Source organism: Haloarcula sp. MBLA0138 (assembly GCF_055632455.1).
The window spans coordinates 1-54548 of the sequence record NZ_JBVMVU010000002.1 but is presented as its reverse complement, the minus strand read 5'-3'; the positions used below and the strand labels follow the sequence as shown (position 1 = coordinate 54548).

The following is a 54548-nucleotide window of genomic DNA, read 5'->3' as shown; positions in this document are numbered from 1 at the left end:
CAAAAGAAGCTCTCGCTCTACGCTACTGCGATCGTCCCTGTTTATTCACAGCGCAATCTGAACGCTGTTCCCAGTACGGTTGCCTATCGAGTGTATCAGTACCTCACCGACCTTCTGGATGCCGATGAAAAATCGCGCGACTCCTATCTGCGATATATGAACGAAGCTGAGACCTACAATTTCGTCACGTCGGAGAAGCGGGGGCGCGGCTACGGGAGTGGTGTTCACAAAGAGTACACTTTCGTCGACGATCCGGAGGTAGTCGCCCAGACTCTCCAAGCTGATGTCCGCCTCGAGGATGCTGAACACGACGAGGATCTCGTCAAATCCGTTGTCAACGCGCAGATAGACGATTTCTTCGAAGGGAACTAACGCGAAGAGTCCCCGACGCCGGCTCCGAATTCATTTCGCACACGGGGGGTGGTTGCGGCGAGTGTGTTGTTAGATTGACTAGATATGTCTGACAAGGGTACGCAAGATTTCATTTCGCACACGGGGTGTCTCCCCTTCGACTCATCAGTCAATTCATCTCTCACACGGGGTCCCCTTGGGCAACGAGCGAAATCATATCGCACACGGGGGGTGCTGTCTTGACGCCGTCGGCGAATTCACTTCGCACACGGGGGGTGTGGTCCGGCGAAATAACGGCAGCTATCGGCTTACTCGTCCGGGTTGACTGGTCCTTTATATTTGGAGGTCACCTTGTCGCCTTCCCGCCACTGCCAGTAGTAGTAGCGGTTGTCGTTGATTTCCTTGATCGTGATCGTGGCCTTCGACGGGACGTCGTCCGGAAGATCGTCCGGCCGCTCGTCGATCTCGTCATCCTCCGACTCCTCCTCGAGACGGGCTTCGCGAGCTTTGTGCTCCGCCAACTCCTCGGCGTAGCGTGCGATGTGCTGGAGTTGGTCCGGCGAGTAGCCGTTGAGTGTGTTGACGATATCTGTCGGGAGTTCCGCCGGCGGCGTTGGTGGCTCGTAGGACATCAGCGGTCGCCTCGTATTAACCAACAATGCCCGTATCGGCATAGATTTGTTGGTTAACAGGATATCGTCTTGTCACGGGCTAAAGAGTACGAATAGCAAACTATTCAGAAATAGACGTGCCGTTAGACGCCGTCCGGACGGGGGGCGTTTTCGTACTTGACCATCTTCTCGGGCTTGTCGGAAATGGTGTCGTAGATCTGCTGGAGCGTCTCCTCCGCAGCGAGCAGGTTGTGCTCCTCCAGGAACTCCCGCCCTTCCTCCGTGAGGCCGTAGAACTTCCAGGGGTAGCCCTGCCGGCGCTGGTCGTCGTCCAGGGCGACCTCCTTGACGATACCGGCGTCGATGAGTTTCTGGATATGCTTGTAGACGGTGGCATCGCTCACGCTGGGGTTGAGCTCCTCGAGTTCGTACATCGAGGGGAGCTGGTCGGGGTGCTGGAGGATGTTGTTGATCAGCGCGAACCGCGTCTGTTGGGTGACGAAGTGGACGAGTTCGCGGGATTCCATCCCCTCAGCTGTCCCCAGGTCGGTGCTCATACGACACGATACACGGCCTGGCGGCAAGTAGTTTACCCTTGGGTAAACCACTCTGGACTAAATCACATCTGACTAAGCCGGTGATTTACTTCGTAAACCATATCGCACGGCGCTGAGAGGAATCGTGTATGTCCGACGAGGAGCCGCCCGTCCCCGAGGACGTCCTCACCAGTGCGAAGGACCAACTCGATGACGATGAGATTTCGCTGGCGGACAACGAGGAGATCCTCCACGCCCTGAGCGAACTGACCCCCGTCTACGAGAATGAACGCTCGTACTTCGTGCTGGGCAACTACGACCGGGAGCCGATTCGGCGGCTGAACCTCGTGGTCGACCGGCTCAACCGCCGGCAGGATGCCTACGCCTTCCGAATGGTCGACATCCGCGGGGAGTGGGACAACAGCATCCAGAAGTTTTGCCTGATTGCCGACATCGTCACCTACCTCGTTGGCGTCGCCGAGAAGGAACCGAGTGATTTCCTCGTCGAGCAGGGCCTCCTCGTCGGCACGACGGAGTTCTTCGCGAAGAGTCACGTCCTCAAGCGGGTGTATGAGGACGAAGAACACCCCTTCGGGTGGATGCAGGACGGCGTCTTCGAGCTGTTCGAGCAAGAGGGACGGCTGTATCGCTGGCAGACCGAGGAGGAACTCGTCGACGTCACAGAAGAGCTCCCGTGACGGCAGTGGAACCGTAACTGTCTGCGTTAACCAACGTGGAGGATGACCAAGGTGGTCTGTTGGTTAATCAGACTCCGTCCGCATCAGCCGGGAGTCGACCATCCGGTCGCGGCACTCGGCCGCGCTTGATTTCGTGATCGACGCGACGCAGGTGCTTACATCCGCCGGCGGGGGAGCGCTGCTGCCAGTCTGGACAGGTACAGGATTCGCCGACGACGTCGACTTCGTAGCGGTTCCCGGACGCCGACTGGACCTCGTACCGACCGCCCTTCTCCAGCAACGAGACCGACATCTCCTCGGTGACCGCGCGACGGGTACGGGGTTCGAGATCGTCGACCTGCCTACCGTTGGCTGAAGCGACCATCCGGTCGCGAACGTCCCCTGTACAACCACCATCCGGCGCGACGGCGTCAGGCCCGTGGACTCGCTCCTGAAGGAGGTCCTCAATCGGGTGGCCCTGTGGCCATAGGAAGTGGACTTCACGCCGTTCGCGATGGTCGTAGGACCCACAGTCGACAGCGCGTCCGGTCCAGACCCGCCACGCCCCAAGCGCACTCATCACGTCGACGATGAGGCGCGGAACTGACTCGTGCTCGGCGGGGTAGAAGATCCGGAAGCGCGTACATTCCTCCTGCGGGGGGACCGTTGTCCACCATTCGACATCGGTGTGCCAGCTCTCGAACATCGCCGTATCCTGCCCGTAGCCGACGGTCACATCATCGATTCGCGGGAGTGTACTGTCTGGATCGGCCGGTCCCTCTTCGAGCAGGTTCAGCACCGCGTACCGCAGATACTCGTGGGCTGCGTTCTCAGTCGAGTGGGCGACCTGTTCGTGGTTGGTTGCGATCTGTTCTGCTTCCTCAAGAACGGCGGAGAGGTATCTCTCGGTCATCGGTCGTGGTCTCCGGTGGGTGCCTCCGCCCCTCTGCGGGCACTGAAAGACTTAACCAACAGAGTAGGCGGACGGCACTCTATGTTGGTTAATACCTGCTGTCGAGGGCGTCGATGATCTCTTCAGCCGTGGTGCTGATCCGGCCGAGGCGCTCACGAACGATGTCGGGATCGTCCGACTCCCACGCGGCCAGGTAGAACGCTGACCCGCTCGTGTCGAGCCCGTAGTACCGACCGACGACGTAGGCGACCGCCTCGGCCTCGACCTCGCGTTTCGACCGCTCGGTATCGTCCTCGACCTCGAAGTGCAACAGGGCGTGGGCGTACTCGTGAATCAGCGTCCGGGCGAGATCGGCATCGTTCTGCCGGTCGCGAACCTCGACGAGCGGCTGGACGTCGACGAGGCTCAGCTGCTCACAGATGCCCTTCGCCTCGCCGTGGGTCCACTCCGCTTCCGGCACGATTCGTACCGTGACGCCGAGTTCGTCGGCGACACCGGTCAGCCGAGCAACGAGGTCGCCGGCGTCTCCGGTGGCTTCCGTGTCGAGATCGGGAAGTGGTTCTCCCTCGGTCTGAGAGATGTCGAACACCGGGGCAGGCTTGAATCCGACGAGGCCCTCGGACCACTCCTCGGGCGGCGTCTCGTCGTACTCACAGTCGCTGTCCTCGTGGTAGCTCGGCGAGTTCTCGCACTCCGGACATTGCTTGGTGATGATCGGGGCCCAGATCCAGATGGCTGACTCGCCCTCCTGGACGTGCCGATCGAACTCCTCCTGCCACGCTCGGTAGCCGGCGACCTTTGTCGCGTCGGGGTACTGCCGCTTGATGAGCAGCGTGTTCCGGTAGGAGTAGTCGTGGAACCGGCTCTGAACGTCCAGCCACTCTTGGAACTCCGCGCTGGCCTGTGCATCGTCGACGCCGGCGACGAGGTCGTCGATCCACTGTTTGATGGTACTGTTCATCTCGTCGGATCGCGTGTCGGTCTGGTCGAAGGAGACCGACGAGTCTCTGGTCGTGGACATAGTGGTCACTGAATCGGTTGAACGCGATTTCGCCAGTTCAGAACGCGCCGCACCCCTCAGGGGCGGATGAACAACCCTCGAGGACCGCTATCGAAGCTCGGCTGTATCGTCCGCGAAGCCGACCGTGACGAGATACTCGAGGAACTCGTCGAACCTATCCACGTCGCTGGGCGTGTCGGTCGCGAGGTGGCGGGCCCACTCGACTGCCCACTGAAACGCAGGATCAGCTCCGCCCTTCCCATGGATATACCACCAGCGCGCCGCTTTCAGCACGACGAGCGGGTTCGTCGGCGGCTCCGTACTCGCTAGCGCACAGGTCAGCGACTGAATCTCCTCGGGAACGTCGCTTGCGTCGATGTCGCCGGACTGCGTGTTTGTTATATCGACGGGGATCTCGTCGATCGAGACATCGCTCGGTGACTGTTGCTGACTCACGAAAATCACCTGACTGCGAGGGCGTTCGCTGAAGCCCTCACCCTCTCAGGGGGCAGAAAAACAATCCACAGTCGGTCCACCGGTGTCTCAGCGGCCGATGGTGCCCTGGCGCGTGACCGGCGCGTCCGGGTTGATGCTGAACGCGACGATGGTGGCGTCCTCGTTTGCCGTGACCGCCACATCGTCGTCGCCGGTCACGAGTGCGCTCTCGGTGTACCCGACCGACTCATCACCGACTTCGACGGCGCCGTCGAACACGTACAGGTAGGTGTGCCGGCCCGATCGCGACGGGAGCGTGGTCGTGGCCTCGGCGGCGAGGCGGCAGTCGTAGAAATCGACATCGTTCCGCACGTACAGCGGGGCGTCGGTGCCTTCGGGGCCGAACAGGTGGCGCCATTCGCCGGCGACAGGATCGGGAATCGTCTCGTGCTGGATGCCCGGTTCGAGGTCGAGGCTGTGTGGGCGGACGAAAATCTGGAGCATCCGTAGCGGCGGGTCGTCCGCGAGCGTCTCCTCGGAATGCCAGAAGCCGCTGCCGGCGTTCATCACCATCAGGTGGTCGGGGTCGGTGACCAGCTGGTTGCCCTGGCGGTCGTCGTGGCGCATCACGCCGTCGGGGACCCACGAGATGATCTCCTCGTTGCGGTGCTGGTGCATCCGGATCAAGGTTCCGGGGTCCATGAACGACTCCACGACGGTCGCGAGCGGCCCGTAGCCGTGGTCGTCGTGGTCGGGGACGGCACGGCCGGGGAAGTTCAAGTGGATCCGAAACTTGCCCTGGTTCTGCGAGACATCCGTTCGCGGCGCCGTGTAGATACGAGATTGGGTCTGTGCGGAAGGCGACTCGTCCATTACCCTGTGTAGTCGCTCACCCGCTAAATGGGTTCTGCGCCCCGGCTCCCGGCTTCACGCTGAGTAGTGGATCGTGTCTCTCACGCCGGCGGCAAGTAGACACTCTGCTCGCCGGCGATTTCCTCGAGGTTGTTCCGGTGACGGTGGCTGAAGTAGCACTCGTAGCTGCAGTAGCCACAGATTGCGCCGGTATCGTATTCGGCGACATAGGGACCGCGACGGGTTTGCCAGACGTTCGTTTCGCACTCGGTACAGGCCGCCTGCTCGAGGTCGGCTGGCCGCGGCCCTTCATACTCGACGCCCAACCCGTCGTCTTGGGGTGACGATTCAGGCCAGACCCCGTGGGCCTCCCAGAACTCGCGGATGCGGGCGAGGCTGTGGCGCACGGTCTTTCGGACGGTGACGTGGTCGGCGTCGCGACCGCTGTCGTCCCAGCCGTCGGCCGTCCAGAACTCACCGAACTGCGCACCTCGATGCAGTCCGTTCCAGTCGACACCGACGATGTCGGCTGGTGGCTCATCCGTGAGTGTCGGCCGGGTCAGCTGTCGAATGGCGTCGAGCTGCTTCGGCGGACTCCCACCGAGAATATGGACGCGTCGCCCTCTCCAATCAGTCGGGTCGGAGAACTCGTGGGCGAGGCGGTCGGCATACCCGCGTGAATAGCCGAGGACGATATCATCAGGAATCGCGTCGATCACTGCCTGGGATTTCGGGACGATGATGAGCTCGGCATCGGGAAAGCTGCCCTGAATCTCGCGAGCGGCAGCAACGTGGTCGTCGACGGCGGCGTGGTCGTAGACGTCACCGATGACACCAACCTGAGGCTCGTACTCGAAGAAGCGATCGACGAACCGTTCCAGATCGGGGTTCCGGAAATCGTTGTCCAACATCCCAACCGAGAGGGTGAGGTCCTGATACTGGTCTGCCTGATACCCACAGTCCTCCCGGAAACCAGGGAGATACCCGAGTCTGAAAGCGTCGAGCGCGAACGGGAGTCGATGAAGGAAGGCCACGAACTCTACCTGACGGGCAGCGGCGATTTGACTGGCCGTGGGACTGCTGTGGCTCTTGAGAATGGACATGAATGCGAGCCCGCGGGCTCGGCACCCCGCACCCTTCCAGGGGTGACTGACAAACTCTGATTAACCAACACACCTGGGAACCGGCGAGGTACTGTTGGTTAACCGAGTTACTCCTCGTCCTCTGCCTCGCGGAGTTCAGCTGCCTTGCGCTCGAGTCGCTTCAGGATCGGCGTTCGGTTCTGGTGGGCGTTCTCGTACGCGACGCATTCCCGGAGCGTCTCCAGATCCGGAATCGTCGCGATCCCGGCCTCGATCAGACGATGATTGGGCGCTTCGAGGCGTTTCTCAGGCGGGAACCCGTCATCACCTTCGTCGGTATCCGTAGACTGAGCCATCTCTGTTGGCCTCCACCCCTCGAGGGCGAGAGAAACAGACCGCCGGCTACAGCTTCGTTGCGACGTCAGCTCATCGCATCCTGGAACCGCTCACGGAGGGCGTCCTCCCGCTCCTCGAACTGGTCGACCTTCTCCTGGAGGTCGTCGCTGACACGCTCGATGCTCGCGAGTGCCCGCTCGCCGGCGAGCGACGCCTGCGACCCGTCGTCGCCGTCCGCCTCCAGCTGCTCCTCGTAGGCTCGTTCGACGCGCTCGATTGTACCCTCCGGGTTGAACAGGATGTCGTTGGCCGTACGAACGTAGCCGTCCAGCGACGCTCCTTCCTTGCCCTGGAAGAAGTGAGTGAGCGCGTACGTCGCCCCAGAATGCAGCGTCCACATATCGATCTCGACGGGAGAGGCCGCGTTGGCCTCCGCATCACTCGCGGCACGCTCGGCCAGGTAGTCCGGGAAGCCGAGCAGGCTGTAGAACTCCGTGACCGTGAACGGGAGCTCCGAGAAGTCGAGGTCGATGTCTTGGGCGTCACGGATGAACTCGAAGAGGTCGTCGGCGACGAGTTCGACCTGTGCGAGGATCTCCTCCCACCAGGTCCGGAAGCTCCGCACGTCGCCGACGTGCTTAATGACCTCCTTGTCGGTGAGCGAGCGCATCGTGTTCGAGCAGTAGCCGTCCTGGGCGAATCCCTCAACGTAGACCGCGTGCTCGCCGAAGAAGTCGTAGCCCGACGTGACGCCCATCGTGATCGGGTCCGACCGGCCGGGGAGGCGCACCTCGAGGCCATCGAACATGATGTCCATATGGACTTCGCCGCCGCCCCGGTAGCGACGAATCTCGCCGAACATCACGTCACCCAGCGGCGTTCCGTCGATGGTCTCCTCCCGAAGGACCTCCTCCAGGGGGCCGTAGACGTCGACCGGGTTGATGATCGAGTACGAGTCGGTCGGAATATGGAACAAGGAATCCGTTTCGGCGTCCTCCTCACGGGCCTGCTCTCGAGCACGACTCGGCTCGACGAGCGCGTTGAACCGCTCCGTCTCGACCCACTCGTCGGTGTAGGGGTTCTGGTACGCCACGGTTGTCTCGACGGCCTGCGGGAGGTCACGGATCGCCTCGGCGAAGGTCACGGCGTCGTCGCCCCCGTGACGCTGTCGGTACCACTCGGGCAGTTCGGTGTCGGTACGTCCATCGACGCCAGCGAAGATGGTTCTCGACTCTGGGTCTTTCATCTCGGTCACCTCGACGCAGGAACGCTCATCGACGGCCGCCTGCATCGTCTCGCGCCCTGCGCCCCTCTGCCGGGCGCAACAACAACACCACGTTAACCAACACTGACCCAGGGAGCCGCTGGCTGTTGGTTAACCGACCCACCGCCGGGGGACTGCTACACTGTCGTTACTCGGTGCTGGAGCGGCTTAGCCGAACCTGCTCCGGGTTCGGAACCCAGGGATGGTCCTCCCAGCAATGAAGGGCGTGAGCACGGGGCGACTCGAACTCGGCTCCGCAGGATCCACACTCGTAGACATCGTCGGGCCAGGGCTCACTGAGGTACATCGCCGTCACCGTCGTTCCAACCGGCTCGGGAGCTCCGCTTCGCTGAACGTACCGGTAGCCGCGAACGGTCCGCTGACGGATCGCTGTCCGGGCGATCTCGGCGGGTTTGCCGTCGGGGAGATACACCCAGCGAACGAAGTCGTCGACCGACTCCTTGGCTGAGGGCTGGCGGATGAACCACCGCTCGTGGGCATCCCGGAACAGGTAGCGTTCAGTTCCCCTGTTTTGGAGGTACACCGGATCACCCTGGCCGGGAATGAGTCGTAGCCCGAGGTCCGGCGATATCGGGTCCAACAGGCGCTCAACCGCTGATGGATCGCGCTCCGGCTGGTTGTCCGAGCCCTCCTCTGCTGCGAACTCATCAAGACGAGCATTCGTAGTCACGGGGTCCACCGTCCGAGTGAGGTCTGTTCCCGCTCGGACTCGGCAGGCACTTCACAGAGAAACCGCCACTTCGGCCGGTCTCGGATCTGCTTGTCGGGTCGGTTACCTGCCTGTCCGGGCTCCGTTTTCCCGGCGCAGTGCCAGCCCTTGTCTCTGAGCGCTTTGATCATCGAGCCGTCGAAGTCAGCTCGCACGAACGTCAGCAGAAGGCGAACGCCTCGCCGCCGGCCGTGCCGGCGCACGAACCGTTCCATCGACCGGGCGAGCGCGGCAGAGGCGAGATTCGGGAAGTCGACACCGATGCAGATCCGTGCTGCCTCGACGATTTCGTCACCCTCGTATCGCGTCCCGTCGTACTCCAGCGAGCGAATCAGCGGATAGCGCCACGTAATCGCACCCAGTAGCTGGTCCTGGTAACAGAGTCCGTGATGAACGAGGTTCGTCCGCGGGACACTGTCCATATAGGAATGATGGGCTTCGTAGATTGCGCCGGCGACGTGCCGCGGGATCGATTCGATGTGTACGCGCTCTGCGAACCGCAGGCCGAGCGGCGCCGTGACTGGCTTGCCGTCGCGATGAATGGGACACGAGCACCCCTCGGGAGTGCGCGTGTACTGGAATCCGGTACTCGCCCGCTGGCCGGGAGAACGTGTCTGCGTCACGAGTCGGTACCGTCAGTCTGCTCTTGCCGGTCGTTGTACCGTTCCAGTTCGCGACCGATTTTCTCGAGTGCCTCGACCCCGCGTTCGATCAGCTGGTGGGTGGCTCGCGACAACCGAAGCGTCTCCATCAGCACTCCTCCTCTGGTGGCTCGATGAGGTCGTTGCTCTCGTCAACGAGGGCACGGATGGCCTGCTCGACATCGGCATCGTCCGAAACCGTCCGGCTCGCCAGGGGTGCTGGGTAGGCACGGTCTCCCTGACTGCAGAGGACGGCCAGCCAGCCGTCGGTTCCCTCCCCGAGCACGATGAAGTGGTCGCGATCAGCCCGCTGGAAGACTCGCCGGTCGGGGCGAGTGACCGTTCGCCAGTTCTCGGGGAGTGACGGTGACGGCCCCCCGCCGTCGGGAAGGGCGACGACGTCGTCGGTGATCGTCGCCATCGCCGCGTCGATCTCTTCGCCGGTGAGGTGCCAGCACGCCGCGGGGCCATCACACTCGAGTTGGCTGATCACACGATTCCGGAACGCGATGTAGTGTTCTCGGGCGACCTGGGCGTCGTTGTAGTAGTCGAGGAGGAGCCCACAGGCGAGCTGTGCAGGCCCGCTTCCAGCATATCCCCACTCGAAGCCCGTTGGACTGTGGTTGATCAGATCGAGACTTCGATCCGGAGTGAGACGCTGGTGTTCGGGGAGATTCAGAACGACGGCGTGGCCGTCGACGCGAAAGCCGACGTATTCGACGGGGTCGTCGCGACGGTGAGCGAGCGCTTCTGTCTGGATTCCGCTTGACGTGGGACGTCGTGCGTTCCCGTACATCGGTACGTCGCGGGGTGGTGACCCCCGCACCCCTCTCGGGGGTTCTACAAACAGAACCGGAAACGCCCTCGTCGTCCCTACTGGCTAGCTGCGGGGAACTCGAACCCGCCGGTGTCGGTCTGTGACTCCTCCGTGTCGGTAGTCTCTGATTGGACAGCCTGGCGGGCCTCTTCCAGTTCCTCGCGGCGATTGTCGGCGCTCTGGTGGACGCTGATGTCGTGTTTCTCGCAGAGTGCTCGCTCGACCGCGAAGGTCATCTCGTCGAAATCGACCGCAGTGATGTCGACGTCCTCCGGTGAGGGCGTCTCATCAGCGACGTCGATGTCCCGCGACCAGGTATCGGCCGAAATGTCGCTGGTCGGGAGTCGCCACTCGTCGCCCTTGAGTTCTTCACGCAGGTACTGCGCGAACTCCTTGTAGTGATCGAGCGCGATGTTCTTCGTCGCTGAATCGGCCAGCAGCGCGATGGCGAGCTGATCGATGCGGGCCTCGTCGGCCTCCGGTCCCCAGTCGAACCCACCAGGGGCGCGGCGTAGAACGTGGAGGTGCTTGTCCAGCACGTCGCCATCGGGCGTGTACACCAGCTGTCCACCCACACAGCGTTCGCCGCGGTATGCTCGGCTGCCGGTCATCGGAACTCAACCTCCCGATGATCCAAGCCTCGTGGTCGCGTCGGGGGCTGGCTAGGCCGGGAATCCGACGGTCGGCGGGCGGTGTCTGGACTGCGTCCGGCTTGCCGAGTGCTTGCACTCGCGGTCCCGGCTGGTCGGGGCCCGACGTACATCGGCTTTCGCGCTTGACTTCGCTCCATGACGACCTCTCGATGGAGCAGCGTACAGAGTTCCATGACGCTCTCGGCGAGGTCGAACGCCGCTGCTCGCGACCGGAGATCGTGCTGGCTGAAGAGGATCGTCCCATCGGCTCGGTCGATCCGAACCAGCCAGTCCGAGGGGTGCTGGACGTGGCAGAGGACGGATTTCGAGAACTCGTAGGCGAACACGAAATGGTCGTCGTCTGTTCGGCGATGCAACCACCAGTGGTCAGGGGCGACCTCGCTGTTGTGCTCAGAACTCATCGATGACCCGGGACGGCTGTGACGTCCCGCACCCCTTGCGGGACGTGAAACAACATCAGTACCTCACAAAGCATCACCAGTTAGCCTGACCTAAGTCACCTGTTCTGTCGTGATGAGTCGTCGATAGCGGTTGAACAACACTAATCGGAGACGGAGCTGTCGCTGTCGGCGGCGGTCAGCCGCCGACGCGACAGCGTAGCCACTCACAAGGCGGCGATCCTGGTAAGTGACTACCGATGAAACCGGTCGTCAGGTGGCCGGTTTGCGGGGACGGCCCGACGCACCGCGAGGGCCGTCCACGCGGCCCGGCGAACCATATTCACGAACTCCTTGTACGGCCACCACCAGAGGCGACGCCCACCTCGGCGGGGCGTCGCCACGTATTCGTAGTGGAGATACCGCCAGACGTTCTGCAACAGCAGACTCACCACGACGTACATCAGTCTCACCGTTGCGTCTCGTGTCGTTGTCGTCGCTATCGCTTGCTCGGACAAGCGATAGCTCGACTCGATACCGAAGCGTTTCGAGTAGTGGTATCGAGCGTCGCGTGGAGTCTCGATGAACGGCGCGTCAGCGGCGTAGCCGTGACGCGCCACGCCGTTCTCGTCATACCGTCCATTCAGGTACGTACAGTCGATGTAGACGGGAAACTCGACGGTCCAGCTATGACCGTCGAGTTTCCCTGTCAGGTCGTGTTGAATGACGCGGCTCCAGCCTTCCGAGAGTTCCTGCTGAATCGCCTCACCCCACCGGATGATCGGGACCACGTAGGCGTAGTTATGCGCCTGAAGCAGCGTGAGACACTTGCTGTCGTAGAATCCGCGATCGAGGTAGACGGCCTTGACCTCGGTGTCAAGGCCGTCAAGCACACCGAGGAACTCAGCGAGGACGCTGCTGGCGGTGTCGCCGTCTTCGAGACGGCGCACCGCCAGCGTGTAGCGTTTGTTCTTCACACGCGCGTAGAGTGTCGCGTACGCGTGGAACGCGGTGGTTCCCCGCTTCGCTTCCGAGTGGTAGAGGCCGTCTGTGTCGGCTTCGTCACCGTAGTAGGGCCGCAGGTGGAGGTCTGCGCAGACCTCCACCTGCTCGGGGAGCAGTTCGACGACATCCTGCCGAAGGAGTGTGTTAGCGACTCGTTCGAGCCGTTCCGGCTCGAACTTCGTCCGCAGGTGGTAGAGGATCGTGTTCGCCGATGGCGAGTCTTCACTGGAGTTGCACAGCGTGGAGATCGAGGTCCCGTCGGCGGTCGCGCCGACGAGGACCTCGTAGATGTCCTCGGGATCGATTTCAGCGTTATTCGCCAGGGTGAGAGAAACTTCCTCGTCAAGCCGGTTGACGAGGAAGTTAAGAAGTTGGTCTTCGTGGATTTCACTGTCCGCTTGCTTTGCTTGCTTGGACACAACTCAGCAAGCGGACTCCTTCAACTTGCGAGCTTTGTGAGGTACTGAGTATATCTTTCAGCCTCCTCAACGACAGTCCAGTCGACGGCTTCGTGAAGCGAGCAATCGCCGGCGACCAGCTCAGCGATCCGCTCAAGGAAGTCCTGCTCCTCCCAAGCCAGCGCGACGTCTTCGAACCGATGGTGCTCCCGATCGTAGACAGCGAACATCTGGACGGCACCGTTGCGGTCCAAGTCAGCCCGAACGTGAGCCGGGAGTGATTCCAGCGCAGTCTCAGGGAGCGGATACGCAGGAACATCGTGGAGTGAGGCGACGTCGAACGGAGTCAGCTCCCGATGAGAGACATCACCGAATTTCATCAGATAGCCGGTCTCTGAGGCGAGTTGCGTCCGACCTTCAAGAAGGTGCTCGGCAAGTTCTGGATAGTCATCTCGGTCGACCGAGCCGGTTTTGAAGATTGTAACGAGATCGCGGTCACCGCCACTAGGGGGATGTGCTGTCATCAGTCGTCATTCTCCGTTGTACGACTCAGATTCGTCTTCACAGAGTATGAGTCTGCCTCCGGGGCATTGCGTCCTCAGCGTCTGTGTCCCGGAGTGTCGCCGCACGGTCGGCGAGCATTCGGAGCACCCAGCGTCGGCACTCGTGCTGGTTCTCGTAGCCCACGTACTCTCGAACCGTCTCGACATCGTGCATACAAGCGACGCCGCCCCGGATGAGCCGTCGGTTGTTCGTCTCGAGGAGCGTCGCAGGAGGGAGCGCCTCCAGAATCGACCGGGAGGGACGTTCGGACATGCGTGGCTACTGGTCCGCTGCTTCGCAGGAGTTACCCCACGGAGAGGATTCGAATGTCGATTGTGGGGTAACTCGGTCGGCTGGAGTCGTCGTGGACCGGAATCCCATCGACACTCACTCCTCGGCAGTATCCGATGATCGACGGTCGGACCAATCACCGAACAGTGGGACCGTCGACGCGTCACGGTCGTCGAGTGTCCGCTGGCCGGGGGTCGAGGAAGCGAACAGCGGCTCCTGTTCACCGGCGTCCACACCGCTGGCGCTCGTTTGCGGCCGGTCGTCGACGAAGCTCTCGCTCGTGGGAACATCGAGTCGGGTCGGTCGCTGATGGCCGACCTCGATGCCGTGATCGGTGAGCGTGGTCTCGACCGCACCCGTCTCGACCTCCAGTCCCTCCGTCCCGAAGACTGCCTGGCGGTGGATAGAGAGATTAAGTCGTGAATGGTCGTCTGTCGGTTCGTGATCGGACGGCTGTGAATCGTCGGTGGGCATGGGGTACCGAGGAAACTGGCGTTGCAGAATCGCCAGCTCCCTCGCCCCATTCGAGGCGTTAAATTTCGTCTGTCAGCAGTGATTTTGTGGAGTCGTTCCTCGATGTCGACTCGCCTCAGGCTGGCGGTCACAGGTCGGTCCTCGCGAACGCGCCTCCCCGCGGACCATCCCCCTCGATGTACTGCCCTTCGAGGTGAACCTCCAGCGCGTCCGGCCGTCCACCGACGAAGCGCCCGGTCACGGTGAAGGGTGTACCCCACGGCCCTCGTCCCTCGTCGTTGTCACTGGTTCGGCACGCATCGTTGGGAGCGGCTTCGACGTACACCTCGGCCGTTCGGGCGTCGACGAGGACGTGAGCGAGCGCGAATCCGTCACAGTCCCACTCAACGTGGCCTCGCCCGTCGACAGTGAATCGGTCGTCCTTGACGCTAATCGAGAGTTCGTCGGGCTCTGTCCCGAGGAAATCCCGAGTCCGGTCCGTACCAATCGAGAGAGTCACCTCCGTCAATCCCAGCCCATCGGCAGGATCGTCGACCCAGGGATGGTCGTTGGTCGGAGGGCTGTCGACGGGACCATCGATAACCTCGCCGCTGCGTTCCGCCAACTCTCGGCTGGTCTCATCTTGGTCACCATCACTGGGGGGCGTCGCTGGTTCTGCCGTGTCAGTCGTGCGTCCCGCACTCGAGTCATCGGAATCGCTCCCCTCCCCGTCACCAGCGCTGACAGCCGGGGCACCGCCGTCCGGAGCTGGCTGCCCGAAAATACTGGCACAGCCTGCCAGCGATACCAGTGTGGCTGAGGAGACTGCCGCGAGAACGTCTCGCCGCCGCCACCTGCGTCGCTGGAATCGACTCAGATGCTGGTGCGGGTGATGTGTGCGGTGCCGACGGCGCGAGGACATGTCTCGTCTACTTCCTCCTCAGCGGCCATCTACTAAGAAATTTCAGAGGGTGCGCGAAACGCAACTGTGCGTTGGCCCGACCGCCGGTTAGGGCCATTCATCGCTCGGGAGCCCCGGAGTATGGATGCTCGCCATGGCAGGACTGACGAACCGGCGGGCACGATACGGGACGTCCAGTCCGTCTGTCACGGGCAGAAAGAGCGACTCTCGGGCACCGAGGACGATCGCTGCGAGCAGTTCGTGTTTGCAGAGTACTCGCCACGGTGCGTCGGCCTTGAACGGGCATGTACAGACCAGCCCGTCAGACCACGGAACTAATGGATACCGGCTCCCACTCGCATACTCGCCCACGAGAAGCGGGGCGGGCAAGTCGAGTCCGTACTCACTTGGAAGCGCTCCAGCTTCGCTCTGGCCGCAGGAAAGATCCCGTTCATGAACGACGTACTGCGGGGGAAGGCTCCGCTCTTGGGCGAATGATTCGGGCTCGGGATCAGAACCGAGGACGACCGCTCCGACGAACCCGTTGTGTTCGAGAAGTGTCTGGCCATCGGCCGTCTTGGCGGGACCGTCGTCGATTAACGAGCCGTACGAGGAGCGTTTTAGGACCGAACAGAGATTGATCTTGGGAATCAGCGTCCGGTACCACGTCTCTCGACGGTCGCGCTCCGACCGGACGGCGGCTTCCGGAGCATCCGCTGAGCGACACTGTCGAAGGCGGTGGGCGAGGAATGCTGGGGCACCTGAAAGCGCGTCTTCGTCGTCATAAACCTCGTAGTACGGTGCTTCCTCAATGAGACGGTGCTGACAAGTTCCCTCCGCATACTGGACCCCAAGCGGTTTCGCTCGGCCTGCCCGGTGCCAGGGATCGGAGTCGACTGCATCGCGCTCTCGGGAAGTGGAGTTCAGCAGAAGCTGATCGTATCGAATCGGCCCGCCAGCCATGAAATCGAGGCGAATGCTATGTTCGACCGGCTCGATGGCCGGCGGGTCGGTTTCGACATCGTAGTCGTGCACGGCATCTATATCTGCTATCGCTCCCGGAGGGAGCCTCAGTGGCGGTAGCGTCGACGAGGAGGCGTGAATGTGTCTTCGAGGCATAGGAATCACGGGGCGGGTCAGAATCGCTCGCACCCTATTCGGGTGGATAAAGCAGGGCGAACACCGCCTATATTCTCAGAAGCCGATGAGGAGACTGGCGAACTGATCGATCCGGTCGTCGAGTCGCTCTCCGTCGTACACCGTGGTCTCTCGCTCATAATAGTCGGCGAGTTCCGAAGCGTCGGTCGAGAGATGTCCCGGCTGGGTATCGGTGGCGATGGTGAGCGAGCAGACGGGAGCATGGGCGGCTCGAATCTGATCGATGACGTCGTCGACGTTACTCGGCTCGCCGTCGGTCACGGCGACGATGAGTGGTTCGTCGCGGTGATCCTCCACGAGTTGGCGTACAAGTTCGAGAGCGTCCGCCAGCGGCGTTCCCCCACCACAGTCCGTGTCGAGTAGCGCCGCTTGGACGTGGCGAGTCTCGACAGAGAAGGGTTTCACGAGCCGAGCGTGACCGTCGACGAAATCGACGATCGCCACCTCGATCCCGAGCCCCTCTGCGGCGACGGCGAACCGCGCCAGCGCCTTCGTCGCGACCTCGATCTTCGGGGGCTCGCCGTTTCGCATCGAGCCCGAGCGGTCGAGGACCAGCACCAGTGCGTAACGTTTCTTGCGGCCCGGCGTGTCAACCTTGCAGACCCGGGGATCGCCGATCAGAAGCCGGTGGCCCGCGGTGGTGTCGTATCCACCGGCGGTCAGTCCTCGCCGGACACCACGCTGACGGTCGAGCCGGAGCTGTTTCTCGAGCGTGCCAGCAACTCGGGCAGCACCGTCTTCGATGTCGGCCCACATCCCCGGTGGTGCAGGTTCGTCAGCGATGGGAACGAGCTCTAGTTCGTCGAGTTGGCCCGGGCCCCCAGAACTCCCGCCGGCTGCCTGATCGTCGTCTGAACCACTCCGATCGAGCCGGTGACCGAGGTCCTCCAGCTCACGCTCCAGCGCGTCGGTGTCGATGCCCTCCTGATCTGCCTCGTCGTGAGCCACAGTCCGGTCTGCGGTGAGTGCTTCCTCGTAGGTGTCTATCTCGTCAGCAGGATCTCGATCGAGGACCTCAGCGTGTGCCGGCTCGGGAGCGGCCGTGGGTTCCGATCCGTCCTCCGAGGGGGTACTCGGAGTTGGGGCCTTGCTTTCGGCTTGCTCGTGGCCGTAGTCGCGCTCATCGTGAGAGTCAGTCGCCCCTCCAGATGAGCGGTCGTTACGAGGAGCGCCGCCGGCGTCGAAGTCCCCGATGGTCGACTGTTGTGCGGTATCAGAGCTGTCATCCACCTCGTCACCGCTGGAGGGACGTTCACCGTACGAGGACTCGGGTTCTGTGTCCGGGCACGCGATGGAGCGAGCGAGTGCCCGCGCTCTGGAGTCCAGAGGCTTCGAGGTCGGCGACGGCTGGTCTCCATCGTTGCCTACCGATGGCGATGAATCGACAGAGTCCGGGACTGGGGTATCGACAGTGTGGGGGTTCGGATCTTCAACGACAGGTGTCTCGTCGGGGGCTTCGTCGATCGGATCCGGGGTGATTGCGGGCTGGTTGAGGACGTCCTGGAACGGATCCTCCGTTGCGCTCCGTTCGACCTGCGGGCGTTCGTCGCCTTCTCCGTCAGTCCCCTCGTCGCTCGATGGATCAGTTTCAGTCTCAGGACCAGCTGTTTCCGAGCCGTCCGAGTCCGGCGATGAGCCAGAGTCCGCAGCAGTCTCTTGATCATCGCCCTCCGTTGCCGACTCGGCGGATGCTTCGGAATGGTCCTCGAGGAGCGGGAGGATCGCCGACTGCCAGGTCTTGATGACGAGTCGAGCTCGCCGTACAGATGCGGTCTTGTCGTGGCTGTGGGTGATGTCGTCGCGCTCGGCGCTCCGGATCACGAGGGCATCCCGCGCTAACCGCTGGAGTGCCTCCTGAACAGCATCGAAGCCTGTGGCATCCGCCTCCGACGCGAAGACGATCCGCTCGTCGTCCTCATCGAGGAGTACCTCCGTGATGCCCGTCGGATAGATCGCCCATTCGTAGAGAGCGCTCGTCACGGCGTCCCAGAAGGAGAACCGAACCTGCTCTCCGTCGGGAATGTCATCGGGAACTTGCGAATGGATCCGGCGGGTGAGTTCGAGGCGAATCTCGGCGTTGTTGCTGAAATTCGCCCCTTCGATCGCCTCCTGCTCGATGGCACCGTCCTCGATGATGTTGACGAGATCGTGGACCTGTCGGCGATGGTCAGGATCGATCTCGGTTTCGAGGAGTTCTGCGATGGGGCCGATAGCCGTCTTGAGGATATGGAGCAGTTCGTGAAAGGCGAGCCCGAACTGGTGGGCGTGATCGGCGGTCAGTTGATCGTTCACCGGAATTTGGTCCAACGGCGCCGGCTGGGTCGTCACGAGGACGAGGAACTCGGCGTCAACGTTCTCGAGAAGTTGTTCGGCCTGCTGCCGCTCGAATTCAGTTGCGTCGCTGGCCACGAGCGCATCGAGACTGGCAGGAAGGACCGCAGCGGTTTCGACAGCCGGCGTGAGAACGACTTCGACATCGATTCCCGGTGGCAGATGACCACGAACGAATGCACGAAGTCGCTCTGTTCGTCCAGATGACGTCCGCACTTGAGCAGTTACGTCAGGGACGAATCTCTGTGCTGTAGACCCGGTGGACGAAGTGATATTGAACATGGTGATACACGAGAAGCGCGTAGCCTCCTCGTTCATTTAGGGGAGATAAACTCATCTATAGAGCGTTACCCCACGGGCGGATCGAGTCTAACTCGTGGGGTAACTCTACAGAGCGCTTAACACTACAACAAACCGAACACAAACACAGGTGGTGTAGATGGACTACGTAAAGGGAGAAGACGTCACCAATAACGAGCATCTCGCAGAGGCCATTGATATGACCAGAGAGGGCAGTGCTCCAGCCGATGGAACAACCGGCTATGATGAACCGGGAAGCGCCGGTCCTGATTTCACACTTCGCGATTCATGCTTTCACGTCGCTATTGAGGAACTCGAAAAGATCAGTACAGCCCCAGGGGATAGTCATGAAGAGATAGATCAGGTGTTGCGCATGCTTCGAGAAGCGAGGAACGCCGATGATCGCCGCCGCGCTCAAGTCATGGCTGAGGCTCATGAAATTCTACAGAGCGTGTGGGTTCCTCCTGAGTAGCGCTCCGGTATTCCGTTCAAGGCTGACTATAGACGACGACCGAAATGGCTCAGTTTTCGGAAACAATCACAGATAGTCGTTCAGCGTTTCGTAGGTGTCCTCTGGATACTGATTCGGCTCGGCGACTGCCCACACCTCGTTCTTGACCGCCGCTTTCGGGGAGGCGCCGTCCTCGATGTGCTCACAGAGGATCGTCAGATTTCGCGTCGAGAGCGTCGGCCAGTTCTCGTTCTGCCGGGTCTGGTGGGCGAACTGGACGATCTTCCGGAGCGTCACCCCATCCACGACCTCGTGACTGGTGTTCACCTGTGCATCCAGCGTCGTGACCTCCTCGTCGACGTCTTGGATGTAGGGCTGTTCGAGTGCCCGGAACCGACCACGAGTGGCCGAGTTCATCGGCTCGGAATCCCGGTACTCACGGGTCGGCGGATTCATCGTGATCACGATTCGCGCCGACGGATGGGGCTCAACTAGCTCGCCGTGTGCTTTCACGAGGAGTTTGCCCTCGTTGAGCAGGCGATGGAGAGACATCGCGGCGCCGGCCCGCATCACGGGGAATTCGTTGAGTACCAGCACCGACCCATTCAGCAGTGCTTGCTTTGCGGGCCCGTTCCGGGGAGCGATCAGCCCGTCCTCGGTGGGCGTGAGCGGTCCGAACAGGTCCTCCGTGTGGGTCGCCTCGTCGCAATCCACCGAGACGTAGCCACGATTCGTCCGGTGACACAGGTACTTGACGAGGTAGTTCTTCCCGGAGCCCCGTGGGCCAACCAGACGGACCGGAACCAACCCACGGGCCAGTTTCTTCGCGAGCAGTTCGTCCAGTGGAAGCTGGAGACGCGGCTCCGTCGGAATCGCCGGCGGAACCACTTCCACCGACGCATCGACCGGCAGGGCATCGTCACCCGCCTCGGGATGGGTCGCAGCCTTCGGGACATCGGGATGGTCAGGATCGTCGAGGACGTGTAGACCTGTCGGCACCGGGTCCTGTTCGTTCCGGCCGATATCGGAGACGTACTGGGCCTCGACAGCGTCCGGGTCGAGCCCCTCGGATCGATAGCGGGGTTCGCCGACGGGCTCGGTGGCGGCGGTGATATCGACCACCTGGGCGGTCCCTCGACCCGTCGTCTCATCCACGCGTCGACCGTATCGGACGTCGGCACTCCGGGCAAGCCACACGCCAACCGGGACGTGCCGAGGCGCTGCCTGGGTGATCGCCTCCGCACGACTCTCGGTTAGCGTCCCGGTTAACCCGGCGAGATCACCGACGTCGGCGTCCGCGAGATCGGTGAACGTCGCGTAGCCGGCATCACGGAGTGCGGTCGCGATACTTTCGGTGACGACCTCAAGGGCTTGAAAATCGGCAGTCTCAGTAGCGCCAGCAGGGCCACCGAAGGCCTCCGTGATCACGGCCGGCTCCTCCCCTTGGGGCGAGACCCCGACGATGGTCGTACTTCCACCGGTCCCCCGGTCAAGAGTGAAAACCCCCTCGGCAGCACCAGCATCGATGAGGTCCGCGGCCTCCTGATCGCCGATATCGACGTAGTCGCTGACCCGGAGGGTCACGCGTTCGAGCGGGACACTCCCTCCCTCGCGCTTGAGTAGACGATGGACGAGGTGTGAGAGGACGACGAGCGGTTCGGGCCGGTCGACAGCATCTGGATCGGATGAAGACATGGCTGAGGGACGGAATCCGCGTGGGAATCCCGTCACCCGATTGTGGGTCGATAAATCAGCGGTGGACCGAGACTTGGACAGAACACCGGGTCTGGACCGCCTCATCAACCCGGGTGGTTATTACGTGAGACACGCTAGTAGCGTACAGAGGCACCAACGGATCATGGCTGGAACTGGGTCACAATCGAGTTCGGACGGGACGATGCCGGAGATCGTGAAGACAGACGATGTCCTCGGCGGGGACCCCCGGATCGAGGGACACCGTATCGGCGTGTATCACGTCTACCAGCGCTACGTCGAAGGAGACGACACGCCGGAGGGGATCGCCACGAGCTACGACATCTCGGTCGCCGAGGTCCACGCCGCGCTCGCGTACGCCTTCAGCCACCCCGAGGAGATACGTACCATCGAGACTCGGAACCAGTCGATGTACGAGGAACACGCGCCGAATCGCCTCGTTCCTGACGAGACCACCTAGAGGACGTTCGATGGAACTGCTCGCGGACGAAAACGTCGAGACCGAGTGGATACAGGCCCTACGCGACGACGGCCATGATGTCGTCCGCGTCGTCGACATCGAGGATCTCGGGGTAAGCGCGTCTGATCCGGACGTCCTATCCGTTGCAACCCGAAAGGACCGCGTTCTGCTGACAGCCGATCAGTCGGATTTCAGTAATCCACCGGCAGACGAGCATCCTGGTATCATCATTATCGCGGACGTGACCCGGACGGGCGGCGAAGTGAGACGTGCGGTTCGCCGAATCGAACGGTCAGTCTCCGACCTCTCCGATCACGTCGCGTACGTCAGTGACTGGCTGTGACTGTCTGCGGAGAAGACTCGTTATTCATCGACTGCCGCGTCCAGTTCGTCAACGTCGGGGCTCTCTTCGAGATCGGGATCGACATCCAGGAGCACGTCGCGCATCTCCTGCAGGATCGTCTCGGCTTCGAGCACGGGGAGGCCCTGCTCGCGCGCCGTGATACGGGCATTCATTCGGCCTTGGACGTAGTCACGGGCGTACTCAAGGGCGGTCGCGAGGCCGCCGACGCCGTGCCGGTCGAGAAACAGCTGAATGTTCTCGTTCGTCTCGCGTCGGGCGAGCGCGACGAACAGCGCCGGCGTAATCTGATAGGAGTCGTCGTCGGTCTGGATGGTGAGGTCGATCTGGCGGGCTTGGTACCGATGCGGCTGGTTGTCCGTAACGCGCTCGAGAATACCGCTTTCGATGAGATGGTTCACGTCCTCGTAGACGGTCGTTGTCGAACTATCGAGACCCTCGGAGAGTTCCTCGACTGTCGGGGTATCGAGAGTGAGCACCCGGGCATAGATCTGCGCATACCGCTGGTTCGTCACGACATCGGAGATGGCGAGCATCGCATCGAGTGGATGTGAGTCCCGAGCAGCCTCCGACATGTATTTCGCTTTCCGTGGATTCTGTAAAACACTGTCGCCGGACTCCCTCGTCGAGAATTAATCGAGATCGTCGAGCTTCCGTTGGACACGGTCGTGGAGCCGCTGTGCACCGCTGTCTGAGAGATCGACCTCAGTGTCGACCTTGATGCCAGGAACGTCGACGATGTCCTCCAGCGCGTCGCTGAGGGTCTGTTGATCGTCTGCGATGACGCGTTTATCCGGCTCCTCAACCTGCCGATCGTGTTCTTTCAGGGCCAGCTGAATCATCATGGCCGGTTTGCGGAGGAGTTCACCAGCCACCTCGATGTACTCCTGATACGTATCCGACGCCAGCGACCCTTCGTACGAATCGAGGAGTGCGATCAGTAGCGACAGCTGAAGATTATACACCGTCGGTCGGGACGGCGGCGAGGCGAGGGTCGTCGCCCGGTCGGCAGCGGCCTCGGCGTACGTCGCGGCCAGGCCCCAGTACTCATAGCAGGCGGCCACATCGAACGGAAGGACCTCGAAGTCGTAGGCGATGGCCCGGGTGCGACGGATCGCGCGGTCGACGTCGACGAGTCGGTCGGCGATATCGTCGTAGATTGCCTTCCACCACTCGTTGATCGGCACGCGGTCGTTTGCCCGCTCGTGTGTGGCGTCGGTCGCCCGCCCGTAGTGCCGGCGCGTGTAGCGCTTCCCCGTATCGGGAACGACGGTACCAGTCTCGGGAAAGTAGAGGATTGGCTTCGCCCACAGCGTCTGCGTCCCCCGGAAGTCGTAGCCGGTCTCGAACCCGCCGTACACGACCAAATCCGCCTCATCCGAGTCGGCAACGCTCGTCATGCCGTCGGTATCGTCATCGAACTCCGTGTCCTCACTCCCGGAGACGATGTGTTCGAGGCCCGGACAGACGACGAACATCTTCAGGAGGCCACCCCAATCCCGGTAGCTCGCCCAGCCGAACGCCGCAGTCTCACCGCTCTGCTGGAGCGCTCCGATAATGGGGAGATACGCCTCCTGTGGGTTGATAATCGAATACCGGTCCGAGGCAATCTGCCAGCGGAATTTGACGTCGTAGCCGAGAGCACACAGCGCCTTCCGCCGCTCGTCGACGATGTCCTGGTGATCACGGATTCGAACTAGCGGGTCCGACGACGCCCTCGTCGCAAGATCGCCGAGTGAACACCCCGCAACGTCCTCGAGCGCGTCGACATCCAATCCGTGAACGTCGCGAATTGCCTCGGTATCGACGGTTCCGTCCACTCCGACGAACTCGTTGGTCGCCCAGAGCTCCCCGGAATTGGCCTGCGGGAGCGTCGCGATGATGTCCTTCAGCGATCGGGGATCGGGATCGAGACACCGAGCTTCCGATGAAACCGCATCGGGGTAGTCGCCCTGGTCGGCAGGAGTGAGGCCAGCAAAGGAGAGGGTTGTCTCACGGGCGAGCAGGTCTGCGACAGGAACGGTCGCCGCTATCGAGCGTGGCGCGTCGTCAGCGGTGGCTGTGTCTGGTTGTGTTGGTGTGGACATGACGATCGAAGGCGAACCGCGGCTCTCGATGAACGGAGAGCTGAACTAGTCCGCCCCTCACCCAATTCAGGAACCTAAATCACCAAGGGCGAACAAGTCGCAGCTATCCAGAGGCGGTAATCGAAGGATCATCCTCGGCTGCTTCCTCGTTCCCGTCATCCTCGTCAGTGTCGTCAGTCACGAGCGTCTCCTGGTCGTCGTCGTACTGTGGAATGTACTCTTCTCCCCCGAACCACCGGACGAGCGTCGGTCGGAGATTCCGAATCGTCGTCGCCGTCGATTCGCCGACGTGGTCGACCGTCGTGAGCGAAGTCGCGTAACAGGCCCAGGCGGCGAATTCGCCCATCGTTTCGAACTCCTCTCCAAGCGCACGTTTGGCCGCCGACGAGGTGAGCCGTCCATGTGTCGAAAGCCACTGCTTGGAGAACGGCTCGGCCGCCGGGTCGCGCTCACCACGTCGAGTCGCCTGGAGTCTGGCCAGATTGCCGCGGGTGTTGCCTTTCTTCCAGAGGGCATCATCATACCGGCGGATTAGCGCGAGTTCCTCGGCATAGGTGATGGTGTCCAAATCGATTGTCTCGATGTTGACGTCCGCAGGCTCTGGAGCGGTATTCTCCGGATAGTCCCGATGCAGGTACTGCTCTCGATAGCCCGACTCACGGAGGTCCTGGAGACGAACCGACCATTCATCGTCCGTGAGTTCCCGGCGGACGAAGTTCTCGGCGAAGAGATGGTACTCGTCGACGGCGACTTCGAGTCCGAGTGTTGGCGCGAGCAGCGCGATGGCGAGCTGGCAAGCACGTTCGGGAGCCGCGTCCGGGCCCCAGTCGAAGCCGCCGGGCGACACTGGATGGACTGCGAGGTGCTTATCGAGGAGATCGTCGCCGGCGTAGACGAGACAGCCCCCGAGCGTTCGCTCGCCTCGATACCGTCGGGCTCGATTTGTCGACTGTGAGTAGTTTGTTTTCATGCGCGATGGATGCCGAGAACCGTGGTCACGTCTCGATGCGTGGCGCGAGCATCCGGGTCATTGATCCGTCCCCGTCGCCGAGAGCGTACGAGAGCATCGCCGGAAATTCGTTCCCGAAATCGATCCTCACAGCGGTTCCCGCGGGTGTCGTCCGGACAATCTTTTTCATGTAGTCCAGGCTGAACAGCGAGGACGCCTCCGCGAGGGTAACCGAATCCCAGTCGTCAGCGTCGATCCCGAAGTCGACGCTATCCGTGTCGCCCTCGGCATCGATCCGGAACACTTCCTCCTCGGGGTCCATTCGGAAGCCGACGTGGTCAGCAACCAAATCGGCCGCTTTCACCCCCTGGCGGAGCGTGTCGCGGTCGAGGGTGACGCTCGCTGGTAGCTCCAGCTCGGGAAGCGTCGGTTCCGACCGAATCGTCGCCGGGTCCAGACAGGCCATCTGGAACTCGAGGCCAGTGACGGCCACGACCAGCTTCCGGCTCTCCGTGTCGAGGTGAAGTTGGACGAGGTCACCTTTGTTTGCGAGCGAGACCGCATCCCAGAGCCGGTCAAGGTCGCTTCCGATAACGCCGGGAGTCGCCTCGTAGGATTCGAAGGCGCTCGCCGAGAGATTGAGGTCGTCCATCGCGACGTTCGCGGGATCAACCGCTCGGACGCGGATGCCCGATTCGTCGATCTTCACGCGAGCCTCGTCGACAGTCGCCCGGAGTGCCCGCAGAATGTTCTTCAGTGGCTCCGACTGGATCGCCGCCCGGAACGTCTCCGGCGGACCTGTGGACGTCGGCTCGTCCGTCTCTTCGTGTTCGGACGGAGTGGGGGCTCCCTCGTCGCTCGATGCTTGGTCGGTCGTCGGTTCGTCCTGCTGGCTGGTCGCTGACGGCTCGACAAGGGAATCTTCGCTCTCGTCGGTGTCAGCGCTCTCTGGGGTTGATTCTGTACTCATAGTTGTTGGTAAGAGCAGTCACTAGGAGTGGGAGATAAGAGTCTAATCGAAGATGCAGCAGATCGACTCTACCTCTCACTCAGTCCCTTACGGGATGATAAATCTCGACTATCGAACGCTAGCCCGAGGTACGATCCACAAGGACAAAACAACGGACCACCAAGGGTCACTGGAGCCGAACAGTAGCCCCGGCGTGCTCTAGAATGTGTTTGTCGACCATGCGATCGATAGCATCGTCGACTGCGTCCTTCTTGTCGTCCGAAAGCATTCTCACATTCGAGAGGACGTGCTCCCGGATTGCCTCGACATCGTCTATCCTATCATCAACAGCCCCCAGAACAGTATACTCGATCTCGAAATCCGTCGCGAAATCCGCGATACGGGACGTAAATGTGTTCGGAAGCCCTGACAGAGAATTGACCGCCATCTCGATAGTAAACAGCGGATGGGATCGGTCGCGGATCTGTCGTGCTTCAGTCGATCCAGTGTTGAAGGGTCGCTGTTCGTCAATCTCGGTCAGAATCGACTCGTAGTCGAGTCCACGCTGGGCGTACTTTCGCATATCCTCGATATCGCGTCGTCGGCCACTCGCCAAGTCACCGCCGGAGACCGCTTTCAGTAAGAACATATCCTCATCCGAGAGGATGAACGCCGTCGCATGATTGCCGGACCAGAATTCCTCAGCCCGGTCATGCATTCGATCGGTGATCCACACCTTCCCGACGACTTGCTGTTCGAAGAGATCGATCCGGAACCCACGCTCGTCATGCCGGAGTTCAACGGTTTTTCCCACACCCTCAAACGATTCCGTCGGTTCGTTGACCACCGCGAATTCCTGGGACTGCAGCGCCTGATAGACGTGTTCGAACTCGGAAACAACACCCAGGGCCAGGTCGATATCCTCGGTCTGATCTTTCAGCCCCCGTATCGTCATCGCGGACCCTCCAAGGAGGTACACGGTAACAGGCTCCGAGAGCCAGCTGTCGAACTCTTCGAGAAACGCCCTGATCGCCTCACCTCCTTTGAACACGGTCATGATACCTCGTACTGCTCTTTGAGGGCCATATATTCTGATTCACTCGGGAGGAAGACAGGGAAGTTGTCCGAGGCACCGAACTCTCCACGAAGCGGCCGGTACAATGCAGTCACCGTTGTCTCTAGGTCGTACCATCGTGCGGTTTCTGTGAGCGTCTGCGGGTCGATATCTAGCTTCTCGATCAACAGCATGGAATAACTGACGCGGCGCGAACCACTATCGAGGACGAGGGTGTGACATACAACGTCGGCAGGCGTGAGTTCTTCGTCGGGGGCATACCAGAACGCGGGTTCGCCAGCGAGGAAGAATTGTAGGCCGTGTTCTTGAAATTTGGCGAGCCCAGTCAACTGCCATTCAGCGGCTGACTGCAGTGCGGTCGTATCATCGGACGTCTGTACACGGACGAGCGCCCGCTTCGGGTCGCACCACTCAACGGTCGCACTCGGGGCAATCTCCCGAACCCGCGATCGGTGGTCGTGGCGTACGACGGCACGAGCGAACTCGAGCAGCGGCGAGAGGTCTTCGCTCAACGCGTACTCGGGACCGGACGGCGACAGCATCGCTCGATGCTTGAGTGGCGATAATGCGTTGTGGACGCCCTGACGAGTGATATCGAGTCGTTCTGCAATTTCGGAGGCACGGCGCGGTTCGTCGAGATACCAGCACACCCGGAGCGTAGCGGGCGAAAGAACCTCAATCCAGTCAACGTGGCCGAGCTTCGACCGAAGATCTCGATACGCTTCGACGACCGGGTGGTCAGTCGCCCGAACACGACGCTGATTGTGAGATTCTCGGGTTTCGGTCACCAAACCTTCGGACTGCAGCTCGTCTAGTATCTCATAGAGATGGGGTTGTGAATACTCAGTCTCTCCTGCGAGCTCAGACGGAGTTGCTGTCCGGCCAGCACTCAGTGCGTCCAGAACAGCGAGTCCGGCCTTGGTGAGCATCGTTGTAAACTGTAGTACTGGGTCGTATAAATACGTTTGTGGAATTTCGTTTACAATCTGTTGAATTAGTTCACACGCCCCTTGCCATCTCTCATAGAGAGCAAACTGCCGGAAGCCAATCGCACTCCGGGCAGAACGCATCGTACACACCGAGTGTTTCGTCGAACTCCCACGACCCATCCGAACGGAACCGGACGCCTGCCCTGACGATAGCGTGAACGACCGAGTGACCACACTCTGGACAGGGCTTGCCCGGACGCCATCCGGCTGTGGACGGGTCAAGCATGACCTCGATGCGTTCCTCTCGACCAGTGATCTCGTCGGTAGTCATGGAAGCCCTCGTTCGATTTTAGTTGAAGAATCGGAGGACTCAGCGGACCAGACCGGTAACTCTCGATCCTGGAGAGCCTGCCAGACGTGCTGGAGACTGACTTCAGAGATACGAGCGGCGGTGGCGAGATGCTCTTGCGTTACGGCGCCGAATCCCTCCAGTTCACGACCGGCGAAGTAGAGACAGCCAGCAGCGACACCGGCGGGTTTGCGCCCGTTCGCGAGGTCGATGAGCACGTCCGAATCGCACAGTTGTGCCGCCCGCTCTCGAACCCGCTCCGAAGCGTCGACCGCACTGGCGAGTCGTGGGAGAAAGTCCGCAGGCACAGCCGGTGGAATCCGTAGCGACAGCTCGCGATTGAGCACCCCATACGCCAGCCGAACCTTACCGTGGTCGACCCGAGCCGCCTCAGCGACTTCGTCGAGAAAGCGCGGCAGTCGACGGCGACGACACGCTGCGTACACCGCCGCACTCGCTATCGATTCGAGTGACCGACCTCGAATCAGATCCTCGGACTGTGCCTCGCGAAACAGCTGACTCGCCTCCGCCTGGATACCCTCTGCGAGGTCGAGTGCCCCGCCGATCCGTCGAATCTCACCGAGTCCGTGCGCGAGATTCTGGTCGGCCTTACTCTCGAAGCGTGCTCGTCGATTCCAGCGGCGGAGTCGACGCAGGCGAGCCCGAGTCGCAGCCGAAAGCTCGCGACCGTGGCCGTCTCGGAACAATCCGATCTCGGCAGAGACGCCCCAGTCGTGACGCATCGGCGTGATCGGGCTGCCAACCCGTCGCCGCTCCGCTTCATCGTAGGGCGTCCACTCCGGACCGTGGTCGAGGCCGACATCCTCCACGATTAGACCGCAATCGGGACAGTACGTCTCGGTGTCGTCGCTGACGAGCGGCACATCATCGCATTCAGAACAGCAGTCACGCTCGTTCGGCGTCGATTCGTCGACGACGTCGATACGCTGGTCGGAAACGGTACACTGGTCGGTCGGGACGGCGGCGTAGCTGGGTGAATCGAGGTACATTTTGGAAAGCGGCCCGGTGAGGGCCGAGGATCGATCTGCGGTCGGTCAGTCGAGGTTCTGGTCGGCGATATCCGGCGGGAACGGTGGGTCGAACGTGTCGTGGAAGGCCAGACAGACCTGATCCTGCCAGGCAGCGTATTCGTCGGGAGGCGTCCGCTCGAATCGCTTCACGCCGAGGCCAGACTCGCGGGCGAAGGCCTCGAGATCGACCGCGTCGATGCTCGTGATGGCATCCGTCGATGGCGTCGGCTCGGCTGCTGCGGGAAGCGGTCGCTCGATCCAGCCGTCGAAACAGCCGTCCGTCGAACTGATCACCACGGCGCCGTCGGTCGCGCCGACGAACAGCCGCGTCGTAATCCGAGCGAGGTTTCGATACAACCCTGGTGGAATCACGAGCACCAACTGGTCGGTATCGATCATCTCGACCCGACCGTGCGCGATGACGCGTCCGTTGACCCGCCAGTGCTGGCAGTCGTCGAGCCAGCCACCGGTCTGGAGTCGGCCAACGGCGGCCTCCAGAAACGCGAGGGTTCGGTACTGAATATAGCCGGCGACCGTCGCGTAGAAGCTCACGACACCCTCCACAGGTCCTGGCGAGTGTCGAGCCCCACGTCCACTTCGAACGGGTGAGGACGGATGGCAGAGCCGAGGCTCGCCACTGGCCGATCAGTAGTGGACATCAGCGGGCACCACCCAGATCGAATCGGAGTCACGGTCCTCGATGTAGCGGTCGACTGCACTCCGGGAACGGAGCCCGGCGCCGTGCTCATCGTAAATCCAGACTGATGGGCCTGCGAACTGTCCGAGTCGGTAGCAGTCGTACCGGACGAGGTCGACATCATCCATCACGTCGGTCGGTTCGAGCGTGTCGAGCTTCTCACGAAGCGTCGCGACGGTTTCGACGAACCACGTTGCTTGTGCCTCGATCGCGTCGTCAAGGAGTTGTTCACCGGTCGCGGACGACAGCCGATGGGCGGGATCGAGCCCACCGTAGCGAGGGTGGTCGCGATACCGTGCGGTCGATTCGTCGAGCATCTTGTAGTAGTCGAACGCAGTACTCGCGCCCTCACCGATCCCGATCAATCGGTCGAACGCGAATCGTGCGGTGCCGACCGCCTCGATCGCGTCGGCTGCAGGGACGAGTACGCGTATGAGCATGTGCATGATCGCCGTTCCTCGCCCCCTTCGGGACAGATAAACTCGCGTTACAAATCCTTCGGCGTTCGAGAGAGGGAGGCTAGATCGGTTCAGTATATAAGTGAATCCAATAGCCGAACGTTCGGTTATGTATATAAGTATTGGTAGTAACCTAGATAGTGTGCTGCTCGAACCGCCAGCCCGGAAACGCGGGTTCAAAAAAGAGCGTCTCCACCGGGTCCTCCTCAATCATTCTGACGGGGAGCTGAGCCGGTACGAGATTACGCAGCGGGCCAGCGTCTCGAAAGGGTGGGCCTATGAGTACTTCGAGCAACTCGAGTCGGAAGGGTACATTCACAACGCAACCGTTCAGGATCCGGACGGGCTGTATCGTCACTGGCTCGAGACGCGAATCGAACCGAATGCAGTCCGGGTGTCGTTTCAACAGCCGCTGAACCAGATCCGTGAGGCTGATCTCGACTACGCACTCACTACCTATGAAGCCGAACAGGTCCACCAGGGGTTTCTCTTCAGTTCCTCGACCGACCTGTACGTCAGGGAGGACGATATCCCGATGTGGCTCACCATCATCGAGGAAAATGGCCTCATCGGTGGCGGCAATACGGAGTTTCGGGCGACCGACGAGCACGTCTTCTACAACACCCAAACCGTCGATGACGTCACGACCGTCTCGATCCCACAGTTGATCGTCGATCTCCTCGACGAAGACGGGGCTGCCGCCGAAGCCGCAACCCGACTCATAGCCAGGTATCACGGAGAAGACGATGAGTAACGCTGACCAGAGCCAGTATGCCGAGACCGTCACACGGCTCTATGAACAAACAGCGAGCCTCATCGGTGTCGATTCGAATATCGTCCAGCAGTCGATCGAGCAATTGTTCGTATAGACCGGAGTACGCCAATTCACCTCCTCGACGTAGGCCGATCAGTCGGGTTGTTCCGATTCGCGATAGGCCACGTCGAGATCAAGGTCGTCGTACATGCGATCGAGCATCGCCAGCGCCGACTGGAACTGCGCGTAGTGTTCGCACATGTAGGCGACGGTCTCGTCGCGCGGGACGACTGGGTAGCCGTCGACGTGGTCGATTTCGAGCGTTGGTCGCGGATCAAGGATGATCTGAAGCGGGTCATCGAGTCCGTCCCGCGGCTGTCGCTCGAACGCCGTGGGTAGTCCGAACCGCTCGAAAAAGCCCTGCCACGCCTCGACATCCTGCTCTTGGACGGCGAGAAACAGCGGATAGTCATCCGGGTCGCGACCGACCTGGTAGCCACCCTGCGTCCAGACGTAAACCGCATCGATTCGGGCGAACGCAAACGGCCAGTCGCCGAACTGCGGGAGGACATACGCCTCCTCAATGGACGGCGGACTCACTCCAGCACTCGTGGCTAGAAAAGTTAGAGCTGCCTCGCGAACGCGATCGTCGGTGGCGAATAGGCCATCGTCGTAGGTGAGATACCCGGCTTCCTCGAGCGGGTTCACCGCCTGCCGAACCGTCTCGTAAGGGGTGTGGAGATGCTGGGCGACCTGTCGGATCGAATCTCCGGACTCGATTGCGAGCAGCACGCGAGCCGCGGTCTCATCGAACAATTCGTACATCTAATAGGTACCAGTACTTCGGCAACAGTCAAAATAGCTACTACAACATCGATATACAGATAGCGAGGAAAGGTGTGAGCTTCCCTCACGGGGCGTTGCTTTCGGACTCAAATACATCGCCACTGTCTGCGACCTCAATCTCGAAGTGGTCGTGGACGACTGGACGAAGTGCTTGCAGAATGATCTCGGCTTCCAGCGGGCCGATATCCAGATCACGGGCCATCAGCCGATGTGTCACTCTGGATCGTTCCCGATCGACAGCATAGATGAGCGCCGTCGCAAGCCCAGCGAGTTCGTGACGATCGATGTATGTATCGATGTCGCCGTCTGCACTGCGTCTGCCGACAGCGTCGATCAACGCCGGCGTCACTGTGTAGGTCCGATCGCCCTGATCCGCGGACAACGAGAGCTCGATACTGATCGCTCGGTACTTCTGTGGCTCGTCGTCAGTGAGCGTCTCAACTGTGCCCATCTCTTCGAGCCGAGACAATAACGTCTGAGTGGTCTCCCGAGAGAAGTCGAGCCCGTTCATGACCTCGCGAACAGTCGCAGGCTCTTCACGATAGAGGTACGCGTACAGACCCGCCAGCTGTGGATCCTCAAGGAGAGTCGCAACTGAGAGGAGGTCCCTGACTGCTGCTCCATTCACATGGCGTGTATCGTCAGGCATGATTCAACCACCAGTCGTTCAGTTTTCCAGCATCGCACCTATTCGGCCTGCGTCTTCAGCGTTCTCGCTTCCGGACAGATCGTGCATCGCAAGTCTCTCCTCAACTATGTCATCGAACAGCATATGTGCCCCTACGGTGCTGCAGCCGCTGTATCTCCAGCGTCGGGATCGAACGGGAGGTTGATGACGAGTTCGTCGAACCAGACGACTGGGCGCTTGCTCTGACCATCTTCTTCGAAGAAGATGATCCCCAGTTGGGCAAGCCGACTGAGTTCCTCGTGGACGTTCTTTACGTCTCGGTCAACAACCCGGGCAGCCTCGTTGATGCTCGATGGTTCGTCCCGACGAATGGCCTCGATGAGCTCAAGGACACGCGGCGTCAGCGTCTCCATGAGGTCGTCGTAGCTGGTGAACGAGAGCGTCGGCGTAGCGTCCACCGTATCGCCCTGTTCGAGCGACGTGATCCCATCAGTAACATCGCCGCGGAACTCGTCGGACGATTTGACTGTCACGACGAGCGTCGACGCAGCCCGAAGCTGTTCGCGTTCGATCGGATGCAGCGGTGGGGTGGAATCGTTCATGGGTATCACCGTGGTGATGGCCTCACTTGACCTCGAGTTCGGGTTTCGGGATTTCGCTCCAGAACCGTTCCCAGAGTTCGACCATGCCAGGGAACTCGATGATCTCTGGTTTGGGATCAGGGGCGACGTGCAGTTCGTGCCCTTTCGTGTCCTCGTGCGAGTTATCATACCGACGAATCGTCCCATCATCAAGCGTGCGGGGCGGGTCCGGCTCCGTCGCACCGTAGTGGAGCTTGTACGCCCACCCAGACGGGTACGCGTCGCGTTCAGTCCGCATGCAGAACACGCGGACTACAGTCCCGTCAGGGTACTTCTGTCCCTCGCTTACGCCATCGAGGTCGTCATCGGTCAGCGAGCCCATCCTCAGCTATTGGTTCGAAGGCCAATGCCATAACACTATTGGTCGCTATACCAATAGCACTCATCACAGGGGTTCTCTGAAATTTGTGCAGCGGTTCTTCAGGACTACTTACGTCGAGATTCTTGAACCGTTCGGAGGATGACTGGGACCCCCCGCCTGCGAAGTGTAAATCAGGCGTTTTCTGGCACAAGAAGGAGTCTTCTGCCACTCTGATAGCCACTGATCAAAGTACTCCACCGCTAGGTGTAACCGGAGCGAGCATGAAGTGGCTCGTGAGAATCACAACAATAGGCCGTCGCTATCGCTATGACATTTATACCGATTGGGACCTAACACGGGCGTATGGCAACCGATAGCGTCTCCGACCGAGTGCGGGAACTCGCCCAGCACCTCGGTATTGATGAATCCGAGGTGATTCAACAGGCCGTCGAGACGGGCGTCGAGACGCTCTACCGCGATATGATTATCAGTCGACACCTCTATGGCGACCTCACACGCGAGGAGGCGGTCGACGAACTCGGCGCAGATGTTGTCGACCAAGTCGACTCCGCTCGCGACGCGATCGAAGAGGACGTGGAGTGGGGACTCTACGCTTGAGCAGACTCGTTGTCACCAATACAGGGCCGGTAAACTCCCCCACCCTACTTCGCTCACCCACAAGGGGGTCGCTCATTGAGGGTGGGGCTTTGATGTGGACTCCCGGCAATCAACTATCGGCGGTTGACCGATAGCCGTTGCCGTTCAACATCCCACCATTCACACGCACGTCTACTGGTGCGTCTGCGCCCCCCGACGTGGGCGAGGAACGCAGTCTGTGCTGTCGCTTCCGCATATACCGTAGCCCGACGTTTTTTGCCCCGTTGTAGTCCGCGTTTACCTCGTACCCACACTTCAGACATTGGAACTGCTCGCCGTCGCGGTTGTCTTTGTGGGTGAACCCACAGTCGGTACTTCCCAACCAGCGTAATCAGCTGAATTGAATCGCCGAATTAACCACAGGAAAGTGTCTGGATCTGGATGTGTTCAAGATCCCCGATCCAGACAGGTTCCTTTCGGCGTCGGATGTCAAAGACGTAGCGGAAGAGATCATTACCGCTCTTCCCTTGCCGGGTGTCGAGGGGAGCCCCCTCGACCCCGGCGACATCTGGATCGTCGTCATCATGGCCTGTGCCAATCAAAACTCGATTTGGGATACCTGCAACGACACCAACGGAACACCGTGTGACGACACCGTTCTGACGTGGTTGCATACGCTCAACCGTCAGCATCTTGAGTTCGTCGCCAACCTTCTGCTTGGACGCCTCGCTATGACGATTCTCGACCCTGACCGGTCGAGAATCGTCTCCATCGACTTCATCGACAACCCCTATCACGGCGAGCACTACGACGATGACGGCGAACTCTGTTCGATGGCTCCCAAAGACGGGACAACGACCTGCCACCGTTACTGTACGGCGTACGTCGTCTCGAACGGCAAGCCAGTGACATTGGCGATGACTTACGTCCGAAACGACGAAGACGAGGCCGACGCGGTCGAGCGCGTGCTCGCCCGCGTCGAGAACTATCCCTTCGATATCGAACTCCTCCTTGCCGATAGCGGCTTCTACAACGAGCGCGTCATCCGCCGCGCTCGTGATATCGCCGCAACGATCGTTCACGTCCCAAAGAAGGGCAAGCGTATGAAGGACAAACTCGACACCCACAAGTCGTACATGACGACCTATCGCATGTACAAGGACAGCGAGCGGGAACTTCGCTTCCCGCTCGCGGTCGCTGTCTCCTACCAGAACGGTGATCGAGGCAAGCACGGAGAGGTTGTTCGTGGTTACGTGGCTTGCGGCGTCACTGACCGGTCACCGAAGAAGGTTGAACGCCTCTACAGGAAGCGTTCAGGCATTGAAACGACCTATCGCTTACTGCGACAAGCACGAGGGATCACGACGACACGTGATCCCGTCGTGCGATTTACGATCATGTTAGTCGCAGCACTGCTGGAGAACCTGTGGTTAGTGCTGCGATGGGCGGTCGTCGCCCGCCCACGGCGGGGCGGGCGCGACCTGCCCGAGGAGTTCACGTTCAAGACGTTCCGTGACTGGATTCGTCATGAGCTGGAAGAGGAGTTACGACGCTAGTGGAAAATCAAAGCGAACGGGGTTGGTATACGGGAGTCACAGGCAACGGCCGCGGGCTGACCCCGGTCAGCCCACGGCCTGATCGGTGGGCGGTGAGCGACAGCTTTCGTTAGATACCGTCGAACTCCGGTTAATACCGTCTGTCCAGATAAGTGGGTTGGGGCTGTCTCGATCTACACTGCAGTAGCAGCTGAGACTGGCCGTCTAATCATACAGAAACTGACTGTTTCGTGGCGTTCAGGCCGCAATCTCTCAACCCGTTCAGGAAGTACTGAAGAACGCTTCCTGAACTCAACGCCAGAAGAACTGCCTATTCCAGCCGAAAGACAACATCGTATAGAACTCAACAGCCTCAACGACTCAGTTCAAGAATTTAAGAACGACTACCCGCTCGACTTCCTGTTAGACGACGACGTAGACCTCAATAAGCGGGTAGAGAATCTCTCTAAGATCTTTGACCAGGCTCACTCACACGCGGAGAAACAGCAGTTAATGTGGGTACGCAATCAGCCAATTGAACCGGAATACATCGCATCTGTAGAAGAGAAGATAAACGAAAATTTTGACAACTCAGCTATATTAAGACAGGGACTCAAAGAAACCGGGTTGCTTCAGCAGAAGCGGTTCCCACCGGATATAGACGGAATCAGATTAGCCAAACTCTACCCTAAGAAACGACTATTTGTACAGCAGGAAGGAGTAGCTGCACGGCCTACAGGCAACTTCCGTGGCGTCTTCGATAGGTACAACGAATACGTTCTGAGGGGCCTGAACTTAGAAGAATACAACGTGGACAGTATCGATGAGCTGCTCGATGAAATAGAAGATCAAGCCAATAAGCGGGATCCTTCACTAATTCTTCTAAACCTTGGTCAACATCGAATGAAGTTTTTAGACGACGAAAGGTTCACACACGGTGCAGATCTCCCCAACGCCCACCACTCATTACTGGACATACCTATCCTCACTGAACCAACGGATACCTACACCGCACTCCTATTATTAGAGAATGAAAGCCGAGGTGTAGAGTTCGTAAACAAGGATGGCAAAGCACTGGAAGTGGAAGCCACTCCTGGTGAAAAAGTAGGTGTAAAGGATATGCCGAATAAACCCTTAGAGTCAATTCCATTCCCCGAAGCACCTCACGACTACGTACAGATTGATATCCGGATTCGAGGATTCATACAAAGCGAGGAGCTTGACGGCGTACTTCTCCATTTAAACTCTGAGGACTCGGATTAGTCCTTACCAGTATTCTTTTCCAGAAGCTGGCTTCAGTCTTCAACACCGGTAAAATCTCACCGCTTGAGGGCTAATGAGCGTAGAACCGAGAAAACGAACCTGAAAACACTGTACACTGCTCCGCCTACGGCAAGGATCGACACTGCTACGAGAGCAGCCAGCCAACCATACTCAGTACCTCACAAAGCTCGCAAGTTGAAGGAGTCCGCTTGCTGAGTTGTGTCCAAGCAAGCAAAGCAAGCGGACAGTGAAATCCACGAAGACCAACTTCTTAACTTCCTCGTCAACCGGCTTGACGAGGAAGTTTCTCTCACCCTGGCGAATAACGCTGAAATCGATCCCGAGGACATCTACGAGGTCCTCGTCGGCGCGACCGCCGACGGGACCTCGATCTCCACGCTGTGCAACTCCAGTGAAGACTCGCCATCGGCGAACACGATCCTCTACCACCTGCGGACGAAGTTCGAGCCGGAACGGCTCGAACGAGTCGCTAACACACTCCTTCGGCAGGATGTCGTCGAACTGCTCCCCGAGCAGGTGGAGGTCTGCGCAGACCTCCACCTGCGGCCCTACTACGGTGACGAAGCCGACACAGACGGCCTCTACCACTCGGAAGCGAAGCGGGGAACCACCGCGTTCCACGCGTACGCGACACTCTACGCGCGTGTGAAGAACAAACGCTACACGCTGGCGGTGCGCCGTCTCGAAGACGGCGACACCGCCAGCAGCGTCCTCGCTGAGTTCCTCGGTGTGCTTGACGGCCTTGACACCGAGGTCAAGGCCGTCTACCTCGATCGCGGATTCTACGACAGCAAGTGTCTCACGCTGCTTCAGGCGCATAACTACGCCTACGTGGTCCCGATCATCCGGTGGGGTGAGGCGATTCAGCAGGAACTCTCGGAAGGCTGGAGCCGCGTCATTCAACACGACCTGACAGGGAAACTCGACGGTCATAGCTGGACCGTCGAGTTTCCCGTCTACATCGACTGTACGTACCTGAATGGACGGTATGACGAGAACGGCGTGGCGCGTCACGGCTACGCCGCTGACGCGCCGTTCATCGAGACTCCACGCGACGCTCGATACCACTACTCGAAACGCTTCGGTATCGAGTCGAGCTATCGCTTGTCCGAGCAAGCGATAGCGACGACAACGACACGAGACGCAACGGTGAGACTGATGTACGTCGTGGTGAGTCTGCTGTTGCAGAACGTCTGGCGGTATCTCCACTACGAATACGTGGCGACGCCCCGCCGAGGTGGGCGTCGCCTCTGGTGGTGGCCGTACAAGGAGTTCGTGAATATGGTTCGCCGGGCCGCGTGGACGGCCCTCGCGGTGCGTCGGGCCGTCCCCGCAAACCGGCCACCTGACGACCGGTTTCATCGGTAGTCACTTACCAGGATCGCCGCCTTGTGAGTGGCTACGCTGTCGCGTCGGCGGCTGACCGCCGCCGACAGCGACAGCTCCGTCTCCGAGTAGTGTTGTTCAACCGCTATCGACGACTCATCACGACAGAACAGGTGACTTAGGTCAGGCTAACTGGTGATGCTTTGTGAGGTACTGAGGTTCGCAACCATGTTTCAGCTGTCTCTGGGTCAACGTGACTAAAACAGTTTGAAAAAGAGGATGTCCGTCGTTTTACTTCTCGAAAAACACGTTCGACAGTATTCCGATTTCCATGGAGTTCGTATCTGAAATCGAGGCCGTGTCGTTGCAGGGCTGTTTTGAGCCAGTCCGCATCATCGACAAGAAACACGGCGTCGTCGACATCGTGTTTCTCACGAAGTTCTCCGAGAAAGATTTCCGTCAAAGCAGTTGTGTACGTGGCAAAAAGCCGTATATGGAGAAATTTGTTTGTGGCAGGATCGATAGCGGCGTACAGCCAGTATTGCTGATCATTGATGCGAATCACGCTCTCGTCAAGCGCGACCTGATTCGGAGCTTCATCGCCGTCTGGCTGTAAATCAGCCTTCTGTACCCAATCGTGGATGGCCTTTCGAGACCGTTTGACACCCAACTTACCAAGAACAGAGATTGTATTCGAAAGTGATAGTCCAGCCACGTGCATCTGAATACCGAGCTTCATCGCTCGCTCGGGTGTCCGCTCGCGCTCCACAAAGTCCAAATCTATCCAGTCGCTACTACCGCTGAGGCGGACGATTTCTGGCATAGAGCACCAAGAAATTCGCCCGCCTCACTTTTCACGCTTAACTAAACACCGTCCAGAGCCAAGATATCAACCCACAGGTACCCAGCCTCACCGAACATAGATTGAACTGCTGGAGTCCACTTGGAAGTATCTTAGCGCTGGGCCTCTTTGGAGCATTCTACGCATTCGCTCAAGCCTTCGACGATACCCTCCTGTTGATACCCAGTATCCAATTGTTCCCAATACTACTCCTGTACTCCATACCAATGATAGCAATTATCTCATTGCTATTGAAAAAGAAGACCATAGTTCCCTACGGGGGGTTCGTCAACTATATACCCAACAGTATCTCGGTCGCCCTCGGAATGATAACAACCGGAGTCGTGATTCACTTCCCGATCTTCTCACCCATTATGCCAGGGTACTTCATCGGCCTTGGATCGCTCTACTACGGAAGTGGCCTTGACATGAATGGGATAATAATCAGCCTCGGTAGTGTCGCTTGGTTGGGTTTGTTTATTCCAAGTGTCGACGCGATAGAGACAGGATGGAACCGAGTCCATCAAGACTGGGAAGAGAACATCCCCATCAGGATGATTGCAGCAGGAGCCATCAGCGGTGCGCTTGCGGTCATACTATGGACCCTATTGCCGATCACCCCACTACCAACCAACCTCATTGGAACCTTCGAATATTTCGTCGTCAGGTTAGGTCTCTATCTCTATATCTACGGAATAATAACCGAACCTAATGAAGTCCCGCATTGGGGCTTTTATTAGACAGTTAGACTCTGTAAGGCTCAGTGCGACGCGGAAGGTATCAAGACACAAGCATGTTCCGACCGAAAGCGAACAGGTCGGGTTTGGTCTCTGGGGATAGCCAGATTTTGTGTTCCTCCGCCGGGTGAGAGGATGTCACAGAAGCACTTGCAGGATGAGTCGAGGGGAACCAGTACCGAGCTCTCGCCGCGTCGGAACCCTGTCGCCCCGATCACAGCGGCGGTTCGCGAGGAGGAACCGGTCGATACAGACCTTCCGGCTGTCGTTCTGAGTCTCGTCGCCAACCGGCTTCCGTGGTTGTCGACGCCGGACGTACTTGCGCTCAGAGCACAGCTCACCGTCGACGTCAACGAGGCGGTCCCACTGGTCGAACGGGTCGCGACCATTGTCGACGCGATTCTCGGTGAGGTACAACACTAAAAACGGGGGGTGTCGCATTGACCGGGTCCGCAGCGACACTCGGTGATTTCGGCCGCGGCTGGCGAGTGGGAGTTTCTCGCCGTCGGGAACGAGACAATCGGCTGGCACATCTCCGATACCGGGGCGACGGTCCTGCTCAAGCGTACCGACGCTGGCTGGACGCTGCAACGGGCGACCAAACCCGTCGGGACGCGGGAAACGCTTGAGGCGGGCCTTTCGGCGAACTCATACATGCAGGACCGGCCAGCGGGAGGTGCTCCGTGGCGCTGACCGAACGCGAGTCCTAGCTCCTTGTGGAGGCCCGTCGAATCGACGAGGGATTGCGTGAGGCCCGGTTCTGGCAGCAGATCGAGCCCCACATGATGGCGTTCTGGGACATCTTCGACGGGACTGTCTTGGCCCACTATCCCGAATGCCGATTCAAACTGGATGACCAGCTCACGCTGGGCGAATTTTCTGGGACTGCAGAGTGAGTGTCATGTCCGAAGACGACACGGAGCCGCTTCTGGAGCGGCTGCCCCCGGAGAAATTGCTTGCGTCGGACCACTTGCAGCTGATTCGCGCTGGCATCTTGTGTATGGACTCAATCGAGTCAATCCAAGCGTATCTTGCACACGAGAACGCGAATCGCGACCGCACCCAAGTTCAGGACGCGCTTCGGATGCGGGCCCGTGAGCTTCGAGACAGCGAGACCGACTCCGACGCCGATGCGAACCCCGTTTTGTGAGCCCCGAGCGGGCGCGGGGCGTCGTATCGACGCCCAGCGATGAACCCATGTCGACCGAGACACACGCAGACCATTCGACCGTGCAGCACGACGAGTACGGGACTGGGCCCGCGCCCGATGCCGTCATTACATTCGGGGACGATACCCACGAGGGATTCGTGGCCCTCGTCGAATCCCTCCTTACGAGGTCCGCGTTCATTCGGACCGAACGTGGCCCGATGGCCAGTGAACACGGCGAGACGGAACTCTTGTTGGACGGGGTGGACCCAAATGCCTGAGGATGAACCACGGCTGTTCATCGAGGTTCGGGGGGTCGGCCCGTCGGATTTTCCGGTCGCGGAAGCCGGCCACCCGACAGACGAAGCGGTTGCCCTCGCGAACGATATCCACGCCGTCCTGCGAGAGGAGTACGACAAACCAGACGTGACCGGCGTCGCATCTCACAGTAGGTTGGCCCAATCTCCCCGAGGAAGCTCCCGCCGACGGGCCAGCTGGACCGGGCCTCATCGAGACGGCGGTCGACCAAACGGACTGGGAGGGTGACGGGGAGCCACGGATCTATCTTGAATGGACAGCCGGTTACCGGGCGTGACGATCTCGGTGCACTCGAGCGTGAAATTAGCAAAGCTGACGAACAGTATTGGGTCGTCCCAGGCATCGTGCAGCGATACAAGGTGTCGCCGGGTCCGGCCAACATCAGTGAGGAACTGTACTGTGTCGATTGTGGGTCGGTTACCGGGTACGAATTTGTGGGGCGCGATGGGATTACGGGAAAACCACATCTTGGCCGCCCAACTTGGACGTGTCAGGCCTGTGATCTCCCGCGACACGAATCGTCGGATGGTAACACCGGTGCCGAGTCGCACACACAATTCGACTTGCCATTCGAGGGGCCACCTGCTTCCAGTCTTGTTGAACCAGAGACCGTAGCTTGAACGCGGAGTCTTCAGAACAGTGCCAAATCGTGTCTTTAGACTTAACCAACAATTCGTGTAGAATGATACCCCGTGTTGGTTAATTATATAGAATGAATCGACGACGTTGTGGAACTGGGTGGGAGCGCACAATTACACTCCCACGTCGGTCACTACTCTACAGTTGTTCTCGGTACGGCGATTCGCCTGTCGTGAGGACGCGAATCTCCTGTTTGTCGATGCGTGGCTCTTTGATTGTTTCGTCGCCGGAGAGGGTAGTGTTTAGTTAGTAGCACTGTGCCAGACGACAACGGCTCGTAACCATGTTTCAGCTGTTTCTGGTTCGGCGCTTCCGTACCCACCGAGAGCGAGCAGTAGCGGGGGCCGCGGTCACCGCCCGCCTGCACTTTTGCACGTCCCGCGACCGGTTCACGCCGTCTCGCCGACGCGCCACACGGAGACGCCATCGTCGGTGCCGGCGACAACACCGCTGGGGGTACCCGCGAGCCAGTCGGTGTCCGCGGACAGCGTGAACGCCGTCTCGCCCGTCTCGGGGGCGAACCCGTACAGGGTCTCGTCGGCGGCACCGAACCAGAAGACGCCGCCGTGATAGGCCAGCGTCTCCGGCGCGTAGCTGCTATCGTCCTCGACGGTCCGGTGCCAGAGCTGTCGGCCGCTCGTCACGTCGGCGGCCACCACGCCGTCCGTGGTCGGCGCAGCGACGATGGCCCCGGCGACGACCGGGCGGCCGAGGACGTCGCTACCGACGCTCCACTCGTAGTCCAGCGTCGCCGGGTCGATGCGCCGGAGCTTCCCGGTGGCGTCCGCGAGCAGGCCGCTCCGGTATGCCATGGGGTAGCTGCTGCGTATCGGTGCCCGGTACCGCACCGTCCCGTCGGTGGCGGCGAACCCGGCGAGGAAGTTCCCGAACCCGACGTGGACGGTGTCCCCGATGCGGACCGCGTCGTCGGGGAAAGTGCTGTTGTCGGCCGACTGCTGCCACCGCTCTTCCAGCGACCCCGGCTCCAGCGCGTGGACCCGGTTGACGTACCGCGGGTCGGCGTCCGGGCGCTCGCTGACGGTCGCACAGACGACCATCCCCTCGACGGTGGTGAGCGACGCCGGGTCGCCGGAGAGGCGCTGGGTGGCGCGCTCCTCGCCGGTGGCGCGGTCCAGCCGTGTCACGACTGTCTCACCGGTCTCGCCGGTCTCGCCGGACGGCGACCCGGCGACGTAGACGGCCGTCCCGGTCGTGGCGAGGTCCGTGTCGAGGGTGGGACTGGCCGTCTCCCAGCCGCGTTCCCCGTCGAATCCGTACAGCACGACCGACTCGTCGGTCCCGAAGACGTAGGAGCCGCCGTCGGCGAGGCCCACGTTCGAGTCGTCGTGGGACCTGACCTCGACCGGGGAGACGGCTGTCCCGGCGTGGGTGACCGTCGCGTCGGTCTCCGACGGCGTCGCTGTCGACGCGTCGGTCGCGGCCGACTCGTCGGTCCCGTCTGCGGCGTCGTCCGGCTCCTGCAACGAGAGGCAGCCGGCCGTGGCCGCGCCCGACAGCGCGGCGAGCAGGCGGCGGCGTTTCACGCTGTCTCCGTGACCTCGTAGGCCGCGAGTTGGTTCTCGAACAGGAGCCCGAGGCGTGCGCCGAAGGCGAACGGCCGCCGCGTCGTCGCCGGGAACGTCTGTTCGACGCGCCGCTCCCCCGTCTCGATGTCGAATCCGAACAGCTGGCGGTTGCGCTCCTCGCCGTCGGCCTCGGTGGGGACGACCCAGACGTAGTCGCCGACGACGGCGGGAGACGCCGCTATCGGCTGGTCCGTCGCGGTCGCCCACACCGTCTCGCCCGACGCGAGGTCGACGGCGTGGACCTGCCGGTACGACGCGAAGTACGCGCGGCCGTCGTGGAACGTCGGCGCGGCCGTGTAGACGATGCCCGTGTTCTGTCGGCGTTCGAGGAGGTGTCGCCAGACGACGGTCCCGTCGTCGGGCGCGATGCGGAGCAGTTCGACGCCGTTGGCGGCCAGCGGAACGTACAGCGCGCCGTCGTGGACGCGCATCGGTGCCGAGACGTAGCCGTCGACGGCCCATTCCACCGCGCCGGTGGCCGGGTCCCGGGACTCGACCCGCGAGCCGTCGCTGCCGCCGAAGCCGACGATAGCCCGGTCCCCGTGGGAAATCCCGTCGGTGTAGGAGCCACCGGCCGCGGAGACGCTCCAGACGCGCTCCAAGCCGTCGGCCGACAGACCGACGAGGACGTTTTCGGTGGCACCAGTGCCGGCGTTGTGGTCGGTGCCGACGACGACGTGGTCGCCGGCGACGGCCGGCCGCTCCCCGACGGGGCCGAACGACGACGACGCGGTCCGTTCGCCCGTCGCCCGGGACACGCGGTAGAGACCGTCCTGTAGGAAGTTCGCGTAGTACAGCGCGTCGCCGTCGGTCGCCCCGCGGAAGTGGAGGTTGTCCTGTCCGCTCTGCCACTGCTCGCTCCCGTCGGCCGTCGAGAAGGCGGCCAGCCCGTCGCCGGTTCCGGTGTACAGCGTCCCGTCCGCGACCAGCGGTCGGCCGGCCGGTTCGAAGAAGGTCCCCCAGACGCGGGAGAGCGACACCGGGGACGCGGGGGTGTCGGTGGCCGTCGCGGTCGGCGTGGCCGTGGGGTCGTCGGTCGCCGACTCGGTGGCGGAGCGGCCGTCGGTCGTCGTCCCGGCCGCGTCTGTGGCCGGCCGCAGACAGCCGGTGACCCCGGCGGTTCCGAGCGCCGCGAGGACTGTGCGCCGTCGGTAGTGAGACGTGCCATCTGACATGTGGATTGGGGCCGTACTGACGGGTTCGGCCCGCCAGCAGGCGTGTGAGTATCGGAGACAGACGAGTCACGGTCATAAAACAACGGGACACCGCGGCGTCGACGGGTGCACAGCCAGCCGTCGGCTGCGAACTGGGGGTCGAGAATCGGGCACGCCACCTCAGCGCTCGTAGACCTCGTCGACCGCAGTGGCGAATTCGTCCGCGTTCTGTGACCCTATGAGGACGGACCGCTCGTCGGGCCGCCGGACCCAGACGCCCTGATTCCCGCTGACGCTGTAGGCGATTTTGCCCGCCCGCCAGCGAATTCCCCACCCGCCAAACTCGCGAAGCGGACTGTACGTTACCGGTTCGTACTCCGCTATCTCCGACCAAGCGATGCGACGGAACGACCGGTGGATCGGCCACATTTTGAGGTAGATTCCGGCGGCCCTGACCTCCGTTTCGAGCCGAAGGCTGTAGAGGAACACGGCGACAGCGCCGACGACGAGGAGTCCCGGCCACGAGACTGGCCCGAACGCGAGCATGAACAGGGCGACTCCGCCGAGAAGGGCCCAGAGCCACCGCTGACGGAACTGCTGCACTTCACGGTAGACCGGGGTCGGAGTCACGATTTGCGCTTCGTATCTGGCGCTTCTCGATAATATGGCTATCGACCGGGTATCGAAAACGACACGCTCGGACGACTGAGGCGACGGGACGGAGCACGGGTCATGGCCCGACGACCGGACGGTTCTCGACCGCGGCGGTGGTCGCGGGTGGCGTCGGTCGGGTCTATCCAGAAACTTCGTCATCTGCTCTCGCTGAGCGACATCTTCGTGTACAAATCGATTACGGAACGCGAAGGCGACCTCGAAGACGGCGCACTGATCGCCAGACAAGCCGACCTCGACTAACTATGGTCTTGTTTAGACGGTCGAGAAACGACGATTTAGTGACTCTGAAATAGTGTCATGCTACTAGTAGCTCACGGGCACAGCACTGTCTAGTTGAGGGATTGAGAAGTGAGCAGGCCGTAGCGAGAGGTACTCATGACACTCGCAGACCTGCTCAGAAAAACGTTAGAGGAGGACAGCCAAGACGTTTGGGAGAACGAGCGCACCCCGACACCCGTCCGGCGGTTTGGGGTGCGTCTCCACTCGGCGGGGCTGTCGATCAGGGAGACGGTCGCTATCTTAGATTTGCTGGGTGTCGACTGTTCTCACGGCGCGGTTTGGAACTGGGTTCATACACTGTCTGAGGCACAGAGCGACCCGCCGACGGCGGAGCCGTCGCGGGTCGCGGTCGACGAGAAACAAATCGGGTTGATGGCGAAAAGAAGTGGCTATACGCTGCTGTAGACACTGAATCAAAGCTGTTTCTGGAAGTTGATGTGTTCAGCCGCCGCGGGACTGACCCCGCGGCGTTCACGAGAACGCAGTTCTCGTGCAGCCAATCAGAAATCTTTGATTTCTGAGGACGGCGTTCCTGCATCGACTCACTCGGAAACACGATGTCGCCGATTCAGTGTTTCTCGTTGATGCTGGCGGCTATTTGACTGCCCTCTCACGCCACGATTTGAGTGGTCGGCTCGACTATCGAATCCGGAACCACATCGAAAAGTAATTCCAGACTGTCACTATGCGAATCGACCGCTTTCACTCCTTCTGGAGGGGCAGTCAATCCAGCGCGAAACAGTGGCTACGACGCTTCAGACACCACTACAACCACGAATGCCCCAATCAAGCGCTCGACGGCAAAACACCAGCTGAGGTCATTCAGAACTAGACAGTGCCTTGATCGTCGTATTATATTTGATCCGACAACCTACTTGCTTCAATTTTCTCGAACCCACATCAACCAACATTTAGAACAATCTCCCAACACGTTGGCTAAATAGGAGACCACGTCGATAACGAATGGCCAGTCAGGGTAAGAATGAATCAGGACCGCGTTAAACGTAGGCTTCGGACTCCTCTCCAAGTTCGAGGGAATAGCCCGTCCCTGCGACGAATATCGCTGTATCGGGAACCACACTTTCTGAACTCATGAATTCTCTGCGATAGCTACCGGGGGCGATGCCCGGGATACCCTTCGAGTTCTGTAGCAGAACGTCTGTATCAGCCCCCAGCATCTTGTTCGGCGGGACCGACAATCAACGGCTTTGTAATGGCCAGCGAACTACTGCCCGGAGTTCGCTAGGATAGATCTTACAGTAGGAGCTCGGCGGAGTCGTCTACGAACCTCTGTTCTCATCTCTCCATCGGACTGTGGGACTATCTAGGTCGGCGTACTGTCGTAGCTCGGATTCTGTGAGTTCCATTTGTCCGACATCGCCGGGAGCAAGGTGATACGTCTCCTCCCCATCCGTTGCGAGCGTCGTGATTACCCCGAGCGCGTGCCGTCCGGAGGGATACGCTGTCGCGCGTACGGAGAACATCCCCGTCTCAGCTTCGCTGACCGAGTAGACCATCGGGAGCCCGCTATCTGACTGTGAGAGTGTGATTCCGCCGTTTCCGAGTACGAGATATTGATCGCCGAACAGCGAGTCGTCTTTGGCGACCTCCATTGCGTTTGCAAGCGTAAAGCCACGGTTCAGTAGATTGGCGAGTTGCTTACCCATTGTCAGTGCACCAGAGTTGAGCACGTTGTCGATGGTGACGATTCCACCTGCCGCACCAGCCTCAACGAGCCGAGTTCCCTGTCGGTGAGAACGGCAAGCGTTCAATATGAATGCTCGGACCCGCGTCTGGTCAACCGTCCCCACGTCGAGTGTTCCGTCAGTACACCGAATACCTTCGTCGGTCACGTGGCCGACGTAGTGAAGCAGGTCGATTTCCTCGGAGAGGAGGGTTCGTAGTTCGGCTTTCGTCAGGCTCTCGTGAATGTTGATACTGGTCGGCAAGACTGCTTCATCACGGTAGGTCTCCATAACAGTGCCTTCGGCTGCCATCCCAGAATCGTTCAGGACGACTGCGACCCGAAGCGAGGAATCCGTTTCTGCGGTCCTGATTCCGTTTCTGTATCCCTCAACGAGGGCTTTGCTTGCGTTGATCGGAACCCCGTCTCCGACCCATCGTCGAGTGATCACGTCTGAATCTGTCTCGGGTACCCGGATTTGAGTGCTCTGCTCTCCATTTGAAGAGGAATTACCCGCGGATTCGTCGCGGTCCGTTCCGGTGTCCCCCTCGTACTCACCTCGAAGGAACTCCCCCACGGGTTCGGTGGCGTACTGGCTTGACGGCACTTCGACCTCGGAGACTGAACGAGTCCGAATCGTCGACATGTCCGCCACCAAGAATGGGAGCGCTTCGACACTCTCCGGTTCGGGTGCCACCGTTGACTCGGCCTGCCAAGTCGGCATATACGGCTCGACATATTCGGTCGAGGCACTCAGAGTGGCCTCCAGTCGTTCGGACAGCGGACGGTCGTACAAGTTTTCGAGGTCGACATCAAGCTGGGGCTCGATGACGTTTCGCTCGGCGAGTTCTACGTCGTAGTAGCCCTCGGTTCGGATGAGACAGTCGAATACGAACGATTGTTTCAGTACGCGTGCGACTTCGGCCTCAAATTCCGCTCGCGTCTCACCGAGCGGGTGCACGAAGCCACTCTCCGTAAGGAGTCTGGGCGTCTCGCCCGGAACGATTCGGGCACCAAGATAGTATGCCAGCGGGGCCACCGTGAAAATGTACTTGTAGTCCTCGGGCACCTCAATCACGATGCCTGTCTCGATGGTTCCGATGTTCGGTGGGATTGAAAGCCGTTCGCCAAGCTCAATCATCGGTGGGTGGGCTCGAAGCGTCGGATACGACCGTTCGCTGCTCTTAGTCTTGAGGGCAGAGCCCAGACGCGAGAGCGCGATCATCATCTCACGTGGATCCGAACTCGTCGTAATCGTCCCAGAAGGTTGTTCGTGCCGAGATCGAACCCCTATTTTGACGACAACCTCGTCGGGCCACGACAGCTCGAATCCGGTCTGCTGTTCACCGGGCAGAACTTCGAACTCGCCCTCGAACCGAATATATGTCTTGAACGGCGCCGAAAACTCGAGACTGTATGCTCCGTCCGACAGCGACTCGGTTCCGTCCGAAACCGGCCGATACTCGGTTACGGTTGAGCCATCCTGAGTCCGGATGAAGACGGTTCCGGTATTCGGCAATTCAAGATAGTCCGTACGGAACCGGAAGCCGAAGTCGACGGGATATTCGAACTGATTCAAGTCCACCTTCTCCTGTTCGAATGCCTGCGAGGATTCCATGAGAAGCTGGCGCTCCATAACGCGGTCGTGAACCCGGATTCGGGCGTCACCTTCCGGAATGACCGCGAAGATATCTGATCGCCAAGTCTCGGGGCGTTGGACGGGATCGGTCGGGTCCGTCTCGTCAGTCAAATCAAAGGCATCCGACCGCCACATTGAGTACGTGGCGGTTCGTCTCGTCGGTGCAGGCGTCTCGGCGATCTTGTCCGAGAGCATTAGCCCACGGATTGCCCGGATGAGGTGCCGATTGACGGCCAAGTCTTCGGTTCCCAGTTGCTGGATGAGATCATGAATCCAATCGATCTCGGCCTCTGCATGACTCGTCGCTATCGCCGCGAGGGCTCTTGCCGCGTCGTGTCGAGGTTGCCCCTTTGTTTGACGCAGAAATTCGACGAGCGAAGGAACGTAATCGATGATCTCCTCACGCCCGTCTTCGGCGAGTGAGGCGGCGATCCGTGGGTATACCCAGTCCATCGTATTGTCACACGCCTATTCGAGCGTGGTTTCTCCCTCTGATTTCTGTTCGTCGACAGGCTTATCCTCGAACTCGGCGGGTCGTTTTCGGCCACTCTGTCGGTCAGTGAATGAATAACCGTCTCCGCCATCAGTAGCATCAGTTCCGGCGGCACCGAGCGTCTCGCCGTCACCCTCGCGGAAGGATGTCGACATGGTATCGAAAATCTTGGAGATATCTTCTTCCTCGAGGACGTCTGGATACTCGGAGACGACGACGGAAAGAGCGGCCAGAACCGACTCGGCGACGCTCTCGTTATCGTCATCGGCCAGCTCGATGAGCGCCGGAACCATCTCGACCAATGCTGCCGGGTGTTCAAACGCAAGTCCCTGCAGCTGTTCAGCTAGACCTTCACGCTCAGCAGCTGCGTCCGTACTGAACAGCTTCGGAACAATGGCTGCGACTCGTTCTTCAGCCTCGCTTGCCTCCCGGACATCTGCCTCGGGGACCTCGTCCACCGAGGCCCAGTGATCCGGCTCCACGTGACCAATCTGCTTCCGAAGGTCACGATGGGCCTGCGCGAGGTCGGCCGCCAGATCGCTGTTCTGGTTGAGTCGATAGAGGGTTGTATTTCCAACGCGGTCAGCGACCTCGATCAGCCCCAGATCCAGTAGGAGGTCGGCGTTCCGGCTGAATGTACTCTGTGAAATGTCTGCAAATTTCGCCACCTCTTCGGCCGTCAGCGAGGCCTGTGGATGGTTAAGAAACGACTCCAGAATCTTCACTCGGCCCGGGCTGCCCAGCAACTCGACGAACGCGCTTCGATCACCCGACGTTTCCCCACCATCTCGAGTGGTCATATAATCCTATTAGAACGGCTATGGTATAACTTTTGCGACGATGCATATTCGAGTTGCACTAGTGCATTTTCTGACCACCCTCGACTTCTCCTTCGCCGTGGGACGTGAAATTAAGTACCCGGCTGTCCTGCCCTACGGTGATGACTTCGCCCGCTCGTACGCTAGGAAGCAGGCGGGAACTCAAACGACGAGTGGTCGAGCAACTCATCGACCGTCGAATCGTTCGGCCTTGGCGAGCCGTTCCGCCGGCAACGGTCAAGAACTGGTTTCCGGAACACGAACAGGGAGTTGCGATAAGCGCTCTGATGGAACTCCTCGCTGAGGACACTCCAGTGACCTATGCCGTCCCGGCAAAGACGATCTGGCTAAACAGCCTGACCGAGGCACAGGAACACTTAGAAACACTCGAACAACAATATCCTCACTGGTTCGAATAAGAGGTATGGACCCTATACTCCCCCAGATTGGGCTGACGAGGGCTACAGCGACCCTCATTGCAGCAGCTGTTGGGTTCTTTGGCGGGCTACTCTCGTCGTTTGGCCTCTACTGGCTTCGAAGCCGACGACGTAAGCGATCACTTCGCCGGGCGCTCAAGGCCGAACTCGAAATTCCTGCAGACGTGATACAACGGGCGAGCAAGCAGGACCCTACTTCGTTCACCGGCCCCTTTCACGCTGATATCCCAACGACGATGTACGAATCACAAGCAGTCGATCTCGGCCGGTTATCCGAGACAGAAACGAAACGACTAATCACCTACTACAGCACCGCAAACGTCGCCAGAGAGCAACTTCGTGACCTCGACGACGACGTTGTAGCCGAACAGTTCTTCGATGAGACCGTCCCTATCCTGAAACGGGCCCGCAAGAAGGCGGTAGCAGCCCTCAACGAGAACCTTTAATCCATAGCGACGCTCGTTTCACTCCTCAAAGCCCGACGAGTAGCGGCTCCACTTCTGCGAGGGACGCTGGATAGCCGTACGGTCTTGGATGCGCTTCTGGGTCCCAGACGCGAATCCACAGATACGTCTGTTCTTTGAGTCGGCGCGTCTCTTCCTCAAAGAGTTCGCTTGCCCAACTGAGTTTCTTCCATTCCTTTCCGAATATTGTCTCCGAGAGCTCTCCTACGTGCCAATAACTCACCCCAACGAGCAAAACTCCGTGTCCCGCTCCGGTCTTTCGCAATCTCCTCGAAGTCAGCACTCAGTTCGTTCTTTTCCCATATATTTTATTTTTTCGATATATCGTGGGACAACATCTGTTGGGGAGAGATTCACAGAGTTACGTTGGAACAGGACATAGAGTAAAACGACGAACCCCCTATTTTTCGAACTGTTTCGGCCACGTCGAACCAGAGACGGCTGAAACATGGTTGCGAACCTTCGCCGTCTGGCACAGTGCTGCTAACTAAACACTACACGGCTATCTCGGCCGAGCGTCCGGACGGCGGCAGGCTACCGCCGGTGCCGGTCGACCGGTCCGTCCCGCTTCCGACGCGGGTGACGGCGGTACTCAGCGCTTGCTCACGGTGCCACAGCCCGGGCACTTGACCTTCGTCGAACTGCTGATGATGCCGCTGCTGCTCTTGACCAGCCCGTTTTTCTCCATGCAGTCGTCGTGCGCGTACGTGTCGCAGTGCAGCCCGTTCTCGGGCGTCACTTTACCGCCACAGAAGTTACCCGGTCCGGGGTCGGTACCGCCGAGCAGTCCCATAGTTCGAGTCAAAAACACTCACCTGTTAGTGGAAAAACTATTCCTCGCTACAATATCTCCCACGGTCCCCCGCCCGTCGACCGGTCTCCTGCTCCTGCGGGGGCCGCGTGTGCGCCACGAGGGATGAGAGCTTTGTACGCCCCGCGTCTGGGTGAGCGTATGCCCTTTACGCCGTTTCACCTCGGCCCCGGCCTGCTGGTCGGACTGGTCCTGTTGCGCTACGTCGACTTCCCGACGATGCTCGCCGGGAGCGTCGTCGTGGACGCGCGGGCCGCTCTCGTCTATCTCGGCCACTGGCCCGGCCCGCGACACGGGTGGATGCACACCGTACTGGGCGCGCTCGCGGTGGCGCTCCCGCTGGCGGCGGCGATGGTCGTCCTCCGGCCGCGCGTCGACGGCCTACTCCGGCGCGCCCGTCTCGTCCAGCCGGTCTCGACGGCCGCTATCGCCGCGGGAGCGGCGCTGGCGACGACGCTGCACGTCCTCGTCGACGCCGTCCACCATCCGACGATGACGACCTTCGCGCCCCTCGACGCGCGCCCGCTCTACGGGCTCCTCTCGACGACCGAGGCGCGACTGCTGACCGCCTTCTGCCTCGTTTTCGGCCTCCAACTGTACGCCGCCCACGTCCTCGGCGTCGTCCGTCTCTGTCCTGTCCCGTCGCCGACGGCCGCCGACTGACCGGCGGTGTCGGGTCCCCGAGACGGACCGGGCCGCCGGTCCGCGCGGTTCACTCGACCGTGACGCTCTTGGCGAGGTTGCGGGGCTTGTCGACCGGTCGGTCGAGCCGGCGGGCGGTGTGGTACGCGAACAGCTGGAGCTGAACGTTGGCGAGCAGCCCCGTGAGGTCGGGGTGAGTGTCGGGGACGACCAGCACTTCGTCGGCGATATCGGTGGCGCTGTGGTCCCGTGGCGCGACGGCGACCACGGGGGCGTTCCGGGCCTGCACTTCCTCGATGGTGGCCGCCATCCGCTCCTCGTGTCGCCCGTCGCAGACGGCGAAGACCGGGGTCCGTGGCGTGACCAGCGCCAGCGGTCCATGTTTCAGCTCCCCGGCCGCGAACCCCTCGGCGTGCTCGTAGGATATCTCCTTGAGCTTCAGCGCGCCCTCCTTGGCGACCGGGAACGCGTGCCCTCTGGCGACGAAGAAGTACGCCTCGGAGCCGGACAGGCGCTCGGTGAGCCGGTCGGCGCTGGTCGTCTCCAGCACGGTCTGGACGTGGTCGGGAAGCGAGCGGAGCGCGGTGCGTAGGTCCGCCGGCACGGGCCGGGCCGACCCGGCGATATCGGCCGCCAGCCGCTCGGCGAGCAGCGCGAGCGTCGTCAACTGCGAGGAGAACGTCTTCGTCGCGGCCACCCCGATTTCGGGACCGGCGCGGATGTAGAGGCGGTCGTCGCACTCCCGGGCCGCCGTCGAGGCCACGACGTTGGTCACCGCGAGCGTCCGCAGGCCGGCCTCGCCGGCGGCCCGCAGCGCCGCCAACGTGTCCGCCGTCTCGCCGCTCTGTGTCACCCCGACGACGAGCGTCCCGGCGTCGGTCCGCGGGGGCGAGACGGCGTACTCGCTGGCGAGTACCGTCCGCGCCGGCACGCCGCGCGATTCGAGCAGCCGGGCCGCGTACAGCGCCGCGTGGTAGGAGGTGCCACAGGCGACGAGACACACGTCGCCCACGTCGGCGAAGGAGGCGTCGCTCAGGTCGTCGAGTTCGACCCCGCCGTCGGCGACGCGCCCCTCCAGCGCCTGCCGCAGCGCCGCCGGCTGCTCGTGTATCTCCTTGAGCATGTAGTGGTCGTAGGGCTGTTTCTCCGCGTCTTCGGCGGTCCAGTCGACCCGCCGGGTGGTTCGCTCGACGGGTTCGCCGTCCGGCCCGGTGAGCCGGTAGCCGTCGCCGGTCACCGCCAGCACGTCGCCGTCCTCCGGGTAGACGACTTCGTCGGTGAACTCGAGGAACGCCGGCACGTCGCTCGCCAGATAGTAGCCGTCGGTCCCGACACCGAGCACCAGCGGCGACCCCTGCCGGGTCGCAAACACCGTCTCGGAGCCCTCCCGCACCATCGCCAGCGCGTAGCTCCCCGCCAGCCGGGAGACGACGTGTCGGAACGCCGCCTCGGGCTCTCGTTCCGCCAGCGCCGCCTCGAAGAGGTGCGGGATGACTTCGGTGTCGGTGTCGCTCTCGAACTCGTGGCCCGCCGCCCGTAACTCCTCGCGGAGCGCGGCGTAGTTCTCGATGATTCCGTTGTGGACGACCGCGACCCGCTCGTCGCAGCCGGTGTGGGGGTGTGCGTTGGCGTCCGAGGGCGGCCCGTGCGTACTCCAGCGGGTGTGGCCGACGGCCGCGGTGCCACCCCAGTTCCAGTCGCCGACCTCGTCGGTCAGGCGACTGACCTCGCCCTCACGCTTGACCACGTCGAGCGCGTCGCCGTCCGTGACCGCGAACCCCGCGGAGTCGTACCCGCGGTACTCCAGATGGCGCAGCCCGGTCAGGACGCGTTCGACGGGGTCGTTTCGACCCACGTACGCGGTGATACCGCACATCAGCGGCCACCTCGTTCGCTCTCGGCGCGCGACTGTCGTCGACAGCCGGTCGTGAGACACATGGGACCGGGGTTTCCGCGATACCGGTATTGTTATTCATTCGTTTGCCGCCTCCCTCCCCGCGTTCGCCGCGCCGTAAGGGACGGCTGTGGCGACTGCGGTGCCGTCGGCCTGCCGACGCCGTGTGCGCGTTCACGCGGAGTAAACTGTCCATAACGAAGCGCCATTACCG

Annotated in this window: 62 protein-coding genes and 3 pseudogenes (1 of these 65 running past the window's edge); 20 read left to right on the top strand and 45 right to left on the bottom strand. The window is 60.9% G+C overall.

Annotated features, from left to right (window positions below; all coding sequences use genetic code 11):
- Positions 1-372, top strand: the 3' portion of a protein-coding gene (locus tag ACV7JO_RS15715) for an orc1/cdc6 family replication initiation protein (protein WP_470356058.1). 975 nt of this gene lie to the left of the window's left edge; only the last 372 of its 1347 coding nucleotides appear in the window; its start codon lies beyond the left edge, outside the window; the stop codon is at positions 370-372.
- Positions 373-659: 287 nt separating this feature from the next.
- Here ACV7JO_RS15715 and ACV7JO_RS15710 read toward each other — a convergent pair whose 3' ends face one another.
- A complete protein-coding gene (locus ACV7JO_RS15710) occupies positions 660-983 on the bottom strand; it encodes a DUF6788 family protein (protein WP_470356057.1) in 324 nt (107 codons plus the stop codon).
- A 122-nt stretch (positions 984-1105) separates the two neighbouring features.
- Positions 1106-1519, bottom strand: a complete 414-nt coding sequence (locus tag ACV7JO_RS15705) for a MarR family winged helix-turn-helix transcriptional regulator (protein WP_092665166.1) — start codon at positions 1517-1519, stop codon at positions 1106-1108.
- 128 nt (positions 1520-1647) lie between these two features.
- Between ACV7JO_RS15705 and ACV7JO_RS15700 the strand changes: the two genes are divergently transcribed.
- Positions 1648-2196: a DUF8170 family protein gene (locus ACV7JO_RS15700; protein WP_435185882.1), complete on the top strand. Its 549-nt coding sequence runs from the start codon at positions 1648-1650 to the stop codon at positions 2194-2196.
- Positions 2197-2263: 67 nt separating this feature from the next.
- Here the strand turns inward: ACV7JO_RS15700 and ACV7JO_RS15695 are convergent, their stop codons facing one another.
- From ACV7JO_RS15695 to ACV7JO_RS15640, 12 genes are all read right to left on the bottom strand, one after another.
- The gene (locus ACV7JO_RS15695) at positions 2264-3088 is read right to left on the bottom strand and encodes a hypothetical protein (RefSeq protein WP_470356056.1); all 825 of its coding nucleotides are present in this window, start codon (positions 3086-3088) and stop codon (positions 2264-2266) included.
- Positions 3089-3176: 88 nt separating this feature from the next.
- Positions 3177-4109, bottom strand: a complete 933-nt coding sequence (locus ACV7JO_RS15690) for an ImmA/IrrE family metallo-endopeptidase (protein ID WP_470356055.1) — start codon at positions 4107-4109, stop codon at positions 3177-3179.
- 87 nt (positions 4110-4196) lie between these two features.
- Entirely contained in the window at positions 4197-4544 is a 348-nt protein-coding gene (locus ACV7JO_RS15685) for a DUF8013 domain-containing protein (RefSeq protein WP_470356054.1), read from the bottom strand.
- Between the two features lie 87 nt (positions 4545-4631).
- On the bottom strand, positions 4632-5396 hold the full coding sequence (locus ACV7JO_RS15680) for a pirin family protein (RefSeq protein ID WP_470356053.1): 765 nt from the start codon (positions 5394-5396) through the stop codon (positions 4632-4634).
- A gap of 80 nt (positions 5397-5476) precedes the next feature.
- A complete protein-coding gene (locus ACV7JO_RS15675; protein WP_470356052.1) occupies positions 5477-6478 on the bottom strand; it encodes a DUF6610 family protein in 1002 nt (333 codons plus the stop codon).
- Between the two features lie 107 nt (positions 6479-6585).
- Positions 6586-6813: a DUF8129 domain-containing protein gene (locus ACV7JO_RS15670; RefSeq protein WP_470356051.1), complete on the bottom strand. Its 228-nt coding sequence runs from the start codon at positions 6811-6813 to the stop codon at positions 6586-6588.
- Between the two features lie 65 nt (positions 6814-6878).
- The gene (locus ACV7JO_RS15665; protein WP_470356050.1) at positions 6879-8084 is read right to left on the bottom strand and encodes a hypothetical protein; all 1206 of its coding nucleotides are present in this window, start codon (positions 8082-8084) and stop codon (positions 6879-6881) included.
- A gap of 121 nt (positions 8085-8205) precedes the next feature.
- Positions 8206-8748, bottom strand: coding sequence for a hypothetical protein (locus ACV7JO_RS15660; protein ID WP_470356049.1), 543 nt, complete (start codon positions 8746-8748; stop codon positions 8206-8208).
- Entirely contained in the window at positions 8745-9410 is a 666-nt protein-coding gene (locus ACV7JO_RS15655; protein WP_470356048.1) for a hypothetical protein, read from the bottom strand. The genes ACV7JO_RS15660 and ACV7JO_RS15655 overlap by 4 nt, the downstream gene beginning before the upstream one ends.
- Entirely contained in the window at positions 9407-9538 is a 132-nt protein-coding gene (locus ACV7JO_RS15650; RefSeq protein ID WP_281284949.1) for a hypothetical protein, read from the bottom strand. The genes ACV7JO_RS15655 and ACV7JO_RS15650 overlap by 4 nt, the downstream gene beginning before the upstream one ends.
- The gene (locus ACV7JO_RS15645; RefSeq protein WP_470356047.1) at positions 9538-10224 is read right to left on the bottom strand and encodes a DUF6166 domain-containing protein; all 687 of its coding nucleotides are present in this window, start codon (positions 10222-10224) and stop codon (positions 9538-9540) included. The genes ACV7JO_RS15650 and ACV7JO_RS15645 overlap by 1 nt, the downstream gene beginning before the upstream one ends.
- 77 nt (positions 10225-10301) lie before the next feature.
- Positions 10302-10805 (bottom strand): DUF6166 domain-containing protein, encoded by a 504-nt coding sequence (locus tag ACV7JO_RS15640; protein WP_470356046.1) that lies wholly within the window; start codon positions 10803-10805, stop codon positions 10302-10304.
- Between the two features lie 242 nt (positions 10806-11047).
- Here ACV7JO_RS15640 and ACV7JO_RS15635 point away from each other — a divergent pair, with 242 nt between their 5' ends.
- Positions 11048-11305: a hypothetical protein gene (locus tag ACV7JO_RS15635; protein WP_470356045.1), complete on the top strand. Its 258-nt coding sequence runs from the start codon at positions 11048-11050 to the stop codon at positions 11303-11305.
- 224 nt (positions 11306-11529) lie between these two features.
- Here the strand turns inward: ACV7JO_RS15635 and ACV7JO_RS15630 are convergent, their stop codons facing one another.
- The 7 genes from ACV7JO_RS15630 to ACV7JO_RS15600 all read right to left on the bottom strand — a co-directional run bounded on the left by ACV7JO_RS15630 (position 11530) and on the right by ACV7JO_RS15600 (position 18673).
- Entirely contained in the window at positions 11530-12699 is a 1170-nt protein-coding gene (locus ACV7JO_RS15630) for an ISH3 family transposase (protein ID WP_470353182.1), read from the bottom strand.
- Between the two features lie 20 nt (positions 12700-12719).
- The gene (locus tag ACV7JO_RS15625; protein ID WP_470356044.1) at positions 12720-13202 is read right to left on the bottom strand and encodes a hypothetical protein; all 483 of its coding nucleotides are present in this window, start codon (positions 13200-13202) and stop codon (positions 12720-12722) included.
- Positions 13203-13239: 37 nt separating this feature from the next.
- Positions 13240-13494, bottom strand: coding sequence for a DUF8129 domain-containing protein (locus ACV7JO_RS15620; RefSeq protein ID WP_470356043.1), 255 nt, complete (start codon positions 13492-13494; stop codon positions 13240-13242).
- Positions 13495-13608: 114 nt separating this feature from the next.
- Positions 13609-13986: a hypothetical protein gene (locus ACV7JO_RS15615; protein ID WP_470356042.1), complete on the bottom strand. Its 378-nt coding sequence runs from the start codon at positions 13984-13986 to the stop codon at positions 13609-13611.
- A gap of 127 nt (positions 13987-14113) precedes the next feature.
- Positions 14114-14590 carry a hypothetical protein gene (locus ACV7JO_RS15610; protein WP_470356041.1) on the bottom strand — a complete coding sequence of 159 codons (477 nt, stop codon included), beginning with the start codon at positions 14588-14590 and terminating at the stop codon, positions 14114-14116.
- 384 nt (positions 14591-14974) lie between these two features.
- The gene (locus ACV7JO_RS15605; RefSeq protein WP_470356040.1) at positions 14975-15901 is read right to left on the bottom strand and encodes a hypothetical protein; all 927 of its coding nucleotides are present in this window, start codon (positions 15899-15901) and stop codon (positions 14975-14977) included.
- Between the two features lie 159 nt (positions 15902-16060).
- Positions 16061-18673: a vWA domain-containing protein gene (locus ACV7JO_RS15600; protein ID WP_470356039.1), complete on the bottom strand. Its 2613-nt coding sequence runs from the start codon at positions 18671-18673 to the stop codon at positions 16061-16063.
- 121 nt (positions 18674-18794) lie between these two features.
- Here ACV7JO_RS15600 and ACV7JO_RS15595 point away from each other — a divergent pair, with 121 nt between their 5' ends.
- Complete coding sequence (locus ACV7JO_RS15595; protein WP_470356038.1) at positions 18795-19127, top strand: hypothetical protein; 333 nt, start codon at positions 18795-18797, stop codon at positions 19125-19127.
- Between the two features lie 66 nt (positions 19128-19193).
- Here ACV7JO_RS15595 and ACV7JO_RS15590 read toward each other — a convergent pair whose 3' ends face one another.
- On the bottom strand, positions 19194-20801 hold the full coding sequence (locus ACV7JO_RS15590; protein WP_470356037.1) for an AAA family ATPase: 1608 nt from the start codon (positions 20799-20801) through the stop codon (positions 19194-19196).
- A 163-nt stretch (positions 20802-20964) separates the two neighbouring features.
- On the opposite strand from ACV7JO_RS15590, the gene ACV7JO_RS15585 reads away from it, so the two are divergent.
- Entirely contained in the window at positions 20965-21279 is a 315-nt protein-coding gene (locus tag ACV7JO_RS15585) for a DUF433 domain-containing protein (RefSeq protein ID WP_470356036.1), read from the top strand.
- A 10-nt stretch (positions 21280-21289) separates the two neighbouring features.
- The gene (locus tag ACV7JO_RS15580; protein ID WP_470356035.1) at positions 21290-21622 is read left to right on the top strand and encodes a DUF5615 family PIN-like protein; all 333 of its coding nucleotides are present in this window, start codon (positions 21290-21292) and stop codon (positions 21620-21622) included.
- A gap of 20 nt (positions 21623-21642) precedes the next feature.
- On the opposite strand, the gene ACV7JO_RS15575 is transcribed toward ACV7JO_RS15580, so the two are convergent.
- The 10 genes from ACV7JO_RS15575 to ACV7JO_RS15530 form a co-directional block, all read right to left on the bottom strand.
- The gene (locus ACV7JO_RS15575; RefSeq protein WP_470356034.1) at positions 21643-22215 is read right to left on the bottom strand and encodes a DUF7437 domain-containing protein; all 573 of its coding nucleotides are present in this window, start codon (positions 22213-22215) and stop codon (positions 21643-21645) included.
- 57 nt (positions 22216-22272) lie between these two features.
- Positions 22273-23727 carry a hypothetical protein gene (locus ACV7JO_RS15570; RefSeq protein ID WP_470356033.1) on the bottom strand — a complete coding sequence of 485 codons (1455 nt, stop codon included), beginning with the start codon at positions 23725-23727 and terminating at the stop codon, positions 22273-22275.
- A gap of 103 nt (positions 23728-23830) precedes the next feature.
- Positions 23831-24697 (bottom strand): DUF6166 domain-containing protein, encoded by an 867-nt coding sequence (locus ACV7JO_RS15565; RefSeq protein ID WP_470356032.1) that lies wholly within the window; start codon positions 24695-24697, stop codon positions 23831-23833.
- 25 nt (positions 24698-24722) lie between these two features.
- A complete protein-coding gene (locus ACV7JO_RS15560; protein WP_470356031.1) occupies positions 24723-25646 on the bottom strand; it encodes a DNA polymerase sliding clamp in 924 nt (307 codons plus the stop codon).
- A gap of 166 nt (positions 25647-25812) precedes the next feature.
- Positions 25813-26682: a hypothetical protein gene (locus tag ACV7JO_RS15555; RefSeq protein WP_470356030.1), complete on the bottom strand. Its 870-nt coding sequence runs from the start codon at positions 26680-26682 to the stop codon at positions 25813-25815.
- Positions 26679-27629, bottom strand: a complete 951-nt coding sequence (locus ACV7JO_RS15550) for a MarR family transcriptional regulator (RefSeq protein ID WP_470356029.1) — start codon at positions 27627-27629, stop codon at positions 26679-26681. Before ACV7JO_RS15550 ends, ACV7JO_RS15555 begins: the two co-directional genes overlap by 4 nt.
- 91 nt (positions 27630-27720) lie before the next feature.
- Positions 27721-27960, bottom strand: a complete 240-nt coding sequence (locus tag ACV7JO_RS15545; RefSeq protein WP_470356028.1) for a hypothetical protein — start codon at positions 27958-27960, stop codon at positions 27721-27723.
- A complete protein-coding gene (locus ACV7JO_RS15540) occupies positions 27957-28988 on the bottom strand; it encodes a transcription initiation factor IIB (RefSeq protein ID WP_470356027.1) in 1032 nt (343 codons plus the stop codon). The genes ACV7JO_RS15545 and ACV7JO_RS15540 overlap by 4 nt, the downstream gene beginning before the upstream one ends.
- A 45-nt stretch (positions 28989-29033) precedes the next feature.
- Positions 29034-29561, bottom strand: coding sequence for a hypothetical protein (locus ACV7JO_RS15535; RefSeq protein ID WP_470356026.1), 528 nt, complete (start codon positions 29559-29561; stop codon positions 29034-29036).
- A gap of 93 nt (positions 29562-29654) precedes the next feature.
- The gene (locus ACV7JO_RS15530; protein WP_470356025.1) at positions 29655-30152 is read right to left on the bottom strand and encodes a DUF7995 family protein; all 498 of its coding nucleotides are present in this window, start codon (positions 30150-30152) and stop codon (positions 29655-29657) included.
- 154 nt (positions 30153-30306) lie between these two features.
- On the opposite strand from ACV7JO_RS15530, the gene ACV7JO_RS15525 reads away from it, so the two are divergent.
- On the top strand, positions 30307-30918 hold the full coding sequence (locus ACV7JO_RS15525) for a hypothetical protein (RefSeq protein WP_470356024.1): 612 nt from the start codon (positions 30307-30309) through the stop codon (positions 30916-30918).
- 153 nt (positions 30919-31071) lie between these two features.
- Here the strand turns inward: ACV7JO_RS15525 and ACV7JO_RS15520 are convergent, their stop codons facing one another.
- From ACV7JO_RS15520 to ACV7JO_RS15505, 4 genes are all read right to left on the bottom strand, one after another.
- Positions 31072-31743: a helix-turn-helix domain-containing protein gene (locus ACV7JO_RS15520; protein WP_470356023.1), complete on the bottom strand. Its 672-nt coding sequence runs from the start codon at positions 31741-31743 to the stop codon at positions 31072-31074.
- 85 nt (positions 31744-31828) lie between these two features.
- The gene (locus ACV7JO_RS15515) at positions 31829-32413 is read right to left on the bottom strand and encodes a DUF7437 domain-containing protein (RefSeq protein WP_470356022.1); all 585 of its coding nucleotides are present in this window, start codon (positions 32411-32413) and stop codon (positions 31829-31831) included.
- Positions 32414-32544: 131 nt separating this feature from the next.
- Complete coding sequence (locus ACV7JO_RS15510) at positions 32545-32994, bottom strand: HVO_A0114 family putative DNA-binding protein (RefSeq protein WP_470356021.1); 450 nt, start codon at positions 32992-32994, stop codon at positions 32545-32547.
- Positions 32995-33016: 22 nt separating this feature from the next.
- Positions 33017-33355, bottom strand: coding sequence for a toxin-antitoxin system TumE family protein (locus tag ACV7JO_RS15505; protein WP_470356020.1), 339 nt, complete (start codon positions 33353-33355; stop codon positions 33017-33019).
- Positions 33356-33697: 342 nt separating this feature from the next.
- On the opposite strand from ACV7JO_RS15505, the gene ACV7JO_RS15500 reads away from it, so the two are divergent.
- The gene (locus ACV7JO_RS15500) at positions 33698-33952 is read left to right on the top strand and encodes a hypothetical protein (protein WP_470356019.1); all 255 of its coding nucleotides are present in this window, start codon (positions 33698-33700) and stop codon (positions 33950-33952) included.
- Positions 33953-34061: 109 nt separating this feature from the next.
- Here ACV7JO_RS15500 and ACV7JO_RS15495 read toward each other — a convergent pair.
- Positions 34062-34304 (bottom strand): annotated as a pseudogene (locus tag ACV7JO_RS15495) (zinc ribbon domain-containing protein); the annotation flags it as partial.
- Between the two features lie 70 nt (positions 34305-34374).
- Here ACV7JO_RS15495 and ACV7JO_RS15490 point away from each other — a divergent pair.
- From ACV7JO_RS15490 to ACV7JO_RS15480, 3 genes are all read left to right on the top strand, one after another.
- Positions 34375-35487, top strand: a complete 1113-nt coding sequence (locus ACV7JO_RS15490; RefSeq protein WP_470356018.1) for an ISH3 family transposase — start codon at positions 34375-34377, stop codon at positions 35485-35487.
- 492 nt (positions 35488-35979) lie between these two features.
- Positions 35980-36729, top strand: coding sequence for a hypothetical protein (locus ACV7JO_RS15485; protein ID WP_470356017.1), 750 nt, complete (start codon positions 35980-35982; stop codon positions 36727-36729).
- Between the two features lie 219 nt (positions 36730-36948).
- Positions 36949-38118 (top strand): ISH3 family transposase, encoded by a 1170-nt coding sequence (locus tag ACV7JO_RS15480; RefSeq protein ID WP_470353182.1) that lies wholly within the window; start codon positions 36949-36951, stop codon positions 38116-38118.
- A 136-nt stretch (positions 38119-38254) separates the two neighbouring features.
- Here ACV7JO_RS15480 and ACV7JO_RS15475 read toward each other — a convergent pair whose 3' ends face one another.
- Positions 38255-38899, bottom strand: coding sequence for an IS6 family transposase (locus tag ACV7JO_RS15475; RefSeq protein ID WP_470356016.1), 645 nt, complete (start codon positions 38897-38899; stop codon positions 38255-38257).
- A gap of 245 nt (positions 38900-39144) precedes the next feature.
- On the opposite strand from ACV7JO_RS15475, the gene ACV7JO_RS15470 reads away from it, so the two are divergent.
- The 3 genes from ACV7JO_RS15470 to ACV7JO_RS15460 all read left to right on the top strand — a co-directional run bounded on the left by ACV7JO_RS15470 (position 39145) and on the right by ACV7JO_RS15460 (position 40804).
- Complete coding sequence (locus ACV7JO_RS15470) at positions 39145-39657, top strand: hypothetical protein (RefSeq protein ID WP_470356015.1); 513 nt, start codon at positions 39145-39147, stop codon at positions 39655-39657.
- Between the two features lie 132 nt (positions 39658-39789).
- On the top strand, positions 39790-40077 hold the full coding sequence (locus ACV7JO_RS15465) for a hypothetical protein (protein ID WP_470356014.1): 288 nt from the start codon (positions 39790-39792) through the stop codon (positions 40075-40077).
- A gap of 478 nt (positions 40078-40555) precedes the next feature.
- Complete coding sequence (locus ACV7JO_RS15460; RefSeq protein ID WP_470356013.1) at positions 40556-40804, top strand: DUF8129 domain-containing protein; 249 nt, start codon at positions 40556-40558, stop codon at positions 40802-40804.
- Positions 40805-42147: 1343 nt separating this feature from the next.
- Here ACV7JO_RS15460 and ACV7JO_RS15455 read toward each other — a convergent pair.
- The 3 genes from ACV7JO_RS15455 to ACV7JO_RS15445 form a co-directional block, all read right to left on the bottom strand.
- Positions 42148-43302 (bottom strand): outer membrane protein assembly factor BamB family protein, encoded by a 1155-nt coding sequence (locus ACV7JO_RS15455; protein WP_470356012.1) that lies wholly within the window; start codon positions 43300-43302, stop codon positions 42148-42150.
- Entirely contained in the window at positions 43299-44519 is a 1221-nt protein-coding gene (locus ACV7JO_RS15450; protein ID WP_470356011.1) for an outer membrane protein assembly factor BamB family protein, read from the bottom strand. The genes ACV7JO_RS15455 and ACV7JO_RS15450 overlap by 4 nt, the downstream gene beginning before the upstream one ends.
- A 159-nt stretch (positions 44520-44678) precedes the next feature.
- On the bottom strand, positions 44679-45044 hold the full coding sequence (locus tag ACV7JO_RS15445; protein WP_470356010.1) for a DUF6141 family protein: 366 nt from the start codon (positions 45042-45044) through the stop codon (positions 44679-44681).
- 186 nt (positions 45045-45230) lie between these two features.
- On the opposite strand from ACV7JO_RS15445, the gene ACV7JO_RS15440 reads away from it, so the two are divergent.
- Together ACV7JO_RS15440 and ACV7JO_RS15435 are read left to right on the top strand one after the other, a co-directional pair.
- Entirely contained in the window at positions 45231-45413 is a 183-nt protein-coding gene (locus ACV7JO_RS15440; RefSeq protein WP_470356009.1) for a hypothetical protein, read from the top strand.
- Positions 45414-45548: 135 nt separating this feature from the next.
- A pseudogene (locus ACV7JO_RS15435) lies at positions 45549-46284 on the top strand (IS6 family transposase).
- Between the two features lie 448 nt (positions 46285-46732).
- On the opposite strand, the gene ACV7JO_RS15430 reads toward ACV7JO_RS15435, so the two are convergent.
- Both ACV7JO_RS15430 and ACV7JO_RS15425 read right to left on the bottom strand, forming a co-directional pair.
- Positions 46733-49228 carry a hypothetical protein gene (locus tag ACV7JO_RS15430; RefSeq protein WP_470356008.1) on the bottom strand — a complete coding sequence of 832 codons (2496 nt, stop codon included), beginning with the start codon at positions 49226-49228 and terminating at the stop codon, positions 46733-46735.
- A gap of 15 nt (positions 49229-49243) precedes the next feature.
- The gene (locus tag ACV7JO_RS15425; protein ID WP_470356007.1) at positions 49244-50068 is read right to left on the bottom strand and encodes a winged helix-turn-helix domain-containing protein; all 825 of its coding nucleotides are present in this window, start codon (positions 50066-50068) and stop codon (positions 49244-49246) included.
- Positions 50069-50259: 191 nt separating this feature from the next.
- Between ACV7JO_RS15425 and ACV7JO_RS15420 the strand changes: the two genes are divergently transcribed.
- From ACV7JO_RS15420 to ACV7JO_RS15410, 3 genes and pseudogenes are all read left to right on the top strand, one after another.
- Complete coding sequence (locus ACV7JO_RS15420; RefSeq protein WP_470356006.1) at positions 50260-50505, top strand: hypothetical protein; 246 nt, start codon at positions 50260-50262, stop codon at positions 50503-50505.
- 5 nt (positions 50506-50510) lie between these two features.
- Positions 50511-50969 (top strand): hypothetical protein, encoded by a 459-nt coding sequence (locus tag ACV7JO_RS15415; protein WP_470356005.1) that lies wholly within the window; start codon positions 50511-50513, stop codon positions 50967-50969.
- A 401-nt stretch (positions 50970-51370) separates the two neighbouring features.
- Positions 51371-51478, top strand: a pseudogene (locus ACV7JO_RS15410) (IS6 family transposase); the annotation flags it as partial.
- A 101-nt stretch (positions 51479-51579) separates the two neighbouring features.
- Here ACV7JO_RS15410 and ACV7JO_RS15405 read toward each other — a convergent pair.
- Entirely contained in the window at positions 51580-51780 is a 201-nt protein-coding gene (locus ACV7JO_RS15405; protein WP_470356004.1) for a hypothetical protein, read from the bottom strand.
- Positions 51781-51939: 159 nt separating this feature from the next.
- Here ACV7JO_RS15405 and ACV7JO_RS15400 point away from each other — a divergent pair, with 159 nt between their 5' ends.
- Positions 51940-52461, top strand: coding sequence for a hypothetical protein (locus ACV7JO_RS15400; protein WP_470356003.1), 522 nt, complete (start codon positions 51940-51942; stop codon positions 52459-52461).
- 49 nt (positions 52462-52510) lie between these two features.
- Here the strand turns inward: ACV7JO_RS15400 and glmS are convergent, their stop codons facing one another.
- Entirely contained in the window at positions 52511-54316 is a 1806-nt protein-coding gene (gene glmS, locus ACV7JO_RS15395; protein ID WP_470356002.1) for a glutamine--fructose-6-phosphate transaminase (isomerizing), read from the bottom strand.
- Positions 54317-54548 lie beyond the last annotated feature (232 nt).

Coding starts and splice junctions, on each gene's coding strand:
- ACV7JO_RS15450 (WP_470356011.1), bottom strand. CDS start 44,519: ATGTCAGATGGCACGTCTCACTACCGACGGCGCACAGTCCTCGCGGCG.
- ACV7JO_RS15665 (WP_470356050.1), bottom strand. CDS start 8,084: ATGCAGGCGGCCGTCGATGAGCGTTCCTGCGTCGAGGTGACCGAGATG.
- ACV7JO_RS15510 (WP_470356021.1), bottom strand. CDS start 32,994: ATGAACGATTCCACCCCACCGCTGCATCCGATCGAACGCGAACAGCTT.
- ACV7JO_RS15695 (WP_470356056.1), bottom strand. CDS start 3,088: ATGACCGAGAGATACCTCTCCGCCGTTCTTGAGGAAGCAGAACAGATC.
- ACV7JO_RS15430 (WP_470356008.1), bottom strand. CDS start 49,228: ATGGACTGGGTATACCCACGGATCGCCGCCTCACTCGCCGAAGACGGG.
- ACV7JO_RS15620 (WP_470356043.1), bottom strand. CDS start 13,494: ATGTCCGAACGTCCCTCCCGGTCGATTCTGGAGGCGCTCCCTCCTGCG.
- ACV7JO_RS15515 (WP_470356022.1), bottom strand. CDS start 32,413: ATGCCTGACGATACACGCCATGTGAATGGAGCAGCAGTCAGGGACCTC.
- glmS (WP_470356002.1), bottom strand. CDS start 54,316: ATGTGCGGTATCACCGCGTACGTGGGTCGAAACGACCCCGTCGAACGC.
- ACV7JO_RS15415 (WP_470356005.1), top strand. CDS start 50,511: ATGGACCCTATACTCCCCCAGATTGGGCTGACGAGGGCTACAGCGACC.
- ACV7JO_RS15650 (WP_281284949.1), bottom strand. CDS start 9,538: ATGGAGACGCTTCGGTTGTCGCGAGCCACCCACCAGCTGATCGAACGC.
- ACV7JO_RS15530 (WP_470356025.1), bottom strand. CDS start 30,152: ATGCACATGCTCATACGCGTACTCGTCCCTGCAGCCGACGCGATCGAG.
- ACV7JO_RS15675 (WP_470356052.1), bottom strand. CDS start 6,478: ATGTCCATTCTCAAGAGCCACAGCAGTCCCACGGCCAGTCAAATCGCC.
- ACV7JO_RS15555 (WP_470356030.1), bottom strand. CDS start 26,682: ATGACCGTGTTCAAAGGAGGTGAGGCGATCAGGGCGTTTCTCGAAGAG.
- ACV7JO_RS15550 (WP_470356029.1), bottom strand. CDS start 27,629: ATGCTCACCAAGGCCGGACTCGCTGTTCTGGACGCACTGAGTGCTGGC.
- ACV7JO_RS15485 (WP_470356017.1), top strand. CDS start 35,980: ATGTGGGTACGCAATCAGCCAATTGAACCGGAATACATCGCATCTGTA.
- ACV7JO_RS15400 (WP_470356003.1), top strand. CDS start 51,940: ATGCCCTTTACGCCGTTTCACCTCGGCCCCGGCCTGCTGGTCGGACTG.
- ACV7JO_RS15475 (WP_470356016.1), bottom strand. CDS start 38,899: ATGCCAGAAATCGTCCGCCTCAGCGGTAGTAGCGACTGGATAGATTTG.
- ACV7JO_RS15635 (WP_470356045.1), top strand. CDS start 11,048: ATGGAGCAGCGTACAGAGTTCCATGACGCTCTCGGCGAGGTCGAACGC.
- ACV7JO_RS15445 (WP_470356010.1), bottom strand. CDS start 45,044: ATGCTCGCGTTCGGGCCAGTCTCGTGGCCGGGACTCCTCGTCGTCGGC.
- ACV7JO_RS15560 (WP_470356031.1), bottom strand. CDS start 25,646: ATGAGTACAGAATCAACCCCAGAGAGCGCTGACACCGACGAGAGCGAA.
- ACV7JO_RS15465 (WP_470356014.1), top strand. CDS start 39,790: ATGTCACAGAAGCACTTGCAGGATGAGTCGAGGGGAACCAGTACCGAG.
- ACV7JO_RS15540 (WP_470356027.1), bottom strand. CDS start 28,988: ATGTACCTCGATTCACCCAGCTACGCCGCCGTCCCGACCGACCAGTGT.
- ACV7JO_RS15670 (WP_470356051.1), bottom strand. CDS start 6,813: ATGGCTCAGTCTACGGATACCGACGAAGGTGATGACGGGTTCCCGCCT.
- ACV7JO_RS15470 (WP_470356015.1), top strand. CDS start 39,145: ATGATAGCAATTATCTCATTGCTATTGAAAAAGAAGACCATAGTTCCC.
- ACV7JO_RS15580 (WP_470356035.1), top strand. CDS start 21,290: ATGGAACTGCTCGCGGACGAAAACGTCGAGACCGAGTGGATACAGGCC.
- ACV7JO_RS15575 (WP_470356034.1), bottom strand. CDS start 22,215: ATGTCGGAGGCTGCTCGGGACTCACATCCACTCGATGCGATGCTCGCC.
- ACV7JO_RS15680 (WP_470356053.1), bottom strand. CDS start 5,396: ATGGACGAGTCGCCTTCCGCACAGACCCAATCTCGTATCTACACGGCG.
- ACV7JO_RS15705 (WP_092665166.1), bottom strand. CDS start 1,519: ATGAGCACCGACCTGGGGACAGCTGAGGGGATGGAATCCCGCGAACTC.
- ACV7JO_RS15500 (WP_470356019.1), top strand. CDS start 33,698: ATGGCAACCGATAGCGTCTCCGACCGAGTGCGGGAACTCGCCCAGCAC.
- ACV7JO_RS15570 (WP_470356033.1), bottom strand. CDS start 23,727: ATGTCCACACCAACACAACCAGACACAGCCACCGCTGACGACGCGCCA.
- ACV7JO_RS15595 (WP_470356038.1), top strand. CDS start 18,795: ATGGACTACGTAAAGGGAGAAGACGTCACCAATAACGAGCATCTCGCA.
- ACV7JO_RS15710 (WP_470356057.1), bottom strand. CDS start 983: ATGTCCTACGAGCCACCAACGCCGCCGGCGGAACTCCCGACAGATATC.
- ACV7JO_RS15460 (WP_470356013.1), top strand. CDS start 40,556: ATGTCCGAAGACGACACGGAGCCGCTTCTGGAGCGGCTGCCCCCGGAG.
- ACV7JO_RS15615 (WP_470356042.1), bottom strand. CDS start 13,986: ATGCCCACCGACGATTCACAGCCGTCCGATCACGAACCGACAGACGAC.
- ACV7JO_RS15645 (WP_470356047.1), bottom strand. CDS start 10,224: ATGTACGGGAACGCACGACGTCCCACGTCAAGCGGAATCCAGACAGAA.
- ACV7JO_RS15700 (WP_435185882.1), top strand. CDS start 1,648: ATGTCCGACGAGGAGCCGCCCGTCCCCGAGGACGTCCTCACCAGTGCG.
- ACV7JO_RS15505 (WP_470356020.1), bottom strand. CDS start 33,355: ATGGGCTCGCTGACCGATGACGACCTCGATGGCGTAAGCGAGGGACAG.
- ACV7JO_RS15690 (WP_470356055.1), bottom strand. CDS start 4,109: ATGTCCACGACCAGAGACTCGTCGGTCTCCTTCGACCAGACCGACACG.
- ACV7JO_RS15440 (WP_470356009.1), top strand. CDS start 45,231: ATGGCCCGACGACCGGACGGTTCTCGACCGCGGCGGTGGTCGCGGGTG.
- ACV7JO_RS15520 (WP_470356023.1), bottom strand. CDS start 31,743: ATGTACGAATTGTTCGATGAGACCGCGGCTCGCGTGCTGCTCGCAATC.
- ACV7JO_RS15625 (WP_470356044.1), bottom strand. CDS start 13,202: ATGACAGCACATCCCCCTAGTGGCGGTGACCGCGATCTCGTTACAATC.
- ACV7JO_RS15545 (WP_470356028.1), bottom strand. CDS start 27,960: ATGACTACCGACGAGATCACTGGTCGAGAGGAACGCATCGAGGTCATG.
- ACV7JO_RS15565 (WP_470356032.1), bottom strand. CDS start 24,697: ATGAAAACAAACTACTCACAGTCGACAAATCGAGCCCGACGGTATCGA.
- ACV7JO_RS15585 (WP_470356036.1), top strand. CDS start 20,965: ATGGCTGGAACTGGGTCACAATCGAGTTCGGACGGGACGATGCCGGAG.
- ACV7JO_RS15405 (WP_470356004.1), bottom strand. CDS start 51,780: ATGGGACTGCTCGGCGGTACCGACCCCGGACCGGGTAACTTCTGTGGC.
- ACV7JO_RS15590 (WP_470356037.1), bottom strand. CDS start 20,801: ATGTCTTCATCCGATCCAGATGCTGTCGACCGGCCCGAACCGCTCGTC.
- ACV7JO_RS15425 (WP_470356007.1), bottom strand. CDS start 50,068: ATGACCACTCGAGATGGTGGGGAAACGTCGGGTGATCGAAGCGCGTTC.
- ACV7JO_RS15600 (WP_470356039.1), bottom strand. CDS start 18,673: ATGAACGAGGAGGCTACGCGCTTCTCGTGTATCACCATGTTCAATATC.